Below are 54596 nucleotides of genomic sequence, written 5' to 3'. Positions count from 1 at the left end.
TTGAAATACCTAACATGGAACCGTGCTGGCGTGCAAGCTAATGGCGACTAGGAATAAAATCGACGCTAACAAGAGTGTTTTCGCGGGGTTAGATAGATTTTGCACTGTAAATGGGGAAGTGCTTTCGATTGGTGCTGGTGCACGATGGATAGTGAGCGAAAAAGGTTCGGATGTTCATCGATTAGTTAAAGCTGACTTGACTTCGTTTCTCTCGATGGGGCCGTCCTTAAAAGTAGCTCGTTTTGATGTTGATGGCGTAGGTCTTTTTTGCTCTTTGGGACTTGAGTTGTCAGATGAAATTCCAGGTCTGCATGAAGAAGTTGTGGGTGGGGGAATGCTGACCGCTGTTCTGTCAGAGCTTTCTCCAACTCCGATTGTCTCGGCGCTTGAGGTTAGAAATATTATCGAAACTGATAGTCTTACGTTAGGATACAAGGGGCATGAGGCGTATGAGATTGCGCCGCTCTTTCCTCTGGTCAAGATTTTTTCAGGCGCAGATATAAGTCAAGATGAAACGTCACGTATATTTTTCCTTATCTGCTTAGCTGATGGCATTAGATCTGGAACTTGGATGGATAGGGGGTTAAAAAGCAATTTACAGTTGATAGCTGAGTTAAGTCCGATAGCTATACCTTATAGAATATTGTGTCGGTCTCTTTTTGATACGGATCCAAGCGCTGTATTTTTAGCTTTGTATCGGTGTTTAGAGGCGCTCTATGCGTACTCCCATACAACTGATTTGATTTTAAAATTGAAAATGGATCATGAGTGGGATTATGTCGCGCGGATACTCGAAGAGACCCTAGCATGGCGGCCACGCGAGGAGCCAAGCCTGGGTGCTCTATTACAAAATGCTGTTTCAAGTGACTTGAAGGCTATGATCGAGGCGCTAGGAGAGAATCTTCCTCCAGGCGCTGATCTTGTAAATTTTGCGACTAAGAAGATGTATAATCTACGAAATTCACTAGTTCATTATAGAGCTTTTCATCACTCATTTGACCCTGAAAGTGTTGATTGGAATAGGCTTTGTGAGGCTACAGCATTAATGGTTCTTCATATATATGCTTCTATTGTCAGCAAGTGATCTATAGCAGCGAGCAATTAAGCTATTTTACTCTTTGGTTTCGCGACCTCCTACGAGGTTGCGTTCATAGAGGGCCGGTCTGTGCATCCGCAAATGGTTAGGCACTCACTGGTAGAGATAACATATATGTCATTTCGTCGGTTTAACAATTTCACCGACTCGCCGATAGACCTTCTTGGTCATCTCCTCTGTGGAGTGACCTAGTAGGCGGCTAGCGTGCGTCAGCTCGATCTCGCTGGCAGCTTTTGGTCTGATATCCTTGAACTGAAACTGACGAATGCTCGTTGCCAGCGCTGGATCACCATCAGCTGACGCTTTGATTGCTGCCTTCTCTCGTGCGTCGTCCCACCGATTACGCAGCATCTGCTGGCTCATCCGAAGTCCAGACGCGTTTGTTATCAAAGTTGACGTGCGGATTCCGTTGACGGCTCTGCGTTCTTGCAGGTCGTCGATAAAGCTACTCAGGCCGGATTGGATTCCGTCATCTTCCAAACGAAGACGGAGACGTTTTTCGGTCTTGCCCTGACCAATCAGCAAAAAGCCATTGTTCAAGTCGGTAGCTGCAATCTTGAGCACATCAGCGGGACGTTGGCCGGTCAGGTAGGCCAGATCCATCGCGTCCTTGAGTTCCTGTATCGCTTCCGCGTATACCGCGTTCCATACGGTTGCACCGGCATAATAGTCCCGTGGCTTTTCCTTGTTGCGGCGAACGCCAAAGCAAGGGTTTGCTTTGTCAGTCAGCCCCCATTCTCGTGCAATGGTGAATGCATGGGAAAGCAGGGCGATCTCACGGTTGGCCCTCACCTTGGCTGTCCTAGCGTCACGGTACTGCGCTACTACTTGAGGCGTGATCGACTCAATAGGGGCGCTCTCAAATGCTCTTCTTAGCTGCTTGAGTTCCTTGCGGTTGTCGGATTGGGTGCGAATCGACTTGCCCGGGATGATTTCCTTTTCGTAGCGATCAAATACATAGCTCATCAGATGGGTAGGCTTAGGCGGTGTCTTGCGCTCCAGTCTTGCCCATTCCACTTTGGCCTGATCGAGGTCTGTCCCGAGTGGGATTTCCTTCCGCTTCCCGTCGGTAGTTCTCCCGTCGTAGTAATACGATGTCCAAGTATTTCCACTCTTACCCTTGCGCGTGCGCCGTATCATCCGTGGTGGCAGATCTCTATTGGCTTTACTTCTCTGGCGCATCAGTCAGCCCACCTTTGCAAGGTCGAGCGACCAGGTTTCAGCCACAGTATTAGCAGCGGATGGTTTGACTCCTGACAGTTTCAGTCGGGCATAAATCCGGCCAACTATTGGGCGGCGAGCGCCTGTCAGAACAAACTCCCAGTGGTTTTCGGTCAACCACTGGATCTGCTTGGAGGGGATTTGATAGCCGGTGATGGTCGCCAGTTCTTCATCGGCAAGGGTTTCGCTTTGGACTTCCATCATCATGCCTCCGTATCCAGTTGCGCAGGGTAGGCCGCCAACCACATCTTCGCGGCAAAGGCGCTAAGCTGCCGGCGCTGTTTGTTCACCCTGCCGACCATGATTTCTGTCCCGGGGAACGCTTTCCAGGTTTCCACGGCTAGTCCCAGTGACGTTGTGATCTTCGTCATCAGTTCGTGGTCGTCGATGGTGCAGGCTGGCGAAGCGGAATGTTGCTCGCGAGCCAGGTTGACGCCACGCTCAAAGCCGCGCGCAAAAGCTTTCTTGCTCGCTTTGATCAGGAAGAAAGCGGTCGCAATCCAGCCTGCGAGCAGGCCGGCGACGATGATGTAAGTTTCGATTTGCATGTGCTGTATGCCTCGTTAGAGCCCGCCGCCGGACAGTTTTGGTGAGAGGACGGCAGCGGGGTGTTGCAGGGAGTTAGTTAGAACGTGGCTTCATAGAGCGGCACGTCGGTGATGTCGCCTTCGATCTTGGCGCGCACGGCGTTGTAGGCTTCTTCGAGCACCTTGTCGGCGCGTACCAGTTCGTACCACATGACAAGGCGGCCGTCCTGAATGCGGTAGCGGAAGCGGGCGGGTACGCAGAAGGTGTCGCCGCCGAGGAACGGCTTGAGCGCAATGAAGAACTCTTCAGGGATGCGCAACTGGCCAGCTTCGCCGGCGCGCCCATCAATCTCTTCGTTGTAGGTCAGTTGCACCTGGCCGTTGTCGAGGCGAGTGCCTTGGCGGAACGTGATGTTCTTCTTGGCTTCCAGGGTGCGGCTGATTTCGAGCATGTCGGCAGCGCTTGGAGTGTTCTCATGCTCGGGGTGGTGGGTAATGTCCTTCACGTTGTCTTCGATGAATTCGGCGAAGGTTGCCTGGTCCATGCGCTTGCGATCCTTTTCCTTCCAGTTGCCCCATTCAACGGTGGTCGGGCAGCGGTACGTCGCGACATGATCGCGCCAGGCGGGTTTGGCCGGATCGTGGTAGTCGATGACTGCCGTGAAAGTCCGGCCTTCGGGGCCGTTGCAAAACACTGCCGTGGCCTGAGTGGAAAAACGATTTACGTAGCTGATGAACGACTCGGCATCGAGCACGGTCAGCTTCTGCTTGATGCGCGAAGGCGCGGGCAGCAGGTGCTCCAGGCTTTCGATGCTGACGCCGTTCGGTACGAGCGCCAGCGGCGCAGGGATTCCGTCGACCGCGATGGGCTTGCCGAGGGATTGGGCCAGGGTGACCAGGTGCTGTAGGGCTTGTTGCATTGGATGTGCTCCAGTGAGTGACGATTTGGTGAGAGGTTGGTGGGGCGGGTATTACTGGCTGACCTGGCGCAAAGCTCCAGGCCCGGGTTCATCCTCGACACTGCGCAGCGGGATTTCTTGCTGGCGTGGGTCGCGGCGGGTGATGTTGCCTTCGGGCGTGAGGAAGAACAGCGATGTTCCGCGCGCCAGTACAGGCTCTTTGGTCTTTACGTCGGCCTTCACGGTCATCTGGCCGCCGCCATCAGGCTTGTAGGTAAGCTTGATGGTCAGATCGCCGCCCTTGCCGGTCATGCGTATGGCGTCGATCAGGCTGTGCTGGGCCTCGGTGAGTTCGTCCAGCAGGCCACCGGCCTCGATGTCGCGCAGGGTGTCCATAAAAGGACGTGCTTTGGTGTTCATGTGCTGTGCCTCATTGGCTGTGTCGCCCCTGGTCGGCAGGGGCTACCTTTTGAATCAGGCCGCTTGCTTCGTCGCTTGGGCGTCAAGGTAGTCGGCCAGGTCGTGCAGGTAAACGACTGGCTTGGCGCGGGCCGAGCAGTGCAGCCGCTTGACCACCAGCGCGATCCGACCGGCCTTGATTTCGCTCAGCAGGTAGCGGTCGGTGCGGATGTGCGTGAAGTACTGTTCACGCACGGCGGTCAGGGTTGGGCACGGCGTGGCGAACTGGCGCCGGAGTTGTTCCAGGGTGGTGGTCACTCGGATTCCTCCCCATACCCCTCCTTTAGGGGCACCAGCTTGAGGCGGATCAGCTCGGCGAGACTTTCTTTGCTCTTGCCCTTGGCCGCTGCCAAGACGTTGCCGTCGGCGTCTGCAACGACAGCGCCGTACGGGTATTCCGGGCACTTCACCGGCGTCACGTAGGCGATCTGACCTTCTGCGATTACTGCGTCAACGCAGCGGAACACTTCGGCTAACTCGACCGACACGCAGGGCAATGACTCCAGCAGCGCGACGGCTTCGGCAGAGGCACCAATCAGCGTGGCGCGACTGATCACCGTTGGATGGTTGAGGTACATCGGCACCAATTTCAGGGCGCCTACAGCGGAGTTGATGGCGTTCGGCGTCTTCATGCTGCTGCGTCCTTCTTGGTGATGGCGATGTCCAGCTTCTTGGCGATCCACTCAACACCCGCTTCCTTGACCAGCACCACGGAGTAGTGGGCGTAGTTGCGGAGTGTTGGATTCCAGCGGCTGCGCGGGTCGGAGAACAGGTATCCACGCTCGCGGTGCGCGCTGGCTAGATCGCCGGACGAATCGAGCACGCCGAGTTCCCGCAACCTGGTGCGGAAGGCGCGGGGCTTGAGCCCGAGCAAAGCGGCTGTTTGATCCAGGGTGCGGTTCATGGCTGCTGTCCTCAGGCTGAGAGCTGTTCGGCGCGTTGGTGGCGCTCGCGGATCATCAGGAACGCGGCGTCCAGCGAGCGCAGGAACTCGTCAACCGTGCCGTTGTTGCGCAGGATCAGATCGGCCTGGCTGACGGCTATGCCGGCCTCGCTGATGTGTGGGTTGACAGCTTGTGCGTCGGAACGAGATATATGGATGACCGTGCCGCCGCGCCGCCGAATCAGCTCTGCTTCGTTTTCGAAGCGCACGTCGCTGATGACGAATCCCATAACCGCACCCAGTGCCTTATTCATGTAGTCGAGGTTTTGTTCGCCGAGCTTCACCCAGACGTCTGGGTGCACGGTGTTGCGCGCCCACTCGGTGCCCATCGATTGCATAAGCTGGCGCGGTGAACGGTCCAGCCAAGCCAGTGGCTGCTCCTTGCGGTCGCCTTCGAAGTCGGTAGGGTCAAGGTTGAAGATCGCCATCAGGCCATCGCGAAGCGGATCAGCGAATGCGTAGTGCTCCAGCAGGTAAGTGCCGACCAGGTGTTCGGCGGCGGTAGACTTACCGGAGCGGGCACGGCCAGTGAGGCCAATCAGTAGAGGCTTCATGCAGCGTCGTCTCCCCAGGGGCCTTGGTCATCGCTGGTAATAGCTGTGGGAACGGGGGCTATGGTGGCGCGACTCAGATTGATGATGACCAAAAGGCCGGTGCTGCGCTGAATACGTTCTACGGCGGCGGGGCTGGTTGTCACCGCCGGGTGAAGGTAGACCGGGCAGCGGGTGTTGCAGTGCTGTGTCGTTTGCATGATTCGTACTCTTTGGTGAGAGATAGATACGAGTGCAAAATTAGTATCACTGATTTAATAAGTCAACAGTAACACTTATAAAGTTGTAAAAATAAAAAATCAGGTGAAAAAAAAGGCCCGGAAGGGCCTTTTGGATCAAGGGGGGGTCAGAGCATTACCGAGTACCAGAACACCTTTCCGATCACGCGAATATGGTCCTGCACATAGTCCCCATCGTAGCGCTCGTCGGGATGCTCCTCAGTGTTATAGCTGCGAAGGCGTAGACCAGATCCAGGTAGTCGGTAAAGAAGCTTCACACGCAATTGGCCGTCATGGTCGATTGCGTACATTTTTCCGTCCTGGATGGTTGTATTCGCAGTGTCGACCCCTACGGTGCTGCCATCCGGAAGCACAGGTTCCATGCTGTTCCCGGTTACTGGCACGCATCCGGCTGAGGCTGGATCAATGCTCTTTCGTTTCAGGGTTCGTTTGCCGAAACGCAGCTTGCGCCCGTTAGTTTCAAGCCTCACTTCAGATCCCTTCCCAGCAGACAATTCCACTTCCTTAAAAAACGGCAGCTCGACTTCATCTGGACCGAGTGGAGTTTCGTCGTCCCACACCTCAATTGCATGCATTTCCCAGGCAGTGCTTGACGGCGTTTTTTTGCTTTCTTGCGAACTCCGCAAGCGAGGCATCTCGGCTATCGCAGCTAGGCGTGGGCTCACTTCGTCGAGCGAAAAACCCAACACGTTTGCGAATTTTATAAGCGCGCCGATGTTGAGAGGGATGCGACCATTCAGGTACTGGCTGACGACACTTTGTCCAGACCATTCGCACATATCGGCGATTCTGTCTTGGGTAAGGGTTGGGTCATTCCGCTTGCGATCCTGAAAAATAGCTTTGAGGCGCATGGCCTCGGCTTTTCGAGTCTCGTCATCGGCGGTTAAGGGTATCGATATAGTCATGTCATCCAATTTATAAGGAAGACTTATATTATCAAAACAGCATCGCGACTTTTTCTCTTGCTGTTTAAAAGAAGTAACACTAATATCCATGCCGGAACGTCCATTCGAGGAAACGTGGATGGCTAATGAAATAGGTATCCCCTTGGAAGCTTTCGCTGAGGGGAAGACGCAACCAGAGCTGGCTTTACTCATCGGAGTTTCGCAAAGCGCTGTGTCTCAAATGCTGAACTCGGCGCGGGATATTCGAGTGCGAATTGATGAGAAAGGGGCATGTTCTGCGGTGGAGATTCGACCAATCGGATCGCGCCGCAAGCCCAAAGCTGCTTAAAAGATGCCGGGCTGGGGCCTCTCACCAAAGAATCCCCCAGCCCAGCTACGACGATACACAGCACATGCACATCGGTCGTGGTCGTAGGATAGGGCGTGCCCGTTTCTATGGCTAGACCGTAAAAGGGGTATTTACGGTTATGAGTCGAACAGATCAATCACCGGCCGCTTGGCCGGTTCTTTCTCTCCGCAAAGCTATTTACCGTGCGGCCCATGATTACCGGGGCGGCGTGACCGCTTTGGCGCTCGATATGGTGCTCGATTACGACAGCCTGCAGAAGAAGGTTAAGCATGACGAAGAGCGGCGCTGGCTGGATCCTGACGAAATGGAAGAGGTGATCAGGCTGACCGCCGATCCTTGCCTGTTGGATGCCCTGGTCAGGCCGGCGGGTGCCGTTTGGTACAAGCCAATTCCGGTACCTGCAACTGCTGATGCATTGAAGGCCGTCGGCAAGATGCTCGAGGAGTCAGGCCAGTTCGTGGCCTGCATGCACGACGGCGCCGCCGACAACATCTGGGAGCCCCACGAAGTGCTCCTGCTGGAGCAGCGCGGCATGGATGTTATCCGCGAGGTGCTGGGCATCATGGCTGGTGCACGCAAGGCTATGGAGGGCGCTGACAATGTCTGATGATATCGATATCGCCAACGATGCTGCTGAACATTTCCGACAGCTCGCACTTGCAAGCCGTCCGCGCCCAACGTGCTCCGTCAGCGCGCAATTCTGTGAGGATTGCGACGAGCCTATCCCGCTACTTCGTCAGCAGACGATCCAGGGTTGTGCTACCTGCGTCAGCTGCCAAACTCAGAGGGAGCGGTATAAGTGAATAGCGCACCTTTCAACTTAATTTCCGCTTCGGTTCGCTCTGCGGCTGTCGATGAGCGCTGGAAGCGAATAGACATAGGTCAAAAAAGCTTCCGTAAACGTTACGGCGTCTTGAGCATCAGCTTCTGTGAACTGAATATCTTCATGTGCGGCCATATTACGATCGAGGCGAATTTCTTCAGCCCAGTTCGCCATGTCCGTAGTGATTTTTCCGGTCTCAGCGAGGGTTTTCAGGCGCTTTTCCAGCTTCCAGGCTTGGTCCATCGATTTAGTCGAAAGGTCCAGAGTTTTTCCGCACAAAAAAATCGCTGTCTCATATTTTTTTCGGTGAAGACTTTCAACGGCATCGCGAAACGTTGCCGAGATCCTTGGAGGGCAGTGCAAAGGGACGTCAATATCTTGGAGGGCGGGATAATGCCCCTCAATAGATACTTGGCTTTGAATATCCAAATTGATGACTTTGTTAAAAAAAATTGGGTCATCAAGGCTATTGCGGTCGAGACCTTCGATTTTCATAACGGTTATCTCGCCGCAGTAGTTGCACTCTGCAGCAACTCTAACTCCCGCCAAGGTCAGACGTGCATAGCCAGTAAGCATTACGCCCTCAGTCTGGCAATGAGAGCACTTCTGGCGTGTGTGGATGGCAATCATGGTAGCAAATATCCTTATCGACGCTCTGGGGTGGCACATGCTGAATCAGCATAACGCCGCAAATCCTAGTCTATGGGCACGTAGATATATAGATGATTTTGGTCTTGCTCTTGTCCCAATTGACCCGGGCGAAAAGGCGCCGAAGGGTATGGGCTGGAATAAGCCGGGTGGCTACATCACCGACCCGGTTGCCGCCGAAGCATTCTGGCAACGCAACCCCAACCACAACCTGGGCGTAGTGCTCGGGCCCAGCCGTGTCTGCTCGTTGGACGTGGACGATGTGCAGTGGACGCGGTTTGTATTGTTCGACCAGATGGGCCTCGATCTGGATGCCATGGCGGTGGTCTATCCGACCATCGTGGGTAATCCATTGCGGTTCCGTGTGCTATTCAAGATGCCGGATGATATCGAGCTGACTCGCCACTCGCTGTCCTGGCCCAACGAGAAAGACCCTGACGGGTCGATTCACAAAGGGTTGATGGCGCGGGCCAAGGCCGCGAAAGAACAGGGCGATTCTGTCGGTGAGGAGGCGGCCAAGGCCGAGGCTGACGAATACAAGCGCTTCACGGTATTTGAACTTCGTGCGGGCCTGGTGCAGGACGTGTTCCCGCCATCGATTCACCCGGGCACAGGCAAGCCGTACACCTGGCGCACGCCGCCGAATGCTGCTGACGGTCTGCCAGTGCTTACCAACGAGCTGCTGAACATTTGGCAGAATTGGGATGTGTTCAAGCGCAACGCCGAGGCCGCGTGCCCTTGGGCACTAAAACCGAAGAAGCCCGCCGCGAAACCTATCAAGCGTACTCCACCCGCTGACGGCAAACCGTCGGTTATTGATGAGTTCAACCGGTGCCACGATGTGGAAGAGCTGTTGCGTGCCCACGATTACATCAAGCGCGGTAACAAATGGCTGTATCCACACAGCAGCACCGGGCTACCAGGTGTTACGGTCACCGACCGCAAAGTCTATTCGCACCACGGCGCGGATCCGTTGGCCAACGGTCACCAGAATGACGCGTTTGAGGTGTTTTGCCTGCTGGATCACGATGGCGACCAGTCGAAGGCAGTGAAGGACGCCGCTCGCATGTTGGGTATGCAGCACGCGGCGCGCCCAGCCCCGCAAGATCTTCCCCCGGCCCCATCGGCGGATGCCAGCGAGCAGGACTCCAGTGCGGCGCCCGGTGAGGCCGCTCCTGCTGCTGACGGGGGCGCGGGGGAGGTGCTGACCTATGAGCAGGTACTGCGGCGCTACGTGCTGGTCGAAGGAACCACGCAAGTGTGGGATCTCGATAAGGCGCGAGTGATGAAGAAAACCGCGTTTGAAGCACGCGTTGGCAAACCATTGGCGAAACAGTGGGTCGACGACACCAGCAAAAAGTTGATCTCGGATGACAAGGTCAAAGAGATCGAGCAAGCCCGCAAGATGGCTGGCAAGAAGGGTGGGGCGCTGAACCTGGAGCCGATTGAACGGTACGTGTACATCGACGGTACCAAGGACGTTTGGGACCGGGAAAAGAAGCGGCGAGTTGCAGAAGGCGCGGTCAAGATGGCCCTCGGTGATATGTACGGTATGTGGTTGAACAGCCCGGAGCGGCGCGTGGTCGACGTGGAGAACATCGTGTTCGACCCGACGATGACCAAGGATCCCAACATTTACATCAACACGTTTGACGGGCTGCCCATGGAGCCGGCGCGCGACGATGCCGGGTGCGAGAACCTGCGGTGGTTGATTTCATTCCTGTGCAACCACGACCAGTCGTCACGCGATTGGCTGGTGAGGTGGTTGGCGTATCCGTTGCAGCACCTGGGCGCGAAGATGGATACGGCGGTGCTGGCTCACTCGACCATGGAGGGCTCGGGCAAAAGCCTGTTGTTCGCAGATGCGTTCGGTTTGCTCTATGGGCAGTACGCGGCCACGGTCGGGCAGACTCAGCTCGAAAGCAACTTCAACGCCTGGCAAAGCCGCAAGTTGTGGGCGGTGTTTGAAGAGGTCGTGAGCCGTGATCAGCGTTACAACCAGGTGGGCAAGATCAAACACCTGGTGACCGGCAAGACGGTGCGCATGGAATCGAAGTTCATCAACGGTTGGGAGGAAGCCAACCACATGAACGCCGCGTTCCTCAGCAACGAGATTATGCCCTGGCCGATCGCGCCCAGTGACCGGCGAATGTTGGTGCTGTGGCCGATGGAGACACTTCCGGTCGAACGTCAGAAGGCAGTGGGGCGAGAGCTGGAGAATGGAGGCGTCGCGGCGCTTTACGCGTGGTTATTGTCCATTGACCTGGGCGACTTCGACCAACGCACCAGGCCGCCCAGCACTGATGCGCGTGAAAGGTTGGTGGCGTTGAGTCGAGCCAGCTGGCAGACTTTCCTGTTCCTCTGGCAGTACGGCGAGCTTGGGCGCGAGTTGTGGGGCGCCTGTTTGACGTCCGACCTCTACGCGATGTTCCTGGAATGGTGCCACCGCAACAAAGAGCATGTGATGAGTCAAACGAAGTTCTCGTTGTTCATCAGCTCAGAGGTGGATAAGACCCGCGCTATCCCCTGGACCGATGGCAGCAATCGCAAATTCGCGGCGTTCTTCTTTCCACGCGATGAGCAGGCTTCCCAGCCCCCATCACTCGGGTCGGCCGATCTGGGCAAGGCGGTAGTGGCTTGGCGGGCTGCGGCGCGCCTGGCGGGCTGGAACGTCGACAACTGGGACCACATCAAGGCGGCTGCAGCATGAATCCGACTAAAAGTGTGTTGGGTGTGTTGGGTGTGTGTTGGGTTGGTTTTCGATACCCCACACAATTTCAAGCCTTCTATTACGCGGCTTTCCGGGCTGTGTGTTGGGTGTGTTGGGTTTTGCGCCGCGCGCGCGCATGGGCGACGTTATTTGACTCCATGACAGCAAGATTTTTTTCTTATGCGAGAACCGTTAAACCCAACACACCCAACACACCCAACACCGTTGATTTAAAGCTATTGAATTTGAAGGGGTTTAGGTGTGTTGGGTTTGTGTGGGGTATGGCGTTTTTTGTGTCGGGTTCGGTTTTGGGTGGGGGAGCGGTGTGATGATCGAAGAAATTGAGGAACTCATGCAGCATTGGGGTAACCAGTTCAACCAAGTAGGTGATGGCGGCGGACTGGGCAGTCCTATGGCGACGATCATGGAGTGGGGCGGTTCTGCTCCTCGCGGAACCCCGGGATCTCGCGATCTTATGATGGCCTCCGGTGGTGGGATGGACCACGCTGCAATGGAGGTCGCGGCGGCCCTCGCGGAGCTGGAGCGGCAGTCCAAAAAAGGGGCATTGCTCGCTAAACTGGCGCGTAATCGCTATCTGCCTCGGCCTGAGTGGTCGGTACGCTCTCAGTTGCCATTGTTGGGCTTGGGAGATGATGCGGATCGGACGTATAGGAACTGGGTCCACGCTTTACATCAGCAGGTACAGGTGATTTTGACCGTGCGTAGTGCGCCAGGTCGTGCACGGAATATGCGCGTGAAATCGCCGGCAACTGATCTGACGCGAGCGTCAACAGTGGCCCGCCTGAGATCTTGCTGACTGCCGTTCGTCTGGAGGGATTGCCTCAAAGCTGCGTCAAAGTGCGTCAAAGGTGCGTCGAGCGTATCAACCGAAAAACATCCCTTTTCGGTTTTTCCGGAGCAGGGTAAAAAGCCCCCACGATATGGAATTTGCGCCTTGGCGCTGACCTCGCACGTGCTGTGCAGCTTCACCCGGTTTCCCTATACCGGTCACTTAACCCCGCTTCGGCGGGGTTTTCTATTTCTGCCTGCGCAGGGTTTTTGCGGCTGGGTGCGGGCACGTTGAGCGGATGGGACTGCGATGAAAGTAGAAATTCGAGATGAGAAGGGGAAGTTGATTTGGTCCAGAAGTGACGTAGGCGGATTTACATCACCCGCCTATGCATTCGACACGACACTTGAGCAGATAAAGCAAGTGCTGGGCTTGGCGCTTGAGCAGTGCGTAGGAGAGCTAACTGTTTCGGATGATGTTGATCGAGTGGCGGATGTTTCCGCTGCCACCACCTAGATCAATCGTAATATTCCAATGACCCGTGCTTGGAGCTGCAATGCGGGCTGGCAACATCTTGTAGAAACTCCCGAAGTATTCGTGTGCTCCACTCTGTTTGAATTTTGAAAAGTTCGTATCAGTGGTCAATCGAACATTGCATTGGTGTGAGCATTCGACAACCACGATGTCGCCTTGCTCAAGGTATTCACGCGTGTGCAGAAAGTTCATATGGCCTCCTAGCCATTGAGATGTGCGCATTGAAGTTAGCAGAATAATCTTAAAGTGCCATTACGCAGTATCAGTGGCTTGTCCTTATGGAGACAGTTGATGACAAACGAGCAGCAAGCGCTAATTGAGATGCCGATCTGGATGGTGATCGTACTGTCCCTGGTCGGCGGAATTTCCGGTGAGGCATGGCGGGCCGACAAGGCGGGGGTGAGCGGCTGGTCCTTGGTCCGCCGCTTGCTCCTTCGGTCCGGGGCCTGCGTGGTCTGCGGACTTTCCACCATGATGTTGCTGCACGCATCGGGCATGTCGGTTCTGGCGGCGGGGAGCATTGGCTGCCTCACCGCGATGGCCGGTGCCGATGTCGCCATTGGCCTGTACGAACGCTGGGCCGCCAAGCGGTTGGGCGTGTGCGATGTGCCGCCCTCCGGCGGTGGTCAGGCATGATGCGCTACAGGCCACGGAATACGTGGCTTGTAGCGATGCGCGCCAAAATGAAGCGCCGAAAGTCCGCCGGGGACCCTGGGGGCATCCGAGGGACACGGGGCATGAAACCCGCGGGAAAGTGTTAGCGGACAGTTCACCAGCTTAGTGAACCGAGGTGAACAGGTGAACTACACCGGATTCATTGGTGAACAGGAGATTCCATCATGACCGTAATTAGCAAAACGGAGTTTGCGGCACGACGTGGTTGGGCCAAATCTTATGTTTCTAAGCTGGCTAATCAGGATCGCCTGGTGCTGACCGATGACGGCAAAGTAGAGCTGGAAGCTACCGAGGCATTGCTGGCGGAGTCGGCGGATCCCAGCAAAGCCGCTGTCGCTGACCGTCATAATCGGCTTCGTCTTGAGCGAGAGGCGAAAACAGCCGCCGAAGAACCTGCGGTGCCGCAAGTTGGGCAAGCGGTAGACTTTCAGAAGTCTCGCGCTCTGCGAGAGCACTACCTTGCTCTTCAGGAGCAAGACAACTATCGCAGACAACAAGGCACCCTGGTGGAGCGCGAAGCAGTGGAAACAGGTGCCTACAATGCGGGCCGTCTGTTGCGTGATCAATTGCTTGGGATGCCCCCACAGCTTGCCCCAGAGCTGGCTGCAATGACCGACCCTTGGATAATCGAAAGGCATTTGACAGCTGCCATCCGGCGTTCGCTGGAGGACGCTGAACGTATGTCTACCTCTGACCTTGAACATGCACTAACCATGAGTTAACCCCATGCACACGGAAATTCCTGATGGTGCAGAGGTGTACCGTGAGGCGTATTTCCGTGGGCTCCAGCCCGATCCGGACGTCTGGATTGACCAGTGGGCTGACGAATACATGCGGATCCCGCGTGACTCGGGTGCCGCTGAGCCAGGCCAATACCGAACCTCGCGTACACCTTATGCTCGCGAGCCCATGCGTTGCCTTTCGCCGGCTCACCCATGCAAGCGCGTGATAACGATGGTCGCCTCCCAGTTAATGAAAACGCAGATCGGATTGAACTGGATGGGCGGCTTAATCCATATGGCGCCGTCCAACATTCTTGCGCTGCTTCCCAGCCTAGGCCTGGCGAAACGGGTGTCGTCTCGGATCAGTAAAACTATCAAGGCCACTCCCGTGCTACGCGAGCGTGTTGCCTCCAGCCGGTCGCGAGATTCACGAAACACCATGGATACCAAGGAGTTCGAGGGCGGTTCGCTGTATGTCACAACTGCGGGCTCTGCGGCCAACTTGGCCGAGTTGTCGGCGCGCTACATCTACGGCGATGAAGTTGATCGCTGGGAGGTCGACGTGGGCGATGAGGGTGACCCTATCGAACTAGCGGAAACGCGGGGTAGTACTTTTGGCCGCAACGCAAAGTTCTATTTTTCGAGCTCGCCGACGATTAAGGGCGCGTCACGCATTGCCGATCTGTTTGAATCCAGCGACCAGCGTTATTACTACGTGCCATGCCCCCACTGTGGCCACATGCAGGTGCTTCAATGGGAAAACCTTCTCTACTCAGCCGACTTTAGCTCGGTGCATTACAAATGCGCTGCGTCCGGTTTGGACTGCGATGTGTTGATCGAAGAGCACTTCAAGGGACAGATGTTAGCCAAGGGTGAATGGCGCTCCCACACCCAAGGCGATGGTGAGACCGTGGGGTTCCACCTCAATGCGCTGTATTCGCCGCCGGGGTGGATGGATTGGCGGTCGCTGGCTAAGCAGTTCGAAAAGGCCAAAAAGGCTCAGGCTAAGGGTGACCTTGAACCCATGCAGGTGTTCTACAACACTCGTCTGGCAAAGGTCTGGGACAGTGCACAAGAGCAGACGAAGGCATCGGTCCTGATTGAGCGGGCTCGTAGGGAGTGTTTCTCCCTCGGTGCGGTACCTGCTGCTGTGATGATGATCACTGGCTCTGTCGACGTGCAGGCCGATCGCCTGGAATTCATGGCAATGGGCTGGGGTGTCGGCATGGAGCGCTGGGTCATCGATCACCGAGTAATCGCCGGTGACCCATCAGATGAGCGTACCTGGGCTGTCCTCGACGAGCTGCTCAAGGAGCGCTATCGACACCCTTGCGGCGTTGGCCTGGGCATTCTTGCGGTTGCTGTCGACTCCGGTGGCCATCACACGGATGAGGTGTATCAGTTCTGCCGCGTACGGCGCTGGCGCAACATCTTCGCCATTAAGGGCGCGAGCAAGCCCGGCAAGCCGGTGATCGCTCAGCGGCCTTCGATGGTTGATGTGACCTGGAAAGGGCAGACCGAACGCGGTGGCGCAGAGCTGTGGTTTGTCGGCACCGACACGGCAAAGGACTGGATCTACAACCGCTACCCGTACGAATCCGGGCCAGGCGCGCTGCACTTCGCCAACGACTTGCCGGACGAGTTCTTCGCCCAGTGCGTGGCCGAGCGCAAGGTTGCCAAGTACGTGCGGGGCCACAAGCGTATCGAGTGGATCAAAGGCAAGGCCGAGCGCAACGAAGCGCTCGATCTGATGGTGTACAACCTGGCGATGGCGCATTACCTCGGCATCAACCGTTACCAGGAGCACGACTGGGAGCGGGTGCGGAACTCGCTGGCCCAGGCCGGTTTGTTCGATGAAAAGGTGGTCGAAGCCGAACGTGTCACGGTCGCCGAGCAGGCTCCCGAGACACCGAAGCCTGCACTGCAACCCGTCGCCCAGCCGCGACCCGCTGCACCCCCACAACGCCGCAGCTCCACCAGCGGTTACCTGAAGAGACGCTGATATGTCGTTTACACCAAAGCACCTCGAAGCCATCGAGCGCGCCATCGCACGCGGTGAAAAGACCGTGCGCTACAGCGACCGCACGGTGGAGTACCGCTCCATCGACGAACTGCTCAAGGCCCGTGACGAGATCCGAACGTCACTGATCAACGCTGCCGGACCACGCTCTCGCGTGATTCGGCTTACCCACGGAGGCAAGGGACTCTAATGGCCCGACATTATCCGACGCTCACCCGTAATGGATTCTTGCTGCCGTCGAACATCAAGGCCAGTTACGAAGGCGCCGGGGAGGGCCGGCGCTCGGCCAGTTGGGAAGCCAGCGACAGTGGCATCAACAGCATCAATACTCCAGCCCTGCGCAATCTGCGGGCTCGTTCACGGGCGGCGGTGCGCAATGACCCATACGCGTTCAACGTCATCGACAAGCGCGTCAGTAACCTGATCGGCACCGGCATCACCCCCAGGCCGACCACAGACGATGCTGCGATGCGCAAGCTCAAGCAGCAGCTGTGGGATGACTGGGTGGATGAGGCGGACGCCGACGAACTGACCGACTTCTACGGCATGCAGGCCCTGGTGGCGCGCACCGTCGAAACGGCCGGCGAGTGCTTTGTGCGGTTGCGGCCGCGCAGCCCGAGCGAAGGGTTGGCGGTGCCGCTGCAGCTGCAGGCGCTGGCCCCGGAGTTTGTCCCCCATGACAAGTTCGAGACCGCCAAAAACGGCAACGTGATCCGCGCCGGGATCGAGTTCAACCCGGCCGGCAAGCGTGTGGCGTATTGGATGTATTTGTCGCATCCACGCGATTCGTCGTCGTTGAATGCCGGATACAACCAGTTAGTGCGTGTACCGGCGGCACAGGTGCTGCACATTTTCGAGCCCATGGAGCCTGGACAGTTACGCGGCGTGCCGCGTTTGGCCCCGGTGTTGAAGCGCCTGCGCAGCCTGGATAACTACGATGACGCGGTGCTGTTCCGCCAGGAAGTGGCGAACCTGTTTGCCGGTTTCATCAAACGGCCATCACCGGAGATGGGGCAACAACCGCGTGACCCTGTCACAGGGCAACTCCTGACGACCGACCGCGACGGCTTCACGCCGATGGTCGCCCTTGAGCCCGGCACCATGCAGGAGCTGGGGCCAGGTGAAGAGGTGGAGTTCTCCAAACCACCGGACGCCGGCAACAACTACCCGGACTTTATGCGTCAGCAGCTGATGGCTGCGGCGGCAGGGTCGGGCACGCCGTACGAGATCCTCACCGGCGACATGCGGGAGGTCAACGACCGGGCGCTGCGAGTGGTGCTCAACGAATTCCGGCGCCGCCTGGAGCAGCTGCAATTCGGCGTGTATGTGCATCAGCTGTGTCGCCCGGTCCGAGCTGCCTGGATGGACATGGCGGTGCTGTCTGGCGCCCTGGTGCTGCCGGACTACGCGCAACGTCGGCGTGAATACCTGCGCACGCGTTGGGTACCGCAAGGGTGGGCCTACATCCAACCGGTGCAGGACGTGCAGGCGCGGCGGATGGAAGTACAGGCGGGCTTTGCCTCACGCAGCGAGATGGTGCTGCGTACCGGCTACGACGCGGAAACGGTCGATACGGAAAACGCTGCTGATCTCGTCAGGGCCACGGGCCTTGGCCTCAACTACACGACGCTTGAAGCCATCGAGACGTTTGATGACAAGGAACAACCATGAGTAAAAAAGCCAAACCCCGCGTTTATGACAAGGCGGGCAAGCAGGTAAAAGTCGCCGATAAAAGCTGGTACACCTTCCAGGCCATCGGCGAAGCCGAGCAGCGCAACATCGAGATATTCGTCTATGGCGAGATTGGCGCTTGGGGAGTCACCGCCAATCAGTTCGTGCAGGATCTGCGCGCTATGGATGATGGTGCGTCACCAGTGATCGTCGCGTTCAACAGTATCGGCGGTGACCTGTTCGATGGCCTGGCGATCCACAACGCGCTGTCGCGATTGGGCGAGCGCTGTACCGGGCGCATTGATGCGCTGGCAGCCAGCGCCGCAAGTGTCGCGGTGTGCGGCGCTCACCGGGTAGTGATCGCGGCCAACGCCATGTTGATGATTCACAACCCCTACACCTTTACCGGTGGCGATGCCGAAGACTTCCGCCGCGTCGCCGATGTGCTGGACCAGACCCTGGAAGCGATCATCGCGGCTTACAAAGCCAAAGCGCCGGATATCGATGAGGCGGAGCTGCGGCGCATGGTCAACGCCGAGACCTGGCTCACTGCCAATGAAGCGGTAGCGTTGGGTCTGGCTGATGAGGTGGGTGACGGCCTAAAGGTCAGCGCCTGTCTCGGACAGGGCAGTGTGTTGCAGCGCTTCCAGAATGCCCCGCCCGAGCTGCTCGCCCAACTAGATGAGGAGCCTGAAGTAGAACCGCCTGAGCCAGATCCTGCCCCTGTGCTGAATGCTGCCAAGTTGGCGCTGATGGTTACGCAGGGATGTGCAGCGGCCGGTATCAGCAACCTGGTGGACCCGATACTCGCTGCTACGAAGCTGGAAAGCGAAGCGGTGATCCAGGCAGCTCTGAGCAATGCAAAAGCCTTGCACGGCCTCTGTGTCGCGGCACGACTGCCAGAGCTGACCTGCGAATTCATCACGGCGGGCTTGGATGAAGCTGCAGTTCGTGCGCGGCTCTTCGACAAGCTGGTCGGCAGTGGTGGCGGGTTTGAAATCAACAACAGCCTGCCGCTGGACGATGATCCAGCCCCAACGATCAAGGCCAAACAGGTCGACACTCACTCAATCTGGGCAACCCGTCAGGCGGCGCAGAACGGTAACTCGAAAGGAGCAAGAGCATGAAAATTGAATCGATGCACGCAGGTGAGTTCCTGCTGTCCGAAGGCGCTGGCACGATTTCCCGCGAAGCTATCAACGTCGCTGCCGGCCCTGCGTTGGAACCTGGACAGATCCTCGGTTTGGTCACTGCTACTGGTGAGTTCGCGCCATATAACCCCACAGCTGAAGACGGTAGCGAGAACGCCCAGGCGATCCTCTTCGGACCATTAAGCATGTCGGACGTGGTGCGCCGAGGACGTGCGGTGGTGCGTCTGGCGGAGGTCAGCGAAGCACACTTGACCGGCCTGGACCCCGCCGCTGAAAAAGCGCTGAACGCTCGAAACGTGATCGTCCGCTAGGCGAATCGTTCAACCCCTTCAACCCGCATTGTGCGGGTTTTTTGTTTTCTGGAGACATGTTTCATGGCTGACATTCAAATCTTCAATGACGATGCGTTCTCAGTGTCTTCGCTGACCGCCGCAATCAACGAACAGGAGTACGTGCCTGGACGTATCGGCAGCCTGGGTTTGTTCCAAGAGGAGGGTATTACCACCCTTACGGTACAGATCGAGAAGGACGGTGACACCTTGGCATTGGTGCCGGCGGGTGAACGGGGTACGTCCGGTCTGGTGGTCGGTGGTACCAAGCGCACTCTGATTCCTTTCAATACCGTACACCTGCCACAACGCTTCACTATCAAGGCTGATGAGATCCAGGGCATTCGTGCCTTCGGCACGCGTTCCGAGCTTCAGTCGGTGCAGGACGTGGTCAACAAGCGACTGGCCAAGGCTCGTCGACAGTTGGACGTTACTCACGAGTTTCAGCGCCTTGGTGCGCTTAACGGCAAAATCTACGATGCGGATGGCAAGACGGTGCTGCTCGATTTGTATGACCGTTTTGGCGTTAAGCGAAAGTCGTTGTCGATGGGCTTGGTCGGTGAGACGAAGTCGTTTCGCGTGCAGTGTGGTGAGGCATTGGATATGCAAGAGGACGCATTGGGCAGCGTGACCCGCAGCGGCTCTCGTGCTTTCTGCGGTAAGAATTTTTGGAATGCGCTTTTGGAAATTGAGGAGGTGAAAAAAACTTACCTCAATACCCAACAAGCAGCTGCTTTGCGAGGTGATGCTCGCGAAAGTTTCGACTACGGTGGCATCACCTGGGAGCGATATCGCGGCAAAATCGCCGGAATGACGTTTGTGCACGATGACAAGGCGCTGCTGATCCCTGAAGGCGTACCGGACTTGTACATCTCGGTATTCGCACCTGCCGATTACATGGAAACGGTCAATACCGAAGGTGTTCCGTATTACAGCAAGATCGAGCCGCTGCCATTCAACAAAGGCATGGCTGGTGAAGCTCAGTCCAACCCGCTGCACATGTGCACGCGGCCCTTGGCGCAGATCCTGCTGGAAATGTGATCGTGGCCTTCCGCGATCTGATCGACGATATCGACGATGTGGTCTTCGAGACCTTGGGCGACAGTGCCCAGATCGAAGGCCGCGCCGAACCGGTGCTGGGGATGTTCTCGGCACCGTGGAAGCAACCTGCGTTCGGCAAGGTTCACTCCGCTATACGCGAGCCTCGCTTTGAGATCCGCGTGAAGGATTCGGAAGGTCTCAGCAAAGGCCTTCGGGTCACGGTCGACGTGCCGGCATTAGATGGTGGTGGCGAATACGACCTGCTGCAGCTGGAACCCAACGGTAATGGACTGGTGGCCTTGATCTTGAGGAAACGTGCATGAGCGTCGGCAGTTACGTACATAAGACGCGGGACAGCGGGATGCTCAATATCCAGCCGTCAGCGATGCATTCCCAGGCGTTACGCGAGTTCGGGCAGTTAGTGCCCAAGGCTGCTGCAGCGGCCCAGCGTCGAGCAATCAATAAGACGCTGGGCAGGCTGCGCACTCACATCGCCCGCGCAGTTGGTAAGCAGGAGCGGATCGCCATCGGCGCCGTCCGGCAACGCCTTCGGGCGTACCCTATCAGCGGCGGGGCGATGCGCGGCAAGTTGTGGTTCGGGGTCAACGCTATCGAGGCCAGTCGGATCGGGAAGGCTCGGCAAACCCGTGCCGGTGTGTCGGTGGCAGGGCGACGTTACCAGGGCGCGTTCTTTAAGCAGGTGTATGGGGGCAGCCCTGATATCTGGATCCGCACGTCGAGCAAGCATTTCAACGCCACGGACTACCCCGGCAGTACGCAGGGACGGCGCAGCTCTGGCTTCATCGCGGAAAGCGACAACCGCTTTCCGCTGGCGAAAGCCAAGGTGTCGCTTGACCAGGTGCGACCGCACTTCGATAGCTGGGTCAAACGCGCCGATGAAATACTGCTGGAGATCCTCAAGCAAGAACTCAACTTTGAACTGCAGAAGTACCTAAAGGGGATCGCCCGTGTCTGATCAGTCTTTCAGCCTCGCCCAGTTGTATGAAGCCGTCGAGCAGCACCTGCAGGAGCATCTACCGGGGATTCAGGAGGTGTCGTTCTGGCCGGATCTGTCGGCGGAGACCACCCTCCCAACGCCCGTGGTGCTGTTAGAAATGGCCGAGATGGAACCGGCGCAGGACACCGGTACCGGTGAAACCTCGCTGACCTGCAAGTTCGAGGCGCGAATCATCGTCGACTCGATCAGCACGGACCCGCAACGGCAAGCTGTGCAGCTGGCGTCTCAATTAGCGGTACTTTTGCGGGGGCAAAGCTGGGGCTTGGAGGTCGACTGCGCGCAGTTCGTACGCTCCACCCAGGACTGGACCAAGCCCGAACTGGACGGCTACTTCGTCTGGCTGGTGGAGTGGGATCAGACCGTTTACCTGGGCGTCGAGGAGTGGCCGTGGCCGGATGAACCGCCGGGTTCTCTGGTCATCGACCTTGGACCGGGTGTCGGACAGATCAAGCCGGAGGAACTGCAATGAGTTACGCCACGGCTCAGCATGATCGGATGATCGCTTCCACTGTGATGCCCTGCGTTGTTGTGGCGGTAGATTTGCCTGCCGCTATGGTGCGTGTGCAGTCGGGCGATTGGACCAGCGCCTGGGTTCGCTGGCACAGCCAGGCGGCTGGCAAGACGCGCCACTGGCGAGTGCCGAGCCTGGGCGAGCAGGGCACGTTGATCAGCCCTAGCGGCGAGCCGGCGATGGGCACGTTCCTCCCCGGTCTGTACGGCAATGCCGGCGCGCAACCGGACAACCGTGACCATGTCGAGGTTTGGCGGTTCGATGATGGCGGCTCCCTGATCTACGACTGGGAGGCCCACAGCTACACCATCGACCTGCCGGCCGGCACCGTCATGGTCAAGGTCGGTGGCTCGGTGCTGGAGATGACACCGGACAGCACGCGACTGGTGTCGGGCTCGATCAATCTGGTGGGCACCGTCACCATCGACGGTACAACCCAGATTAACGGCAAGTTGAATACGACCGGCGACATCAACAGTGGTGGCAAGGTCATCGACGTCGGCGGCAACACGCCGAACCATAAACACTGATCCCGACCCGCCTAGTGCGGGTTTTTCGTTTTAGGAGCATCCATTGATGAGCAGGAACAAACCCGACAGCCAGGACGAGATTGGGCCAGGCCGCGTGTTTCGCGACACGCTCTTTACCTCCCGTACATTGGTGCTGCCCGATGGCAGCACTATGGCCGTGAGCAAGGCCCGCGTGACGGCCACTACCGACGAGCAACTCGCTTTCCTTATGACCCACCCGGAAATGGTGCAGGAGTAACCCTGATGATCGGAATGGATCGCCGCACCGGTCAACCGCTGTCCGGGCTCGACCATCTCCGGCAGTCCATCGGGGACATTCTCTCCACGCCGGTCGGCAGTCGGCGGATGCGACCTGAATACGGCAGCCAGATCCGGCGCTTTGTCGACTTGCCGGTTAACGCTGGTTGGAAGAGTGCGGTACAGGCCGAGGCGGCTCGCTCGCTGGAGCGCTGGGAGCCGCGGCTAAAGCTCGAACAGGTGCAGGTTGTCGCCATTGTCGGCGGCCGCATCGACTTCAAATTAACCGGTGAATACCAGGGCGAACGCCTGCTGCTGGAGGTGTCGGCATGAGCACAGTGGATTTATCGGCACTGCCGGCGCCGCAGGTGCTGGAGGCCTTGGATTACGAAGCGTTGTACGAAGAAGGGCTAGCTGCCTTTCGTGGGCACATGGGCGTCAACTGGTCGGCAGCGCTGGAGAGCGACCCGGTAGTCAAGCTGGTGGAGCTGGGGGCGTACGGCAAGATGCAGAACCGGGCACGGGTTAACGATGCGGCCAAGGCGCTGATGTTGGCGTACGCCGAGAAGGCAGATCTCGACCAGCTTGCAGCCAACGTCAAACTCCAGCGCCTAGTGATTCAACCGGCCAACCTGCAGGCGGTGCCGCCAGTGGAGGAGGTCAGGGAATCGGACGATGCCCTGCGTGAGCGTATCCAACTGGTGTATGAAGGGTTGACCACCGCCGGCCCGCGTAACAGTTACATCTTCCATGCGCGCAACGCCTCGGCGCTGGTGGCTGATGCCACGGCAGAAAGCCCATCACCGGCCGTAGTGGTGGTGACTGTGCTGAGCCTCGCCGGCAACGGCAAAGCCGACCAGGCTTTGCTCGACCAGGTATACGCGAAGCTTAGTGATGATGACATTCGTCCGGTGGGCGACCGCCTTACGGTGCAAAGCGCTCAGATCCTGGAGTACCGGATTGATGCGGTGTTGCATATGACCGGTGCCGGTCCTGAAAACGATGCCTTCTTGGCTGAGGCGATCAAGCGCCTCGCGGCCTGGATCAATCCGCGTAAACGCCTGGCTCTGGAAGTCGCCCGATCTGCTATCGACGCGCAGCTGCATGTCGGTGGCGTCGGCCGCGTCGAGCTAAAAAACTGGGTCGACCTGAAACCGACCAAGTTCCAAGCAGCCTATTGCACAGGTTTCAGCGTTGTCCTAGGGGGTTCCACATGACCAGTCTGCTCCCCTTGAACAGCACACAACTGGAGCGTGCCATTGAGGCCGCCTTGGCCGAGAAAACCGAGATCCCGCTCCGTACGCTGTACAACCCTGACACCTGTCCGGCGCATCTGCTGCCTTGGCTGGCCTGGACCTGGTCGGTCGACCGCTGGGACAACAAATGGTCGGAAGCCGTTAAGCGTTCCGCCATCCGCTCCGCGTTTTACGTGCATGCCCACAAGGGCACCATCGGCGCGTTGCGCAGGGTGGTCGAGCCGCTCGGCTACCTAATCGAAGTGCTGGAGTGGTGGCAGACCACGCCCAAGGGCATTCCCGGCACTTTCGCCTTGAAGGTCGGCGTGTTGGATACCGGCATAACCGAAGAGATGTACCTGGAGCTGGAGCGTCTGATCGACGACGCCAAACCCGTCAGTCGGCCGTTGACCGGACTCGCGATTAGCCTCGAAACCCAAGGCGCCATAAACATCGGTGTCGCCCTCTACGAAGGCGACGTAATCGACGTTTACCCACCCGTGCAACGTGACATCGACGTCACGGGCTACATCGGCGTGGTCGGGCGCGAACACAGCATAGACACTCTGGACGTTTACCCATGATTGATCGCAACTCGCAATTTATGGCGATCCTCACCAACGTGGGGGCCGCGAAGCTGGCGAATGCCAACGCCCTGGGCATTCCCTGGAACCTCACTGCGCTGGGGGTAGGGGATGCCAACGGCACTGACCCAATCCCCAGTGCAACCCAGACCAAGCTGATCAACGAGCAGCGGCGGGCGCCACTGAATCAACTGCGCGTCGATCCGGTTAACGCGGCGGTGATCATTGCCGAGCAAGTGATCCCTGCAGACGTCGGCGGCTGGTGGATTCGTGAGATTGGCTTGTACGATTCGGACGGCGACTTGGTCGCGGTTTCCAATTGTGCGCCGAGCTTCAAGCCGGCGCTGGACCAGGGTTCAGGCCGCACACAGATTGTGCGGATGAACTTCATTGTTTCAAGCATCAACAACATCGTGTTGAAGATCGACCCCGCCATCGTCCTGGCGACTCGCGAGTGGGTTGATCTAGCGATCGCCGAGGCGATCAACAAGCAGGACTTCAAGCATTCGGTGTTGGTGGCCACCACGACCAACATCGTCTTGAGTGGCATTCAGACTGTCGATGATGTGTTGTTGTCAGATGCCGATCGTGTTTTGGTGAAAAATCGGACACTGGCGAAGGACAACGGGATTTACATCGTATCGGCCAGCGGTGCCTGGAAGCGTGCCCAAGATGCTGACACGAGTGTCGAGATGACACCGGGCTTGTTTGTGCACGTTGAGAAAGGTACCGCCAACGGTGACAGCGTCTGGCAACTGGTGACGGATGCTCCGATTGTCCTGGGCACTACGCCGCTGGTGTTCGAGATGGTCGCAGGGCGTACGGGCATAGGTGCGGGGACATATCGCAGCTTGACCGTAGACAAGAACGGCCGGGTTATCGCTGGGACAAACCCAACTACGCTCGCCGGCTATCAAATCAGCGATGCGTATAAGCGCACAGACGTTGATTCTCTACTGTCAGGCAAGGCTAACAACGCCATCACACTGGCAGGGTATGGCATTGGCGATGCATACACTAAGACTGCTGTAGATGATTTCCTTACTGGAAAGGCCAATAAGGCAACAACGCTCGGTGGTTACGGGATTTCCGATGCTTACACGAAAACAGAAACCAACGCGCTTCTTAACGCAAAGGTATCGATCACTAGCAGCGGCATTTCAGGTGTTGCGCCACTGATAACTGGGTCGCTTGCCGCTGTGCCTTCAAGCCAACTATTTTCGGCGGTTAGCCCCGGCACCACGGACACACCACCTAGCTATCCGAACACTGTTGGGATGCATTTTATTTTCGCCAACACCAGTTTCGGCGCCGATATAGGCATAAGTCTTAACGACAATATCGGCAATCTTTTATTCCGCAATTTAGGCCCGAACTCAAGCGGCTGGCGGAAGGTTTGGCACGATGGAAACTTTAACCCTTCATCCAAAATAAGCGCCACTGCGTGTTCGGAGGCTGGGTTTGCCAGTAGCTCCGTCAGTGCCCCATTCATGCGGCATACTGACGGCACTGTGGTCATGTTGCAGGTTGACCGGCCAAAGGATACTGCCAATTTTTCAGCCAGCGGGTTCAGCAAGAACGCTGACACAGGTGAAATTATTCAGCGGATGGAAGTGGCTATCGGCGACATCCCGTCTGGTGGGCGTACGATCGATATAACTTGGCCGTTTGCATTCCCAAACGCGTTTGTACATGTGACTTCTATTGTTTTCCGTACCGCGGATGCCACGGTGCGCCATGTCTCGAATGGTTACTATTCGATGGGCACGGTCAACGGCTGCCGCTTACAAATCGACGAGGCCGCACAGGTCGTTCAGCCTTCCTCGCTTACAGCGATTGTCACGGCACTCGGGAGATAAGTGATGAATATTTATTACAGCGCTAAGCAAAACTTATTTTTCAACGATGTATTCCACGGCACTCGCTTGATATCTGTTAGCGATCCTGCATGGGTTCGGCCTACCGTTAAAGCGCAGGATCCAAAGTGGACCCCGCCAGACATCGAGGTTGCAAACCCCGCATGGTCTGAAGACGCCGAGGATGTACCAGAGACTATATATGTGCCCGATCTTAAGGCAAAGCCACCGCTTATCGACGTTCCAGACGAGTCAGCCAACGCCCCAATAATTGAAGTGAAAAACCCAAAATGCTTACTACCACCGGAAGACGAGTTGGTGGATGTTTCAGAGGATGAGTATCAGAGGCTGCGTGCGATTCTTGCGACGAGCCCTTCGGTGATTACCAGTGACGATAAGGGGCGACCAATAGCTGTTCCTGCTCCAGGGCCTACACCGGAACAAGTGGCATACAGTGAACGCGCCTTGCGAGATAAAATGCTGTTGCTGACTGATCCACTGGTCGCACGTCACCGCGACGAACTGGAGTCCGAGCGTCCGACCACACTTACTGCTGCGCAATACAAGCAGTTGCAGGGCTACCGCCAGGATCTGCGCGACTGGCCCGAGTCGGAGCATTTCCCGGCAGTCGAGAACAGGCCTGAGCAGCCCGCCTGGCTGGCTGAGCAACTCCAATAACGCCCCGCACTGACGGGGCGTTTTCTTTTCCGCTATATGCATCACAACCAAACCCAGGCCTCGCTTATGCGGGGCTTTCTCGTTTCTGGAGTTCAACCATGAGTAATGCAGGTGGATTTTTTCACGGCGTCACGGTAACCAACGTCGACAGCGGCACGCGCCCTGTCTCGGTGCCGTCGTCGTCCATCATCGGCCTTTGCGATACCTTCACGCCTGGTCCCAATGCCAGCGCATTGCCCAATCAACTAATGCTGATCACCCGCGAGAGCGAAGCCATCGCCGCCTGGGGGCCAGATGCGGCGATCACCAAGGCGGTCAAGGCCATCTATGTTCGCTCCAAGGCCGTGATCGTCGCCTGCGGTGTGGAAAAGCTGGCCGACGCCGCCGCACAGACATCGGCCATCATTGGCGGCGTCCTGGCAAATGGCACGCGAACCGGGATGCAGGCGCTGCTCGACGGCAAAAGCCGCTTTAACGCGCAGCCTCGTTTGCTGGCCGCGCCCAAACACACTGCGACGCTGGCCGCCGCCACGGCGCTTGTGGCCCTGAGTGACAAGTTGCGTGCCCTGGCGATCATCGACGGCCCCAACACCACCGACGAAGCGGCCATGGAGTACCGCGAAAACTTTGGTAGCAAGCGCGTTTTCCTGGTCGACCCTGGCGTGCAGTACTGGGACACCGCGCTCAGTGCCACCATCGACGCACCCAGTTCCGCCTGGGTCGCCGGGCTCTTCGCCTGGACAGATTCGGAGTACGGCTTCTGGGCCTCGCCGTCGAATAAGGAGTTCGTCGGCATCACTGGTACGGGCCGCCCAATCGAGTTCCTGGATGGCGACGAAACCTGCCGGGCGAACCTCCTCAACAACGCGCAGATCACCACCATCATCCGTGATGACGGCTACCGCCTGTGGGGCAATCGCACCTGCTCCAGCGATCCGAAGTGGGCGTTCGTTACCCGTGTTCGGACCATGGACATCGTGATGGACGCGATCCTCTACGGCCACAAATGGGCGGTCGACCGTTCGATCACCAAGACCTACGTCAGTGACGTGACCGAAGGCCTCGCGACGTTCATGCGTGACCTCAAAAACCAAGGGGCGGTGATCAACTTCGAGGTGTTCGCCGACCCTGTGCTGAACACGGCCAGCCAGTTGGAGCAGGGCAAGGTGTACTGGAACATCCGATTCACCGATGTACCGCCGGCAGAAAACCCCAACTTCCGCGTCGAGGTCACCAACCAGTGGCTGACCGAAGTTCTCGACATCAACGCATAAAGGAGAGCCGCCGATGGTTCCGCAAACGCTCTACAACATGAACGCCCATATCGATGGCGTCAGCTTTGCCGGGGATATCACCAGCGTGACCCTTCCCAAGATGACCCTGAAAACCGAGGAGCATCGCGCCGGGGGCATGGATGCGCCGGTTGAGATGGATCAGGGCATGGAGAAACTGGAGGCCAGTTTCGCCGGCAAGGGCGTACGCCCTGAGGCCATGAAGTTTTACGGCTTGGCTGATCAGACCGCCTTCAACGCGGTGTTCCGTGGCTCCTTTAAAGGTCAGAGAGGCGCGACCACTGCGGTGGTTGCCACCCTTCGCGGCATGCTCAAAGAGATCGATCCAGGCGACTGGAAAGCCGGCGAAGCCGGCGAGTTCAAGTACGCCGTGGCGGTCAGCTATTACAAGCTAGAAGTCGCCGGTCGACTGATGTACGAGATCGATCCGGTCAACTGCGTCCGGGTCATCAACGGTGTCGATCAACTTGCCAGCGTCCGTCGTGACCTGGGTCTGTAACGGAAAGGTATCTCATGAAAAAGCTGAAACAACTTCCATCCTGGCTCACGGTCACCTCGGATAGTGCAACGGTCGTCCTCACTCGTCCAACCGATATCAACGGCGAGAGGCTCGAGCAGTTGATCCTACGCGCACCGACTCTGCGGGAAGTGCGCGCCTCGGACGCGATAGGCGGCGATGACGCGGTGTTGCGTGAAGTGACCTTATTCGCCTCGCTGACTAACGCGGGCACCAAGGACATTGATGGGCTCACGTTGGTTGACTACGGACGGGTGCAGTCGGCCTATTCCCGCATACTTCAGGACAGTGGTATTCCTGAGAAGAAGGACGAAACACCTGGCTGGTTAGCCCTTGATCTTGAGCGGGCGCTGGTGACGTTGTCCAAACCCTGCGAGATCAAAGAGGTGAAGGTAGACCGCCTGACTTTGCGCGCACCCACGGTTCGCGACGTGCGCGCTGCAGCTTCCGCCTCCAATGGCGATGACGAGCAGCGCGAGACCATCCTCCTGGCCAACCTTACTGAAACCGACATCAAGGATCTGGAGGGGCTCAAGCTGACGGACTACCAGCGGCTACAAGCCGCTTACTTTCGCCTGGTGCAGGATGACGGGGTTTAACGCCTCCCTTCAGAAGCAGGTCGCGAAACGCCTGGCTGCGGAGTTCTCCTTCGCGGCCTGCGAAATCGAGACCATGCCCTTTTCCACGATGATCTGGTGGCTCACGGACTGAGCCCCGCATCCCTGCCCGGAGTAATCCCATGGCAAATAACCTGGCGCTCGGCCTGGTCATCGGCGGCGCCGTCAGCTCCACCGTCGGCGCCGCCTTCAAGGACGTTGAAGGCCGTATCAAGAAACTTGGCGAAACCGGCACCAAGGCCCGCGTGCTGCAAAGCACCATCGGCGACACGATCCGCTTGCGAGACGAATGGAAAAAGGCCCACGACACTGGTGCGGCGTCGGCTGACGGTCTGTTACGAAAACTGGAAAACAACCTCAAAACCCTTAAAGAGCAGGGTATTGAAGTCGGCAAACTGCGCAAGGAATACCAGGCCCTCGGCCAAGTAGCGCGTGGCGCCGAACTCAAGGCGCTGGGCCACACGCAGATCCAGCAGGGCAAAGAGGGGATGAAGAACTCCCTCGGCAAAGCGGCGGCACTGACGGCGTCGCTGGCGATTCCGACTAAGGTCTCCGGCGATTACCAGGCGCAGATCCGCCAGATGTCGTTGTGGGCCCATACCGCCGGCCTCGGCGATGAGGCCGAACTGGCGGCGAGCATCAGCAAGGTCGCGGCGGAGAAGGGCATGAGCCAGCAACTGCTGGCGAAGTCGGTCGGCGCCTTGATCGAAAAGGGCGTGGATTGGGATGTGGCCACCGCCTATGCAGGGCAGATCGCCGACCTGATCGACGGCCAGGGCATGGAGCCTGAAACCATCGCGACCTTGATCAACTCCTTCAAGGAGGCGGGAGTCAAGCAGGGCGACATGGCGGCGATGCTGGGCCAGGTAGCAGCGGCCGGTGACATCGGCGCGTTCGGTCCCAAAGAGATGGCGCGGTATCTGCCGGCCATGCTCGGTAACATCAAGCGCCTGGGCATGGAGGGCCCCGAGGCGGTGCGCTTCCTCGGTGCCAGCCTGCAGTCGCAGTTCTCGCAAACCCAGGATGCGGCGGCGGCGGCCACCAACATGAACAACCTGCTCAACGCCGTGATCAGCAGCACCAGCCAGGAACGGTTCGCCAAGGAAGGTTACGACCTGGCCGGCTCGATTCTAGCCGCGACCAAAAGCGGTAAGGCGGCGAACCCAGTCGACGCGTTCATCATGCTCAGCGAGCAGTTGATCAGAAAGCAGGACCCGGCCAAGGCCAAGAAAATCGAGGCGCTCAAGGCCAAGATCAAGGCGTCGGTGGATGGCAGTGCCGAAGAGGAGCAGGCCATGATCGCCCTGACCGAAGCTGCCGGGTTGGCGAACATCGTCAGCGATCAAAGCGCCAGTGCGGGTCTGCTCGCGCAGATCAAATATGGCGACAAGATCAAGGCGGATATGTCGACCATCAAGGACACGGATGGCAAGGCCAAGATTGAGGCCGACGCGGCGAAAGCGCGGGAGGCGTCCAATCGCAGGTGGCAGACAGCGACCAATGGCATGGAAGCGTCGATGATCAGCATCGGTGATGCAATTCGACCGCTGACAGATATGGTCGCTGATGGGCTCGGAAAAGTGGGTTATGCACTGGCTGACCTTGGTGGAAAGTACAAACCGGTTGTTGCCGGCGCAGCCCTTTTAGCCGCTGGGCTCGTTACCTTGGGAGCGGTGGCGAGCGCGTACAAAATGGGTAAAGGCGCGTTGAACGTAGCACGTGGCTCGATGATGGGTAATCCCAATATTCCGCAAAAAGTCATCGTGACCAATATGCAGGTGGGGGGGCTTGATGGTGGCGGGCTTGATACCCAGGGCAAGAAAGGCCGTAGGGGGAAAGGCCGTAGGGGGCGAGGAGGCCGGCCAGCGATTGCTAATGTCGCATCGAGGGCTCCCGTCGGAGCCGCTGCTAGCCGGTTTGCGCCCAAGGCCATGATGGGCAAAGGCCTCGGATTCGCCAAGGTCGGCGCACCCATGGCGCTGATCGAGGCGGGATTGATTGCAGCAGATACCTATCAGAACGCCGAGACCCGCGACGAGAAAGCCGAGGGCTACGGCAACGCAGCTGGAACCTTGGCCGGTACGCTGGCCGGTGCAGCGGCGGGTGCGGCGATTGGCTCGGTGGTTCCCGTGATTGGCACCGTTGTCGGCGGACTGATCGGCGGGTTTCTGGGTAGTTGGGGCGGCGGGGAGCTGGGGAGTGCAGTGGGCAAGGCTGCATTCGGCGGGCCGGATGCCCCGATAGAACGTCTGGCTCAGCCCTCGCCCTTGCTTCTGCAGAAACCCAGTGGGCCGAGCATGTCACGGCTCGCTCAATTGGCGCCGACACCGGCCACCGGCCCTTTGATTGGAGATGTCGCTCGCTCGCTGGTGACGGCTCCACCAGCAGCGGCAGTGCCCGCATTGCTCAGTGCCGGCGCAGCAGCAAAACCCGACCCGGCTCGCGTCGAGCAGGCCTGGACGTTCGCCCCAACCATGCCGGTGACCGTGCAGGGTGACGTCAAGGATCCACGGCAACTGGCGCAGGAAATGATGCCGTACATGCGTCAGCTGTTCGAGGAGTTCAGCCGGGAGCAGGCGCGGCGCAATCTGTTTGATGCCCCTCACGTTTAAGGAATAGCCATGGCTTACATGGAACAACTGCAATCCGGTTTCAAATCCCTGGTCCAGGCCGGGGAGGCTGGCCGGCACAGCATCGACGGCATGCTCGGTCCGGTGAACGGCGCCATTGGCGAAATCACCGGGGCGGCTGATGAGCTGTCCAGCATTCCCGGTGTGCCGCCGGGTGTCGGTGAAAAACTGCAGCGGGTGATGCGTGGGATCGGCACGGCGCAGTCCAAGGTCGGTGAGGTGCTGTCGACCTACAGCAAAACAACGCGCGCTATGTCGGCGATTGATGAGCGCCTGGGCACGTTGAAGGAACAGGCCGCTCGGGCCAGCACGGCAATCAACCAGATCGCCGGCAAGGTCAGTCCGAGCCTGGCGAACATCCTGCCTACCAGCGCCCTGGCGCCGAATGCCACGCCCTTGGCGGAGGCGGTCAAACCGTTCCCGCACCTGCTGATCCTGCAACCGCTGCAAGCCAATGCCCAGCCGTTCTACTTCAACCTGGACACGGCGGCCTTCGACGAACTACGCCGACAGACGGAATTCCGCTGGGCATCGCAAGAGCGCCTTGGTCGTCGCCCAGCGCAGCAGGCGGTGGGTATTGGCGATGACAAACTTAGTCTCAAGGGGGCAATTTTTCCCACATTTAAAGGTGGCCTAAAGCAGCTCGACACCCTGCGTACCATAGGTGGACTTCAGTTACCGTTGAACCTCACCACCGGCTATGGCGTTGTTCTTGGAACCTGGTGTTTGCGCAGCGTTGAGGAGGAGCAGGGTGCGTTGCTGGCTGGCGGGATCCCGCGCAAGCAAACTTTTAGTTTGGAGTTCACACGCTATGGCGATGATATGCAGAACGTCTGACGGTGACCTGCTGGATATGCTGTGCTACCAGCACTACGGGCACCTGAATGGCGCTGTCGAGGCGGTGCTGGCGGCCAATCGATTGTTGGCGGATGAGCCACAGCCTTTGCGCACGGGGTTGCTGATCACCTTCCCAGATCTCCCTGAGCCTGTGGGCGAGCAGGTGCAGTTGTGGGATTGAACCTCGGAGAGAATCCATGAAACCCATCTTTCGAATTGTGGCTGATGGGGCAGACATCACTGCCCTGATCAATGACCGCCTTTTGCTGTTGCGTACGTTGGATAAGCCCGGCATGGAGTCGGATGAGTTCGAGTTGCGCATTGATGACCGCGACGGCGCCGTGTCCCTCCCCAAAAAAGGGGCAGCGATACAGATCTACCTGGGGTACGACAGCAAAGCACTTACCCGCCTGGGCCGCTACACGGTCGATGACATCGAGGTTTCCGGCCCGCCTGATACCCTGGTCATTCGCGGCAAGGCCAGCGACATGCGAGGCAGCGGCAAGACCACTCGTAGTGGTAGTTGGGAAAATGTGCCGTTGTCTAGGATCGTCAGCGACATTGCCGCTCGCAACGGCTGGAAGCCTGAATGCCCCGTCGCTACGCTGGTGCCTCGGGCTGATCAGTTGAACGAGTCAGACTTCAACTTCATCACCCGGCTCGCCAAGGATCACGACTGCACGGCCAAGGTCGCCGACAGCAAACTGCTGGTGCTGCCTCGCCAAAGCGGACAGACCGCCAGTGGCAAGAATCTGCCGGCGATCACTATCCGGCGCAGTGACGTCAGCCGCTGGCAATTCCGCTTCACCGACCGCACCACGCAGAAAGCCGTCAAAGCCAGGTACCAAGACAAGAAAACCGGTGAGCTGGTCAACCTGACCTTGGACAACGACGATGCCCCTGCAGGGCTGCCGCCCGTTCATACCGATCGGCATATCCATCCGAACAAATCCGCCGCTGAGCAGGCCGCCAAAGCCCGACTCGCAGCATTCAACCGCTCGACCGCCGAGGTTCGGCTCGAAATGGTAGGGCGCACCGATCTGTTTGCTGAGCGGCAGATAAATGCGCAGGGTTTCAAGGAAGGCTTGGACGGCGAGTTCCTGGTCGACTCGGTGGAGCAGGTGTTCACCCAATCCGGCTGGAGCACTACGGTGGAATGTAACGCAGGGAAGAAGGGTAAGGCCAAGGCGGCCGGTAAGAAAACCAAGAAGTCCAAAGAGGTCAAAGTCCTGGAGCTGTAACTGGTTGTATCTGCTTCATCACCCGCCGCCATCGAGCGGTCTTTTTTTGCCTGGGAAAAAGCGATGTCCATCACTGAGCAACAACTCCAACGCATCATGCCCAACGCCCGCCGCCAAGCGGGCGTTTTTGTATCCGCGCTAAACGCGGCCATGGCCAATCGCAAGATCGATACACCCAAGCGTCAGGCAGCCTTCCTTGCCCAGATCGGCCACGAGTCCGGCCAACTGCAGTACGTACGCGAACTGGGGAGCGATCAATACCTCAGCAAGTACGACACCGGCCCGCTGGCTGCAAAGTTGGGGAACACGCCTGCTGCTGATGGTGACGGGCAGCGGTATCGCGGCCGTGGACTGATCCAGATCACCGGCCACGACAACTATCTGCGCTGCAGCCTGGCGCTGTTCGGCGATGACCGATTGCTTCGAACGCCGGAGCTGCTCGAGCAGCCGCAGTGGGCGGCTGAGTCTGCAGCATGGTTTTGGTCGGTAAACGGGTTGAACGCGCTCGCGGATCAAGAGCTATTCAACACCATCACCCGCCGGATCAACGGCGGGCTCAACGGCCTGGAGGATCGTCTGCAACTGTGGGTCAGGGCGAGGGCCGTGTTATGCGTCTCGTCGACCTGATACCCGCGCAGTTCCGCATCGCTTCCATTGCATTGCTGCTGGTGGTCTTGGCCGCCGGCTCTGCTGCATTAGCCTGGACCGTTCAAGGCTGGCGTTGCGGCGAGCAATTGGAACGTCAGGCCCGACTGCATTCGGACACCCTCAAAGAGTTGTCCCTGGCCTCTGCAGCCCTGCAACGTAACGAGCAGGACAAGCGCTTTGCCCTTGAGCAGCGCTTGCAGAACAAAGATGAAATTCACCACAAGGAATTGATCGATGAGCAAACCAAGCAGGCTCGTCTGCGTGATCGCCTGGCTACTGATGATCTGCGGCTGTCAGTCATTCTCGCCGCCACCGACACAACCGGCAGCTGCTCAGTGCCAGCCACCACCGCCGCCGGCAGCATGGTTCATGGCACCACAAGAGCCCAACTTGACCCAGCGCATGCTCAACGAATTATCGGAATCACCGATACCGGCGACCAAGGATTGATCGCTCTGCGGGCCTGTCAGGCCTACGCAAAAGAAGTCTCAACACCGAAGTAAAAGGAGCGGCCGGGCAGGATGCGTCAACATCCAACCCGGCCACCTTCCCCGCAGAATGTCCCTGCAAGTCCAGCCAAGGCTCCTGCTTCGTGCACAAAGCGGAGCGAGCCTAGCACTGTTTATCCATACAGCAAAGGTCTTGCCTTTATATGTCCACACCCATCATCCCTTGGATGGGCGGCAAACGCCGCCTGGCCGATCGTCTTATCCCGCTCTTCCCACCCCACGAATGCTACGTCGAAGTCTTTGCCGGCGGCGCCGCGCTCTACTTCATGCGTCCCCAGGCCGCGCCGGTTGAAGTCCTCAACGACATCAACGGCGACCTGGTGACGCTATATCGCGTCGTGCAGAACCACCTTGAGGAGTTCGTGCGCCAGTTCAAGTGGGCGCTCAGTTCTCGGCAGGTGTTCGAGTGGCAGAAGATGACCCGTCCTGAAACCCTGACCGACATCCAGCGCGCCGCCCGGTTTTTTTATCTGCAGCACCATGCCTTTGCCGGCAAGGTGACAGGGCAGACTTTTGGCACCGCGACGACTGGACCGGCAATCAACCTGCTTCGGATCGAGGAAAACCTTTCAGCAGCATGGCAGCGGTTGTCCGGTACCTACGTTGAAAACCTACCCTGGCTTGCTTGTGCTGAGCGCTACGACCGTGCCCATACCTTCCACTACATGGATCCACCTTACTGGCAGACCGCCGGTTATGGTGTGGATTTTCCCTTTGAGAATTACGAGCGCATGGCGGACTTTATGCGTCGCTGCAAAGGTAAGGTCATGGTCAGCATCAATGATCACCCGGAAATTCGGCAGGTCTTTGACGGCTTCCATTTTGAAACCGTTGATATTCGCTACAGCACTGCCAACCAGCGGCAGGGAAGGGCCGATGTCAGTGGAGAGTTGGTAATCATGAACTGGGAGCCCGCCGCATTAGGGGGGCTGTTTTGATGGTCGCTATGTTCGATCTGATTGGCTTGCTATGTGTTTATGGTAGAGCGTTACTATGGTCACGCAAACGAAGGATGAACCCCATGGAAACTGCCTCTCACTATTTGAATGTCCTGCCTTCTCAGCTTCTTGCGGCGGCCTCGCGAGGAGAGATTGACCTTAACGAGTTGGCTGCTATTGTGTTGGCTGGCCGTGGGCTTGATCACAACGCAACCTGGGTAGGCTTCCCGGCGGCCAATCAACTGCTCGAGCAGCACATACGGGGCTAATCATCCTCTGATGACAACGGGAGCAGTAGCTCGGCTCCCTGATGTTTCACGTTCCCCACCTCTTTGCCAACGGCATACCACTCAAAATCCTCGGTTGGCTGGCAGCACTCAGTGGCAATTTCTTGAGCCCGCTCTGGCGCAAGACCTAGATCCAGCCACTCCCTGGCATGCTCAGGCGTCAGTACCAAAGGCTTGCGATCATGGATGTCCACCATCCCCCGGTCGCTGGCGGCGGTGATGATTACAAAACCGTCTCCTTCTTGGGGCTCAAGGCCAAGACTGATTTGGGCGAGCGCGCCGAAAAACATAGGTTTCTGGCTTTTCAGGCGAATAAAGTAAGGCTGTTTTTTCTTCGGATCGTCGGGGTCTTTGACCCACTCATACCACCCCTCACTCGGCACCACGGCTCGGCCATTCGGCCACAGTTGCTTGAAAAACTTGCCTGTGGCGACCGTCTCTACGTGGGCGTTGATCGGGTCGGGGCGTTTGCCCTTGGCCCAGAAAGGTGCCCATCCCCATTTGACTGCATCGATATGCAGGCAGTCCTCTGCGGTGTGCAGCAACTGCACCCGCGTCGTCGGAGCGATGTTGTACCGATTGATCGGTACGGCGTCATACCCACTGAACAGCTCTATCTGTGGGTTTAGTTCTTCGATATAGATCGCCATGCCTTCGTACTGCACGAATCGCCCACACATATGCACCTCTCCGCTTGTCGAAATCCCCTACAGAAAAATTGACCGCAAGCGTCCTACAAAGTTAACTGTACATTCATACAGTAATTGTAAAAGGCCGCATCATGAGCTTCACCATTCTAGGTCCCATCGCTGAGGTCGGCGCGAAGTTGCCGTTGTGCTCGTTCCAGGTTCCGGCCGGTTTTCCGTCGCCGGCAGCGGACCACATCGAGCAGCACATCTCATTGGATGAGGTCCTGAATATCCGAGCGCCCCACGTGTACCTGGTAGCAATCACCGGTGAGAGCATGCAAGGCGTCGGAATTTTTGATGGTGACCTGGCCGTGGTGGACCGTGCCATTGAGCCAATCCATGGGCATGTGGTGGTGGCACTGCTAAACAATGAGCCCGTCTGCAAGCGCTTGTGTAAGCGTGGTCGGGAAGTGGTCTTGCTTTCCGAAAACCCCAAGTTCCCGGCACGCTACATTCTCGAAGGCGACGAACTGTCGATCTGGGGCGTGATCACCAGCACAGTGCGCAGCCATGTCTAATCAGCAGCCAACCTTCGCACTGATCGACTGCAACAGCTTCTATGCCAGTTGCGAGCGGGTATTCCGGCCCGACCTTGCGAAAGTGCCCATCGTGGTGCTGAGTAATAACGACGGCTGTGTTATCGCACGCAGTTACGATGCTAAGCCTTTCATCAAGATGGGCGAGCCGTATTTCCAGATCAAGCACAAGCTCAAGCAGCACGGCATCGTCCCGTTTTCCTCCAACTATGCACTGTATGGCGACATGAGTGAGCGCGTTATGAGCCTGATCGAGGCTATGGTGCCGGCGGTTGAGGTGTACAGCATCGACGAGGCGTTCGCCGACCTGACGGGTATCGATGGGCTGGATGCGTTAGGCCGGCAGATTCGCGCCCAAGTACTTCGCTGCACGGGTATTCCGGTCGGTGTTGGCATCGCTCACACAAAGACCCTGGCGAAGCTGGCAAACCACACCGCGAAGCGACTGCAGTCCCAAACCGGTGGGGTGGTCAACATCACCGATCCGGTTAAGCGTGACTGGGTGCTACGCAATACGGACGTTGCGGAGGTTTGGGGTGTCGGGCGCAGGATGAAACTCCATCTTGATGGGATGGGTATCAAGTCGGCTATGGACCTGGCTAAGGCCGATCCGTGGACGCTCCGTAAGAAGTTCAGCATTGTGGTCGAGAAGACGGCCAGGGAGTTGGGCGGCACGCCTTGTCTTGAGCTGGACGAGCCCGATCCGCCAAAGCAGGAGATCTGCTGCAGCCGTATGTTCGGCATGAGGTTGACGGAGTTGGCGCCCATCAAGGAGGCGGTAGCCACCTACATGATGCGTGCCTCTGAGAAGCTCCGCGCTCAGAACTCGCTGTGCAAGAAGGTACGCGTGTGCATTCGCACTGGGATGTTCAACCCCGAAGAGGCGAAGTATGCCAATGGGGTGGTTGTGGATATGCCGTATCCCACTGATGACGTGCGGCTGCTTACTCAAGCTGCGGGGGGCGCGCTTGATCGGATATTTCGACCCGGTTTTAAGTACAGCAAGGCTGAGGTGATGTTGCTGAACCTCTGCCAGCCTGGTGAGTACACCGATGATTTGTTTGCTATATCGCAGCCGGCTGAGGCGACTCGGGTGATGACAGTCATGGACCAGATCAATGGGCGATGGGGTAGGGGCACGCTACGGTCGGCTTGCGTGCCAGCAGATCCTAGTTGGGGCATGCGCCGCGGTATGATGAGCCAAAGTTACACGACGAAGCTTGATCAGCTATGGTCCGTAGCCTGTAGGTAACGGTAGCTTTCGGCCCAGAGTGTGTAAAAACGCTCAAGGCCTCGTCGTCTTGGATCATTGACGTTCGTGGCTGAACGATCGCATGGCAAATACTGCGTATTGCATCAGCCGCGACCTGGAACACGTCAACTCTGTTTATAAAATCAGCTTTTTTATGCCGATAGCGCCTTCATCAAACCGTGAACACCGATGATTTTCATGACTCGTTTCATGTTGTAGGCGAGCACATTTAAACTCATCTCCGCGCCCACCCCGGCCAACTTTCGCGTCAGGAAGTGTGTCGCACCCATCCATTGTTTGAGCGTCCCGAAGGGATGCTCAACCGTCCGCTCTCGGACTCGCATCATCCCCAGCGCTTTGCTCAGCCGAAGCTTCATCTCCTCCAATACGGCTTCATGCTCCCAGCGTCGAACCCGTCGTTCCGTGCTCGGAGTGCATTGCGACTTCAACGCGCAGCCCTGGCATTTCGAACTCCAGTAACGGTGCAACGTCAGGCCTTTTTCAACGTTGGTATAGCGCCAGATCAGCGCCTCTCCAGGCGGGCAAAAGTATTCGTTTTTTTCCGCATCATAGAGGAAGGCATCGTTATTGAAACGCCCGTCTGCTTTGGCTCCAGAGGTCATCGGCTCGGGCACATGGGCGGTGATGCCGACATCGTGACAAGCTAGGATTTGTTCGCTTTTGAAGTAACCTCGATCAGCCACTACCGACAACATTTCTGACGCCATAGCCTCGCGGGCCTGCTTGGCCATTGAGCTGAGTTGATCGCGGTCGGAACCGACGTTGGTCACCTCATGTGCAACGATCAAATGGTGCTGAGTATCGACCGCTGTCTGCACGTTGTAGCCGACGATTCCCGTGCCGCGCGTCTTCATGCAGCGGGCGTCTGGATCGGTCAGTGAGACCTGTTTATCCGGCGATTCTTTGAGCTGGATTTCGATCGCTTGAAACTCCTTCATTTGAGTTTTGAGCTTAGCGATTTTCTCTTCCAGCCGCACGGCGCTAGGCTTGGAAGCTGTGGGTTCTTGCCGATCGGCAGCATCGAGTGCCGCTAGGTAACGGTTGATACTCGATTCCATTTCTTCCATGCGCCGCTTCAGTTTGGCGCTGGTGAAATTGCGGTCGCGGTTGTTGGCTGCTTTGAATTTACTGCCATCAATGGCGACCAGATGTTCTCCGAATAATCCCAACTGCTGACACAGCACAAAGAACTGGCGACAGACGCCTCGGATGGCCTTGCTGTTGTCTTTTCGGAAGTTGGCGATGGTCTTGAAGTCCGGCATCAAACGCCCGGTCAACCACATCAGTTCGACGTTGCGCTGGGCTTCTCGCTCCAAACGTCGGCGCGACTGGATGCGGTTGAGATAGCCGTAGATGTAGATCTTCAGCAGGATCGCGGGGTGGTAAGCCGGCCGGCCAGTATCAGCTGGAATGGCACCTTCAAAACCCAGATTGACCAGGTCGAGTTCGTCGACGAAGATGTCGACTACCCGCACCGGATTGGTATCGCTGACGTAGTCGTCGAGGCTCTCGGGAAGTAAGGTGCCTTGGCCTCGATGTTCACCTTGGATAAAGCGCTTCATGGGCGATCCCTGCGATGAAATCCTCAGAAATCTTAGCAAGAGTTCGCGAAGGCGTTTTTACACACTCTGGGCCAGTAGCTGCCGGTCGCTATAGGCTGTAACCGGCCCAAAGCCGTCGTAGGCGGTGAACTGCTTCCGGCCAAAAGTGGTCCCGCGAGCTATGTCAGCATGTGAAGCATGTCCATGAAAATCGGACCTGAGAGATCACGTATTTCTCCCTTATCAGCAACCAGGCTACCTAAAGCACCGGCGAATGACGTTTGGTCTTGCGCTGGGATGTCCAAGCTGCCAATGATCTTGTAGCGAAACAGCCAGCCGCAAGCGACGCGACCTAAGTGTCCGCCCAGTACACCTTCCCGAGACATCATCGCCAATGGCAGGGACGCCAGCTATAGCATGTTCCTGCCGGTCGGCAGCAACGAGATATTCTCGTTGAAATTACTTCACCCCTGATCACGCAAGGTCCTGTTAGCCTTGGCAGTTTTCCGGCTCTACGATCATTACGACTTCACCGACTTGAGCGCCGGTTGCAAGGCAAGGAAGAAACGCCTACACAGGAACCTCCGTCCTGATCAGCGTACCGCCTTCGGCCAGGTTGCGGGCAGTAATGGTACCGCCATGGGCCTGGCAGATCGCACGGGCGATGGACAAGCCTAGCCCGCTCCCCCCTGAGTAACGTGCCCTGGATCTTTCTGCTCGCCAGAAGCGGTCGAACACGCTGTCCAGATGCTGGGCTTCGATACCTGGCCCTCGGTCACCGACTTCAATCACCACCGATCCGTTGACCCTGCGCGCCGTCATATTCAACTCGCCTCCCCCAGCCGCATAGCGCAGCAGGTTATCGACCAGAATGTTGATCACCTGGCCCAGGCGATCACGATCGGCGTGCATTCGAAGCCCATCGGGAATACTGACCTGCGTTCGCACGCAAGCCTCATCCAACTGTGGCTGGAACCAGGCCAACCGCTCCGCCACCAGAGCGCCCAGAGAAAAATCGCTGCGTTCCAGCACCATCTGGCCAGCACGGGCCATCGATAACAGATGCAGGTCATCCACCAGTTTTCTGAGTTGATCGAGCTGACGTTTGACCATGCCCAACTGCGTGTTATCGCTGGGGAACACCTCATCGAGCATACCCTGCACGCGCCCCATGGCGGCGTTCAATGGCGTGCGCAATTCGTGGGCAATGACCGCGCTGGATTCACGCACATCGCGTTCATAGCGCTCCAGTCGCATGGTCATGCTATTGAAGTCGCTGACCAGTCGTTGCAGCTCGTCGGGAGTATCGCGGTGCACAGGCAGGCGCGTAAGGAAATCACCGCCGGCGACCCGCCGGGCTCCCTGGGCAATCGCAGAGAACTGGCTGGACAATGGCCGCGAAAACCATAGGCCGCAGGCTATGATGGTGGGGATAGCGGCCAGCACCAGGCCGATCAGTATCAGCCAGTCGCGATTGGCGATAGCCGGCTGGAAATAGGCCAGCGGATAGTACTGGGCAACCAATTGACGCAAGCGTGCCTCATTGAGCCCTGGCTCGGCACGCAGCGCCAGCAACTCATCGCGTGGCCCCGGCGGAAGATGCTGCACAAAGTACCAATCCGACAGTGTGACGTTGATCCACATGCACACAGAGATCACTACCACCGCGCCAATTGCCAGCAGGCTCATGCGTAGGCCGATCCAGCGCCACATCGGTTTGTCGTTGACCTGCGGTTGCTCAAGCATGTGAGTTACCTGAATCGATAGCCGATAGAGCGCACCGTTACCAGTACGCCGGTGATGCCATGGGTTTCCAGCTTGCGGCGCAGGTTGTGCACGTGGGTGTCGACGACGCGGGCCAGGGCTTCGCTTTCCGGCAGGCAGATTTCCAGTAACTCATCGCGGGTGAAGGCCTTGGACGGCGTCTTGAGCAACGTCACCAGTAGCTTGAACTCCGTTGGGGTCAGGTCCAGCCATTGCGGTGGTTCATCGCCTTGCTCGATGGCCGCGGTAAAGGCGACAAGATCCACTCGCAGGTTTTCATGGCGAAGTAATTGTTCCACCGGTGGGTTGCCGGTGGTGCGCCGCAACACTGCGTGCACCCGCGCCACTACTTCGCGCGGACTGTAAGGCTTGACCACATAGTCGTCCGCGCCATAGCGCAAGGCACCCAGCTTTTCCGGTTCGTCACCCATGGCCGTTACCATGATCACCGGCGTGTCACTGCTGCGGCGCACGGCCGACAACACCTCGGTACCACTCAAACGCGGCAGCATCACGTCGAGCAAGATAAGGTTGGGCTGCCAGCTTTTGTGCAGGTCGAGCCCGCGCTGGCCGTCTTCGGCCAGGGCCACCTCATAGCCATCCCGGAGTAAGTAGGCCTCAAGAATGCTGGCGCTGTCGGCGTCGTCTTCGACGATGAGAATACGTTTTCCTGACACAAAGAAGCCTCTTGATGAAATCTTGATAATTTACGAACGGTTTATTGAAAGTGTGCTGCCAGTATTGCCCTACGCCCGCTTTCGCGAGCCGATCCTATGCCGACCACTGTATCGCTGTCCAAGCCTATCAACGTGCCTGAACAGCTCGATAAGGGAGAGGTGCCGTATCGCTCGCCGGCGGGTGCACTCCTGTCTTCTTTTGCACAAAGGGCTTGACCATGAACTTTACCGCTCCCCCTACCCGCAAGGTCCTATTGGGCGCCGCCACGCTGATGTGCTTCGCGCTCGCGCCCCAGGCTCACGCGGCCGACGCCAGCCCGGCAGCCGATGAAACCACCATTATCCTGGGTCTTGGCATGGGGGGCACACCTCGCTACATGGGCGCTGACCGCTATCGTCCGCTCGTACTTCCGATGCTCAGCATCCAGCACGGAGCGTTGTTTGCCGACACCACTCGCGGCGTGGGCCTGCAATTTCAATCCGACAGTGGTTTCGGCACCAGCGCGGCGATCAATTACGACCTGGGCCGCAAGCAGAAGGACACTACAACCAGCCCCGGCGGCGACGAGCTCAGAGGTATGGGCGATATCAACGGCGCAACCGTCGCCAACTTTACCCTCAGTCAACAACTGCTTGATTGGCTGTCGGTCAACGCTGAAGCCGACATACGCATGGCCGGCGAACACCGTGGCAACCGTTACCGATTTGGCCTGGAAGGCATCCTGTTGCACACAGGCCGCGACACCCTGAGTCTGGCCGTGGACGCCCATGCCGGCGACAGCCGCTACAACCAGACTTTCTTCGGGGTCACACAGGCACAGAGCCAACGCTCGATCTACAGCAAATACTCCGCAGACGCTGGGATCTATGCTTATTCCGCCAGCTTGAACTGGCAGCACACCCTGGACACGAACTGGTCAACGCTGGCCAGCCTGACGGTGACTCAATACGACGACCAGGCCAGCGACAGCCCGCTGGTAAGACACCGAAGCTCAGGCCTGGGCCTGTTTGCAATCAACTACACCTTCTAACAACAAGATCCCGGGTATGCAGGCGCCAGATGAACTATCCCAGGGGCAGATTCTGACTCTGAGCGAATGGCTTTTCGGACCGCGCAAGGTTCTACCCATCCGGGTGAACACATGATGATCCGTTTGGAGCACCTATCCAAAAGAGCCGTGCTGCTCGGCGCGCTATTGATGAGTATCGGCAGTCAAGCTTCCCCCACCCTGCATACCGAAGCGTTCGTGCATCCTGGCCTGCTACAGACTCAGGATGACTTCTCACGAATACGCGAAAAACTAGCCAACTATAACCAGCCGTGGCTGGCCGGCTGGCAGAAGCTGATCGCCAACCCCCATGCCTCATTGGCATGGCAGCCCAACCCGGTGCCGGTGGTTTACCGCACTTCAGAAGAACCGAATAACCACAGCGTGCTGTTCAGCGATAACGCCGCCGCGTATGCACTGGCCCTGCGCTGGCAGATTTCGAACGACCCGGCATATGCCGACAAGGCGGTGAGCATTTTGAACCGGTTGTCCTCAACCCTCACCGCGACCAAAGGCAACCCCGTCAAAGCCTTGGCGGCAGGCTTGCACGGTTATCAACTTGCCAATGCGGCCGAACTGCTGCGCACCTATCCGAAGTGGGAGCCGGCAGACTTCCAGCGCTTTCAAAGCCTGATGCTCACTGTCTTCTACCCAATCAATCATGACTTTCTGGTGTACCACGATGGCACCCCGCCTGATTACCATTGGGCCAGCTGGGACTTAGCCAACATGAACTCGATGCTGGCCATCGGCGTACTGACCGATCGCCGCGACCTCTACAACGAGGCTGTCGACTACTTCAAGCACGGCAGGGGTAACGGCGCCATCGAACACGCGGTGTGGAAGATCTACGGCCGTGGCCTGGGTCAAGTCCAGGAAAGCGGGCGTGATCAGGCACACGCCATGCTCGACATCGCGTTGCTCGGCAGTTTCTGCCAAATGGCCTGGAGCCAGGGCGACGATCTGTTCGGCTACCAGAACAACCGCGTGCTGCAAGCCGCCGAGTATGTGGCCAAGTACAACCTGGGCCAGGAGGTGCCGTTTACTCCCGTGATCCGCCGCAGTTTCAAACAGGCGGCCATCTCGACTAAACACCGGGGTGACACCCGGCCGATATGGGAACTACTTTACAACCACTACGCCGTGCGAAAGGACCTCAGCGCGCCGAACGTGCAGGCCATGGCAAATAAAGTACAAGTGGAAGGAGGGGGCGGGGATTATGGGGCTGACAACGGTGGCTACGAGCAACTGGGGTATGGGACGTTGCTGTATTCGTTGGGGGAATACGGTTTGTCGGAGATGCAATTGATGCCGTAGAGATATATCACCAAAGTTGCACTGCGCATTACACAGCATCGTTTTTACCTATCAATACGCAAAGGTGCGTAGTCAACGAGGAACGTTAGCAGGCGCGTCAAAGAACAAAGACACCGACAGGGGTTGGGCACCGTGGGCCCGCACAGGCTATATGCCGTACTGCCGGTGGATTGCCTCGGGAGTATTCGTTGTTCATAAGCACTGGAAATGGCAGGAACAGCAGTCGATTATCTACTTGTTTGGTTTGAATGTCTGGGTGTTAGCTCTGAGTGGAATTCGGACCTCGCGACAGGCAGGGATCGGCCGAACGCGGCCATACGATTGTCTCACGACTCGTGGGCTATTGGTGGTTTGTGTTCGGTTGGCAGGACGCCGGAGGAGGGGGCAAAAACAGTTCCAAAACTAAATCCGCACCCCTTGCAGAATGCGGTTCTCAGCTCGGGTATTTCTGTTTAGTAATGGAACACCTTGGGCGTTCAAGGCTGCAGCCCGCCTGCATTTGCATAGCGGTCTTGAAAACCGGCGAATGCGGCCGCCTCCACAGGATGGCCACGTCTTTTTCAGGCAGATCGATCTGTCCTTGAGCATGCATAGTAGGGGTGGTGGGGAATCAACGAGGTGCATAAAAGTAGTTCCGCAACCCAAAGCGGCCAGCTTGGCCTGTCCGCGTTACGGCCACTGGAAAATAGCGCCGTTGCGGAATTTATTTCGATTCAAGCTGTTGATTTATAACGAAAATATTGTGGATTGCAAATCCGCCTACGCCGGTTCGATTCCGACCTCGGCCTCCACTCTTGAAAACCCCGTAGATTAACGTCTACGGGGTTTTTTATTGGCTTTGAAAAAGTTTTGGAAGTCTGGCGCGTTAGGAACTGACTCTGAAACGCCTTGCCATTGCGCAAGGCTTTCTGCCGTTCGTCCAGTACATCGCACTCGCTGACCACTACCTGATCCCATGTTTAAGCGCCGATATCCCGAGCGTAAGAACGGAGAGCCAGCATGGAAATCAATGAAAATGCCCCTGGGAATATTTCTCAGCAGGATGTAACCCGCGGCACCGACAATGAGACAGGGCACGATCCGAAGCGCGATGAGGAGGGTGTTCCGTTGCCGCCGGACGATGACGCGCCTCTTGAAGAGGACATGTCGGATGTAGACGCCGCTGATTCAGTGGCGAGCGAGCATCCCGACAACTGAACATTTGTAATTCAATGAGCCCGACCGCTGCGTCGGGCTTATAGGACTTGAGACCTGACGATCCTCTGGTCTTTGACCTCACCTGCATACGCCCGCAATTTCTCCTGCTGCGCCGCCAGCAGCGCGCAAATCTTCATCAATGCCACGGCCTCATCCGGCGTCCTGCCGCTGGCCGCCAAAGCGGTCAGCTCAACCACCGACCACCCAATCACCGCCGACGCATCTTCCAAGTCGTAGAACAGTTCCTGCTGCGCCGTCCTGGGCCCGTCGAGGCCTTTTATCAACTCATCCATTTATGCATCCTGCCGCTGCAGTTCAAGCCCCATCACATCCATCCCGATTTCAGCCAGGTCCGTCTTGAACGGAATTTCTCCGATCCACTTGAACCCAAAAGCCTCATAAAACCGTCGTGCATCGGGATTGGACTTGAGCACCGTCAGCCACAGCGAGCGCTCACCACGCGTTACAGCCTGGTCGCAAATGAACTGCATAAATCGCTTCCCATACCCGCGCCCTGCGGCGGATTTTAGAAAGTAGATCTTGCGCAGTTCTGCGCCAACTTCGCCTGTTATGGGCGCCGGCGCCGACCAGTTGACCTTTGCCAGGCCTACGACTTGCGCGTTGTCATCTGAAGCGAGCAGCCATAGAGGGCTGTCGGATGTTTCGAGTGATTGGCGCAAGGCGTCGTGGGAAAAGTCCCGATCAAGAAACGCCTGCAATCCGGCAGGCGACCAGATGTGTGCAAAGTGTTCTCGATAGGTGGTGCAGCCGACTTCGCGCAGGGCTTCAAGATCGGCTGGGGTCGCTGGATAGATACGGAGCATGGTGGTTCTCGTGTCAGTCGGTTGCCAGGCGGTGATCATGCGACATTCGCGCTTAAGGAACGAGGCTATCGTCGAAATCTTCACGTTCGATGGTTGTATAAGCTTGCTCGCGAATCCCGCCTTCGGAATAGGTACAAAGCCGCCGTGTGGCTTTTTTTCCCTGCGGACGCACGACCACTCCCTCGCTCATTTCGGGGTCGTTGGGTTCTCCGGGGGTAAAGTTGGTGCGCACCATACGGTCGAAAACGGCGTAGGTTACCCCATGATTGGTAAAGCGCAGATGGGCTTCGCCTCCACCGGAGTAGGCCGTGGAACTGAGCCAGAAGTGCCCCTTCGGTGGGCTCGGTGTTTCGGGGTAGCTCAACTCGATTTTGCCGGGCGTACCAAATCGGTATTGCACATAGCCGGTTGTCGCTGAGAAATCGTGCGATGCGCAAACCGAGATCATTTTCGGCCCGGAGTCGCAGCCGAACAACAGTGTTTCTTGCGTCTTGCACAGATAGTTCTGTTCCGCCGTCCCCGCAAGCGCATCGAGCGCAATGGCACCCATCGTCAGGAAGCAAATGCCCTTTAGCATCGTGACGTTAATCCCCATGAGTTTCCCCGTTTTTTTCAATGGAACCGTTATCAGTATTTATTCTGGTTGGATGCTCGATGACGCAGTGTGTGTTCCCAGTCAAGCGTGTGCAAATCTCTCACTTGCCCCCAGTCACATCCAGAAAGGTCCCGGTAACAAACGACGCCTCTTTACCTGCCAGCCACAGTATGGCCCGCGCCACTTCTTCGGGCTCGCCGCCCCGGCCCATCGGGATGCTGTCCTTGACGCGGTCCACGCGACCCGGTTCTCCGCCGCTGGCGTGCATTTCGGTGTAGATATGCCCTGGGCGAACGCAATTGACGCGGATGCCTTCGCGCGCGACTTCCTTGGATAGCCCGATGGTGAAGGTTTCCAGAGCACCCTTTGACGCAGCGTAGTCGACATACTCGTTGGGGCTGCCCAATCGCGCGGCGCCCGAGGAGACGTTGATCACGCTGCCGCCGTTGCCGCTGTGTCGAAACGACATGCGCTTCACGGCTTGCTGCGCGCAGAGCATCGGGCCGATGGCATTGATTGCGAAGATGCGTTGCATGCGGGCAAAGTCGAGGTCTTCAAAGCGCGATTGAAGCGCGATGATTGCGGCGTTGTTGACCAGAACGTCGATGCGGCCGAACGTCTCGTCGATGGCTCGAAACAGATGCGCGACCTGTTCCGGGTCGGCACTGTCGGCGCGTATGGCCAAGGCGCGTCGTCCGAGCGCTTGCACGTCAGCCACCACGCCGAGTGCGGCGGCCTCATTGTTGATGTAGCTGATGACGACGTCATAGCCTTGCGCTGCCGCGAGCCGCGCCGTTGCCGCGCCTACACCCCGGCTTCCGCCGGTGATCAGAATCAGGGGAGCTGAAGAGCCGGTAGCCATGTCTTGAACCTTTTAAGAGGGAGGTGAATTTAGCCAATTAGCATCGTGCCGGTGGCAATCACCGCGCACGCCAGGACTTTGCGGACAGTCAGTGCCTCGCCCAGGAAGAAATAACCGATCAACGCCGCAAACAGTACGCTGGTCTCGCGCAAGGCGGAAACCGATCCCATCGGCGATTCAGACATGGCGTAGATAACAATGCCGTAGGCCAGCAGGGAGACCAGCCCACCCATCAAGGCGGTGATGAGCCCCGGGCGCGGGGCAAGCAGGCTGCGTGCGCCGCGCAGACCGATATAAACCAGTGGCATCAGTACGCCCCAGAGGGCGCACATCCAGGCGGTATAGGCCAGCGGCGCACCTGAAAGTCGCGCGCCTATGCCGTCGGTGACGCTGTAGGCTGCGATGAAAAAACCCGTGCCCAAGGCGTAAGGCAAGCTGGGGACCGCGAGCCTGCGCTGCCTGAAAGCCAGTGAAATAATACCGCCCGACACCAGTGCAATGCCGAACAGGGCGCTGGTGCTGAGGGTTTCGCCAGCAAACACCATGGCGAACAATGTGATCAAAATGGGCGAGGAGCCGCGGGCGATCGGGTAGGTTTGCCCGAGATCACCCACTTTGTAGCTGCGCACCAGGAACAGGTTATAACCGACGTGCAAGACACCCGAGAACGCGGCGTAAGGCCAACTGGCAGCGGCAGGCGCTGGGAGGTACAGCGCAAAGCCCACGCTGACGAGGGCGACCGACAGGCACATCACGGTCATCGACCAGAGCCTGTCGGTGCCGACACGCAGCAGCGCGTTCCAGCTGGCGTGCAAGAGGGCGGCGAAGAGGACGAGTAATACGATAGGAAAGGGCATGCGCCATGTTAAGCAAACTGGGGGCTGGACAACAGCGAAGTCCCTTCATCCTGGCATGAGCCATTACTCATACTATCAACGATAGTGTTGCTGGGCCTGAGTCGACTCCGCCAGCAGCCAGTTACGAAAGCTGATGATGTGAGGCTGTGTTTCGACCCCTTTGGGACAGACAAAGAAATAGGCGACCGGTGAGGCGAACGGCACATCGAACAGCCTTATGAGGCTGCCGTCGTTGATTTCGGCTTCGACATGGCCGCTACGGGCCAAGGCGATGCCCTGGCCCAGCAAGGCGGCTTCTATGGTCATGTTGGTGTCAGCAAACCTGACGCTTTCCTTGAGTGTAGAAACGCCCACGCCGACGTGCTCGAACCAGGCTTCCCACTTGGGCACCAGGTCTGCGCCGTCACGCGTAAGTAGCGGGTAACGCAACAATTCGGCGGGCTCGTTCGGGGTGCCAAAACGGTTAAGCAGGTCAGGGCTGGCCACCGGGAAAATTTGCTCCCTGAGCATGAACTCCGAATGCAAGGCGGGGTAATGACCGTTGCCCAGGCGAATCGCGACATCTGAATCGGCGCTGGAAAAGTTGATCGCTTTGTCAGTGGTTTCCAGCGTGATTAGAATTTCCGGGTGCTGCTGCGACAGACCTGGCAACCGGGGCAGCAACCATTTCAGCGCGAAAGAATAGGTGGTGCTCACCTTGAGCCGAACCCTGCCTTTTTGTTCTCTAAGGTCCGTCAATGTGGCTTCCAGGTTCATAAAAAACTCGCGCACGATAGGCGCCAGTGCCGCGCCGGCTGGGGTCAGCCGCAAAGACTTGCCGCGTTGGAAGAGTTGTAACCCCCAGAGGTCTTCAAGGTGCTTGAGTTGGTGGCTGACGGCGCTCTGGGTCACATGTAATTCTTCTGAGGCTGAAGTGAACGTCGCATGTCGGGTCGCGACTTCGAACGCGCGAAGCGTGGCAGTGGGGGGGAGATCTCTCATTGGTGGGTCCCGGCGAGCCTTGTGGTAATCAGTTTTTCCATGAGTGTAGGCTCATGCCAGCCGAATGGTGTGCGCTCATTGAAGCCGGACAGCCTGGCGTTGTGGATTGTTGTGAAGCCCAGGTTAATGGCCCATTGCCCATGCTAACGTCGGCGCCAGGCTATCGTCAGCACGACGAGTTCATTCGTCCCTTCAGGGAGCAGCGCCGATGTCTACTACCATAACGCCCGCCGGCAGCGGGGCAAACACGCCTAAAGCGTCACCTTCGGCGTTCGATGACACGTTGAACATTGCCAAGTCCAGCAAAGTGATTGCCGACTATATGCGCCAGACCGGCAAGTCGGCGCAAATCACCGAAATCAGCACTGCCAAAAAGGCCGAGTTGGACTCGACCAAACAACGGCCGCAGAACTGACGGCACCTTGTACCGCCGGGCTTACAAACCCTACCAACAGGTTACACGATAGCCGTGACGCATTTGAGTTGGCACTGTCATATCCAGCGAGAAGTTAATCTCGTCAAGTGAGAGAGTGTGGTCATGAAGTTGAGTTATCTAACCAAGGCGGCAGTGGTTGTCGCGCTGTTGTCGACCTTGTCGGGCTGCTGGATGTTCATGCCGCCGGGTGGCGGCGGTGGTGGTGGTCACGGTGGAGGGCACGGGCAAGGCGGCGGCCCTGGCGGTGGTGGCGGCCCGCGCTGACGGGTAGAGACTGGAGGCAAGCCTGGATGAACGGCTTGCCTCTTTTTTTGCCTCCGATAAACCCCAGGCAAAGAAAAGCCCGCGTGGGGCGCGCGGGCTAAAAGGATGTTCATTAGGAGCTGGATTCACCATATGCCCCTATCTGTGAAAGGTTTGTGAAAGCTTTGGCAAAAAAGTGTATGCCTCAATCGTAACGTGGCTGTACGGGGCAGGGCAGTCCATAACCCTCTACTGTCGCTGGCATACCCCTCCGCTTGGATGCCGCGTTATGTTCATGTCTACCAGCTTGTTGTCAGCTTTTGTGCTGTTTGCCTTCGTGTCTTCGATCACCCCGGGGCCCAATAACACTATGTTGCTTGCGTCGGGGGTGAACTTCGGGTTTCGCCGCTCGATGCCCCACGCGCTGGGGATCAGCATTGGTTTCATGCTGCTGGTGATTTCGGTAGGCCTGGGGTTGGGTGAGGTGTTCAAGGTGTTTCCGTGGGCGTATACCGTGCTGCGCTACGTGGGCGCAGCCTATCTGCTGTACCTGGCGTGGAAGATTGCGACGGCGGGCGGCATGTCCGACAGCCCTGATGAACAGGGCAAGCCCATGACCTTCCTTGGCGCTGCGGCGTTCCAGTGGGTGAACCCCAAGGCCTGGATCATGGCGTTGGGGGCAATCACCACCTATACGCCGGCTGAAGGCTACGTCACCAATGTGCTGGTGATTGCGCTGGTGTTCGCCGTGGTCAACCTGCCCAGCGTCTGTGTGTGGGTCGTGTGTGGCAGCGGCTTACGCAATGTGTTGCGTGAGCCGCGCTGGTTGCGGGTGTTCAATTGGTCGATGGCGGTGTTGCTGGTGCTGTCTCTGTACCCGATGCTGGTTGTCAGCTAAGGGCCGCTTCAGACAGGTGAGATGGTTGCCAGCAGGCCGATGCCGATGGTGAGTACCAAAAAGCCGAACAGGAAAAGTGCCATCTTGGTCATAAGGCCTCCGAAGGGAAGGGGGTGGGGATGGCGCTATTGTCCGTCCAGGAGGCGTTTCGATACAGATGCAGATGGCAAAGAAAAAACCGTATCAGATGCGCTTGCGGCTGTTCTGCCGGGGGCTTTGAAGGGTTAAGGTTTTTTCAGGCTCAGTGCCTGAGACAGCCAACGCATTTGCCCCTAAGATGGCGCCCACTGCATCAACAATAAGAGTGGGCCAACCCTCGATGGAAAGACGTCAATTCAGCGGTGGCATGAAAGGCAAGAACCTGCGCTACCTCAACGAAACCTCGCAGCCGGCGTCGGTCACCCGCGTCGGCTTCCTGTTGCTCGAACACTTCTCCCTGCCGGCCTTCACCCAGACCCTCGACACGTTCGTTACCGCCAACCTGCTACGTCCTGACCTGTTTGCCTCGCGTACGTTCGGCTGTGATGAGGGTGAAGTCATCAGCGACCTTGGTCTGGTGATCCGCCCGGATGCACGCCTGGACGTGGTGGCGCTGCAAGACCTGGAACTGCTGGTGATCTGCGGCGGCTTTCGCACGGAACTCAAGGCCGGCGAAGACTTCATTCATTTGCTGCGCGCTGCCGCCGAACAGGGCATCAGCCTCGCCGGCCTGTGGAACGGCGCTTGGTTCCTTGGCCGTGCCGGACTGTTACAAGGCTATCGCTGCGCCATCCACCCGGAACATCGCCCGGCACTGGCAGAAGTGTCCAAGGCCACCCACGTCACCAGCGAACCCTACGTGATCGATCGCGACCGCCTTACCGCCTCGAGCCCGTCTGGAGCCTTCCACATGGCGCTGGACTGGATCAAGGGCCTGCATGACAAGGCTCTGGTCGAAGGTATCGAAGACATCCTGGCCTTTGAAGAGTCCCGCTACCGGCGCATCAAACCCACTGAAAACGTCAGTGTCAGCGCGCCCCTGCGTGAAGTGGTGAAGCTGATGGACGCCAACCTGGAAGAACCCCTGGAACTGGATCAACTCGCGGTCTACGCCGGCCGCTCCCGGCGCCAGTTGGAGCGCTTGTTCAAGGAACAACTGGGCACCACGCCGCAGCGCTACTACATGGAACTGCGCGTGACCGAAGCGCGGCGGCTGTTGCAGCACACCGAGTTGTCACAGGTGGAGGTGCTGGTGGCGTGTGGGTTTGTTTCGCCCAGTCATTTCAGCAAGTGCTATAGCTCATATTTCGGATATCGCCCCTCGAAGGAGAAGCGGTTGGTCAAGTAAGGTGCTGACTGACCGATTTTCTCAAGGAAGGATTATGCCTCTGACGCTTTTGGATCGTTATCGCGGTAGTTTGCTGGGCCTGGCCTGCGGCGATGCAGTGGGCACAACAGTTGAATTCATGCCACGCGGCACATTCACACCGCTCACCGATATGGTGGGTGGAGGTCCGTTCAGCCTGAAGCCGGGCCAATGGACAGATGACACCTCAATGGCGCTGTGTTTGGCCGAAAGCCTGCTGTGCAAAGGTGGATTCGACGCAGCCGACCAGATGGGCCGGTATTTGAACTGGTGGAAGTGGGGCTACTTGAGCTCCACGGGCGATTGCTTTGATATCGGTATGACCGTGCGCTCTGCACTCACGGCATTCGAGACGCACGGTGATCCATTTGCGGGCTCTACTGATCCTTTTTCTGCGGGCAACGGCTCGCTTATGCGTCTCGCGCCGATAGTGTTGTTTTACTTCCCTGACGTTCACTCTATCGACGATTTTTCCCGTCAAAGTTCTCGTACGACGCATGGCGCTCAAGAGGCAATCGAGTGCTGCGTGGTGCTGGCGCGGGCAATCAGTAATGCGTTGAGTGGTGCGACAAAGGAGCAGATGCTGAGTGTTTCACGCGCCGGTATCTCTGCGCCGAAGGTCGTAGCAATTGCCCAGGGGGATTATTGCAGCAAGAGGCTCGCGCAAATCACGGGTTCTGGTTACGCGGTGGCCTCATTAGAAGCGGCGCTGTGGTGTGTCCTTCAGACTGACAGCTTCGCCGACGCTGTGTTGGCGGCCGCGAACCTGGGCGATGATGCCGACACAACGGCTGCTATCGTTGGGCAATTGGCGGGCGCACATTATGGCGTGCAAGGTATTCCGCAGGCGTGGTTGGAGAAGCTTTGCATGCGTGATGACATTGAAGAAATGGCTGACGCATTGTTCAAGGCCTCTACTGAAAACCGCGTACCTATCAGCTAAGGGAACACGAAGCTCCCTGAAGTGAGCCGATTTGCTGGGGTAAACAGGCTTGTTGTGGTGAGCAGGCTTGCCCTGCGCTGGGCCGCGGCGCCGCCCCACGC

69 protein-coding genes and 1 pseudogene (1 of these 70 running past the window's edge) are annotated in these 54596 nt (G+C 57.9%); 48 read left to right on the top strand and 22 right to left on the bottom strand.

The features are described from left to right. Positions 1-41, top strand: the end of a protein-coding gene (locus tag WH299_RS19895; RefSeq protein WP_339551096.1) for a hypothetical protein. 1120 nt of this gene lie to the left of the window's left edge; 41 of the gene's 1161 nt are visible here — the last part of the coding sequence; its start codon lies beyond the left edge, outside the window; it ends in the stop codon at positions 39-41. A gap of 110 nt (positions 42-151) precedes the next feature. Beyond that, the gene (locus WH299_RS19890) at positions 152-1084 is read left to right on the top strand and encodes a hypothetical protein (RefSeq protein WP_339551095.1); all 933 of its coding nucleotides are present in this window, start codon (positions 152-154) and stop codon (positions 1082-1084) included. A 129-nt stretch (positions 1085-1213) separates the two neighbouring features. Here the strand turns inward: WH299_RS19890 and WH299_RS19885 are convergent, their stop codons facing one another. The 10 genes from WH299_RS19885 to WH299_RS19840 all read right to left on the bottom strand — a co-directional run bounded on the left by WH299_RS19885 (position 1214) and on the right by WH299_RS19840 (position 6840). After that, positions 1214-2278, bottom strand: coding sequence for a tyrosine-type recombinase/integrase (locus WH299_RS19885; protein WP_339551094.1), 1065 nt, complete (start codon positions 2276-2278; stop codon positions 1214-1216). A 3-nt stretch (positions 2279-2281) separates the two neighbouring features. Further along, positions 2282-2518, bottom strand: coding sequence for a DUF4224 domain-containing protein (locus WH299_RS19880; RefSeq protein ID WP_223018388.1), 237 nt, complete (start codon positions 2516-2518; stop codon positions 2282-2284). A gap of 2 nt (positions 2519-2520) precedes the next feature. Beyond that, on the bottom strand, positions 2521-2865 hold the full coding sequence (locus WH299_RS19875; RefSeq protein ID WP_339551093.1) for a hypothetical protein: 345 nt from the start codon (positions 2863-2865) through the stop codon (positions 2521-2523). 77 nt (positions 2866-2942) lie between these two features. After that, the gene (locus WH299_RS19870; RefSeq protein ID WP_339551092.1) at positions 2943-3764 is read right to left on the bottom strand and encodes a YfdQ family protein; all 822 of its coding nucleotides are present in this window, start codon (positions 3762-3764) and stop codon (positions 2943-2945) included. A 51-nt stretch (positions 3765-3815) separates the two neighbouring features. Next, the gene (locus tag WH299_RS19865; protein WP_047541804.1) at positions 3816-4163 is read right to left on the bottom strand and encodes a hypothetical protein; all 348 of its coding nucleotides are present in this window, start codon (positions 4161-4163) and stop codon (positions 3816-3818) included. 54 nt (positions 4164-4217) lie between these two features. Then, positions 4218-4460, bottom strand: coding sequence for a pyocin activator PrtN family protein (locus WH299_RS19860; RefSeq protein WP_032888577.1), 243 nt, complete (start codon positions 4458-4460; stop codon positions 4218-4220). After that, positions 4457-4834, bottom strand: a complete 378-nt coding sequence (locus WH299_RS19855; protein WP_339551091.1) for a hypothetical protein — start codon at positions 4832-4834, stop codon at positions 4457-4459. Before WH299_RS19855 ends, WH299_RS19860 begins: the two co-directional genes overlap by 4 nt. After that, complete coding sequence (locus WH299_RS19850; RefSeq protein ID WP_339551090.1) at positions 4831-5106, bottom strand: hypothetical protein; 276 nt, start codon at positions 5104-5106, stop codon at positions 4831-4833. Before WH299_RS19850 ends, WH299_RS19855 begins: the two co-directional genes overlap by 4 nt. 11 nt (positions 5107-5117) lie before the next feature. Further along, on the bottom strand, positions 5118-5699 hold the full coding sequence (locus WH299_RS19845; protein WP_339551088.1) for a deoxynucleotide monophosphate kinase family protein: 582 nt from the start codon (positions 5697-5699) through the stop codon (positions 5118-5120). A 343-nt stretch (positions 5700-6042) separates the two neighbouring features. Continuing rightward, positions 6043-6840, bottom strand: a complete 798-nt coding sequence (locus WH299_RS19840; protein ID WP_339551116.1) for a LexA family transcriptional regulator — start codon at positions 6838-6840, stop codon at positions 6043-6045. An 88-nt stretch (positions 6841-6928) separates the two neighbouring features. Between WH299_RS19840 and WH299_RS19835 the strand changes: the two genes are divergently transcribed. From WH299_RS19835 to WH299_RS19825, 3 genes are all read left to right on the top strand, one after another. Then, on the top strand, positions 6929-7168 hold the full coding sequence (locus WH299_RS19835; RefSeq protein ID WP_339551087.1) for a Cro/CI family transcriptional regulator: 240 nt from the start codon (positions 6929-6931) through the stop codon (positions 7166-7168). 139 nt (positions 7169-7307) lie between these two features. Then, positions 7308-7796, top strand: coding sequence for a phage regulatory CII family protein (locus WH299_RS19830; RefSeq protein ID WP_339551086.1), 489 nt, complete (start codon positions 7308-7310; stop codon positions 7794-7796). Continuing rightward, positions 7726-7992 (top strand): TraR/DksA C4-type zinc finger protein, encoded by a 267-nt coding sequence (locus WH299_RS19825; RefSeq protein WP_445262714.1) that lies wholly within the window; start codon positions 7726-7728, stop codon positions 7990-7992. The genes WH299_RS19830 and WH299_RS19825 overlap by 71 nt, the downstream gene beginning before the upstream one ends. Before the next feature lie 17 nt (positions 7993-8009). Here WH299_RS19825 and WH299_RS19820 read toward each other — a convergent pair whose 3' ends face one another. Further along, a complete protein-coding gene (locus WH299_RS19820; protein WP_339551083.1) occupies positions 8010-8642 on the bottom strand; it encodes a DUF4145 domain-containing protein in 633 nt (210 codons plus the stop codon). A gap of 37 nt (positions 8643-8679) precedes the next feature. On the opposite strand from WH299_RS19820, the gene WH299_RS19815 reads away from it, so the two are divergent. The 3 genes from WH299_RS19815 to WH299_RS19805 all read left to right on the top strand — a co-directional run bounded on the left by WH299_RS19815 (position 8680) and on the right by WH299_RS19805 (position 12676). After that, positions 8680-11370: a bifunctional DNA primase/polymerase gene (locus tag WH299_RS19815; protein ID WP_339551115.1), complete on the top strand. Its 2691-nt coding sequence runs from the start codon at positions 8680-8682 to the stop codon at positions 11368-11370. Between the two features lie 328 nt (positions 11371-11698). After that, complete coding sequence (locus WH299_RS19810) at positions 11699-12187, top strand: hypothetical protein (RefSeq protein WP_339551081.1); 489 nt, start codon at positions 11699-11701, stop codon at positions 12185-12187. Between the two features lie 282 nt (positions 12188-12469). After that, the gene (locus WH299_RS19805; RefSeq protein WP_339551120.1) at positions 12470-12676 is read left to right on the top strand and encodes a hypothetical protein; all 207 of its coding nucleotides are present in this window, start codon (positions 12470-12472) and stop codon (positions 12674-12676) included. Here the strand turns inward: WH299_RS19805 and WH299_RS19800 are convergent. After that, positions 12620-12886, bottom strand: coding sequence for a DUF1883 domain-containing protein (locus WH299_RS19800; protein WP_339551080.1), 267 nt, complete (start codon positions 12884-12886; stop codon positions 12620-12622). The genes WH299_RS19805 and WH299_RS19800 overlap by 57 nt on opposite strands. Before the next feature lie 99 nt (positions 12887-12985). Here WH299_RS19800 and WH299_RS19795 point away from each other — a divergent pair, with 99 nt between their 5' ends. From WH299_RS19795 to WH299_RS19650, 30 genes and pseudogenes are all read left to right on the top strand, one after another. After that, positions 12986-13330: a phage holin family protein gene (locus WH299_RS19795; protein WP_191947147.1), complete on the top strand. Its 345-nt coding sequence runs from the start codon at positions 12986-12988 to the stop codon at positions 13328-13330. Between the two features lie 203 nt (positions 13331-13533). After that, positions 13534-14091, top strand: a complete 558-nt coding sequence (locus tag WH299_RS19790) for a terminase small subunit (protein WP_339551079.1) — start codon at positions 13534-13536, stop codon at positions 14089-14091. 4 nt (positions 14092-14095) lie between these two features. Beyond that, entirely contained in the window at positions 14096-16093 is a 1998-nt protein-coding gene (locus tag WH299_RS19785; RefSeq protein WP_339551078.1) for a phage terminase large subunit family protein, read from the top strand. A gap of 1 nt (position 16094) precedes the next feature. Then, the gene (locus tag WH299_RS19780) at positions 16095-16301 is read left to right on the top strand and encodes a phage head-tail joining protein (protein ID WP_069673279.1); all 207 of its coding nucleotides are present in this window, start codon (positions 16095-16097) and stop codon (positions 16299-16301) included. After that, positions 16301-17782 (top strand): phage portal protein, encoded by a 1482-nt coding sequence (locus WH299_RS19775; protein WP_339551076.1) that lies wholly within the window; start codon positions 16301-16303, stop codon positions 17780-17782. Before WH299_RS19780 ends, WH299_RS19775 begins: the two co-directional genes overlap by 1 nt. Beyond that, entirely contained in the window at positions 17779-18909 is a 1131-nt protein-coding gene (locus tag WH299_RS19770) for a head maturation protease, ClpP-related (RefSeq protein ID WP_339551075.1), read from the top strand. Before WH299_RS19775 ends, WH299_RS19770 begins: the two co-directional genes overlap by 4 nt. Continuing rightward, complete coding sequence (locus WH299_RS19765; RefSeq protein WP_069673276.1) at positions 18906-19244, top strand: head decoration protein; 339 nt, start codon at positions 18906-18908, stop codon at positions 19242-19244. Before WH299_RS19770 ends, WH299_RS19765 begins: the two co-directional genes overlap by 4 nt. Before the next feature lie 63 nt (positions 19245-19307). Continuing rightward, positions 19308-20303: a major capsid protein gene (locus WH299_RS19760; RefSeq protein ID WP_099602579.1), complete on the top strand. Its 996-nt coding sequence runs from the start codon at positions 19308-19310 to the stop codon at positions 20301-20303. 2 nt (positions 20304-20305) lie between these two features. Next, the gene (locus tag WH299_RS19755) at positions 20306-20626 is read left to right on the top strand and encodes a head-tail joining protein (protein ID WP_074900473.1); all 321 of its coding nucleotides are present in this window, start codon (positions 20306-20308) and stop codon (positions 20624-20626) included. Then, positions 20623-21279: a hypothetical protein gene (locus tag WH299_RS19750; RefSeq protein ID WP_339551073.1), complete on the top strand. Its 657-nt coding sequence runs from the start codon at positions 20623-20625 to the stop codon at positions 21277-21279. The genes WH299_RS19755 and WH299_RS19750 overlap by 4 nt, the downstream gene beginning before the upstream one ends. Further along, the gene (locus tag WH299_RS19745) at positions 21272-21790 is read left to right on the top strand and encodes a hypothetical protein (protein WP_339551072.1); all 519 of its coding nucleotides are present in this window, start codon (positions 21272-21274) and stop codon (positions 21788-21790) included. The genes WH299_RS19750 and WH299_RS19745 overlap by 8 nt, the downstream gene beginning before the upstream one ends. Then, positions 21787-22362, top strand: a complete 576-nt coding sequence (locus tag WH299_RS19740; protein WP_339551071.1) for a phage baseplate assembly protein V — start codon at positions 21787-21789, stop codon at positions 22360-22362. The genes WH299_RS19745 and WH299_RS19740 overlap by 4 nt, the downstream gene beginning before the upstream one ends. 46 nt (positions 22363-22408) lie before the next feature. Beyond that, positions 22409-22600: a hypothetical protein gene (locus WH299_RS19735; RefSeq protein WP_044286799.1), complete on the top strand. Its 192-nt coding sequence runs from the start codon at positions 22409-22411 to the stop codon at positions 22598-22600. A gap of 5 nt (positions 22601-22605) precedes the next feature. Beyond that, the gene (locus tag WH299_RS19730) at positions 22606-22932 is read left to right on the top strand and encodes a GPW/gp25 family protein (RefSeq protein WP_044286800.1); all 327 of its coding nucleotides are present in this window, start codon (positions 22606-22608) and stop codon (positions 22930-22932) included. Further along, positions 22929-23816: a baseplate assembly protein gene (locus WH299_RS19725; RefSeq protein ID WP_069673269.1), complete on the top strand. Its 888-nt coding sequence runs from the start codon at positions 22929-22931 to the stop codon at positions 23814-23816. Before WH299_RS19730 ends, WH299_RS19725 begins: the two co-directional genes overlap by 4 nt. Continuing rightward, positions 23813-24418, top strand: coding sequence for a phage tail protein I (locus tag WH299_RS19720; RefSeq protein WP_339551070.1), 606 nt, complete (start codon positions 23813-23815; stop codon positions 24416-24418). The genes WH299_RS19725 and WH299_RS19720 overlap by 4 nt, the downstream gene beginning before the upstream one ends. Next, on the top strand, positions 24415-26277 hold the full coding sequence (locus WH299_RS19715; protein WP_339551068.1) for a phage tail protein: 1863 nt from the start codon (positions 24415-24417) through the stop codon (positions 26275-26277). Before WH299_RS19720 ends, WH299_RS19715 begins: the two co-directional genes overlap by 4 nt. A 3-nt stretch (positions 26278-26280) precedes the next feature. Beyond that, positions 26281-26952, top strand: coding sequence for a hypothetical protein (locus tag WH299_RS19710; protein ID WP_339551066.1), 672 nt, complete (start codon positions 26281-26283; stop codon positions 26950-26952). A gap of 98 nt (positions 26953-27050) precedes the next feature. Then, positions 27051-28226 carry a phage tail sheath family protein gene (locus WH299_RS19705; RefSeq protein WP_339551065.1) on the top strand — a complete coding sequence of 392 codons (1176 nt, stop codon included), beginning with the start codon at positions 27051-27053 and terminating at the stop codon, positions 28224-28226. A 13-nt stretch (positions 28227-28239) separates the two neighbouring features. Beyond that, positions 28240-28743, top strand: coding sequence for a phage major tail tube protein (locus WH299_RS19700; RefSeq protein WP_068932994.1), 504 nt, complete (start codon positions 28240-28242; stop codon positions 28741-28743). A 14-nt stretch (positions 28744-28757) separates the two neighbouring features. Further along, positions 28758-29030 (top strand): annotated as a pseudogene (locus tag WH299_RS19695) (phage tail assembly protein); the annotation flags it as partial. Positions 29031-29054: 24 nt separating this feature from the next. Further along, positions 29055-29360: a phage tail assembly protein gene (locus WH299_RS19690; RefSeq protein WP_339551114.1), complete on the top strand. Its 306-nt coding sequence runs from the start codon at positions 29055-29057 to the stop codon at positions 29358-29360. 140 nt (positions 29361-29500) lie between these two features. Next, a complete protein-coding gene (locus WH299_RS19685) occupies positions 29501-31990 on the top strand; it encodes a phage tail tape measure protein (protein WP_339551064.1) in 2490 nt (829 codons plus the stop codon). A gap of 9 nt (positions 31991-31999) precedes the next feature. Next, positions 32000-32845, top strand: coding sequence for a phage tail protein (locus WH299_RS19680; protein ID WP_177097279.1), 846 nt, complete (start codon positions 32000-32002; stop codon positions 32843-32845). Then, complete coding sequence (locus tag WH299_RS19675) at positions 32820-33026, top strand: tail protein X (protein ID WP_339551061.1); 207 nt, start codon at positions 32820-32822, stop codon at positions 33024-33026. The genes WH299_RS19680 and WH299_RS19675 overlap by 26 nt, the downstream gene beginning before the upstream one ends. A gap of 16 nt (positions 33027-33042) precedes the next feature. Next, entirely contained in the window at positions 33043-34086 is a 1044-nt protein-coding gene (locus WH299_RS19670; RefSeq protein WP_305469053.1) for a phage late control D family protein, read from the top strand. A gap of 63 nt (positions 34087-34149) precedes the next feature. After that, complete coding sequence (locus WH299_RS19665) at positions 34150-34713, top strand: glycoside hydrolase family 19 protein (RefSeq protein WP_339551058.1); 564 nt, start codon at positions 34150-34152, stop codon at positions 34711-34713. After that, positions 34695-35237, top strand: a complete 543-nt coding sequence (locus tag WH299_RS19660; RefSeq protein WP_323986284.1) for a lysis system i-spanin subunit Rz — start codon at positions 34695-34697, stop codon at positions 35235-35237. The genes WH299_RS19665 and WH299_RS19660 overlap by 19 nt, the downstream gene beginning before the upstream one ends. Before the next feature lie 149 nt (positions 35238-35386). Beyond that, positions 35387-36181 carry a DNA adenine methylase gene (locus WH299_RS19655; RefSeq protein ID WP_339551057.1) on the top strand — a complete coding sequence of 265 codons (795 nt, stop codon included), beginning with the start codon at positions 35387-35389 and terminating at the stop codon, positions 36179-36181. Between the two features lie 83 nt (positions 36182-36264). Next, a complete protein-coding gene (locus WH299_RS19650; protein ID WP_339551055.1) occupies positions 36265-36450 on the top strand; it encodes a hypothetical protein in 186 nt (61 codons plus the stop codon). On the opposite strand, the gene WH299_RS19645 is transcribed toward WH299_RS19650, so the two are convergent. Next, positions 36447-37148 carry an SOS response-associated peptidase family protein gene (locus WH299_RS19645; protein WP_339551053.1) on the bottom strand — a complete coding sequence of 234 codons (702 nt, stop codon included), beginning with the start codon at positions 37146-37148 and terminating at the stop codon, positions 36447-36449. The two genes, WH299_RS19650 and WH299_RS19645, sit on opposite strands and share 4 nt — an antisense overlap. 101 nt (positions 37149-37249) lie before the next feature. Between WH299_RS19645 and WH299_RS19640 the strand changes: the two genes are divergently transcribed. Further along, complete coding sequence (locus tag WH299_RS19640; protein ID WP_339551052.1) at positions 37250-37675, top strand: LexA family protein; 426 nt, start codon at positions 37250-37252, stop codon at positions 37673-37675. Continuing rightward, positions 37668-38945 (top strand): translesion error-prone DNA polymerase V subunit UmuC, encoded by a 1278-nt coding sequence (umuC, locus tag WH299_RS19635; RefSeq protein ID WP_339551050.1) that lies wholly within the window; start codon positions 37668-37670, stop codon positions 38943-38945. Before WH299_RS19640 ends, umuC begins: the two co-directional genes overlap by 8 nt. A gap of 152 nt (positions 38946-39097) precedes the next feature. Here the strand turns inward: umuC and WH299_RS19630 are convergent, their stop codons facing one another. From WH299_RS19630 to WH299_RS19620, 3 genes are all read right to left on the bottom strand, one after another. Beyond that, the gene (locus WH299_RS19630; RefSeq protein WP_339551048.1) at positions 39098-40528 is read right to left on the bottom strand and encodes an IS1182 family transposase; all 1431 of its coding nucleotides are present in this window, start codon (positions 40526-40528) and stop codon (positions 39098-39100) included. A 549-nt stretch (positions 40529-41077) separates the two neighbouring features. Beyond that, entirely contained in the window at positions 41078-42253 is a 1176-nt protein-coding gene (locus WH299_RS19625; RefSeq protein WP_339551047.1) for a sensor histidine kinase, read from the bottom strand. A 5-nt stretch (positions 42254-42258) separates the two neighbouring features. Further along, positions 42259-42948 (bottom strand): response regulator, encoded by a 690-nt coding sequence (locus WH299_RS19620; protein ID WP_339551046.1) that lies wholly within the window; start codon positions 42946-42948, stop codon positions 42259-42261. Positions 42949-43166: 218 nt separating this feature from the next. Between WH299_RS19620 and WH299_RS19615 the strand changes: the two genes are divergently transcribed. The 3 genes from WH299_RS19615 to WH299_RS19605 all read left to right on the top strand — a co-directional run bounded on the left by WH299_RS19615 (position 43167) and on the right by WH299_RS19605 (position 46511). Beyond that, positions 43167-43979: a MipA/OmpV family protein gene (locus tag WH299_RS19615; protein WP_177035049.1), complete on the top strand. Its 813-nt coding sequence runs from the start codon at positions 43167-43169 to the stop codon at positions 43977-43979. Between the two features lie 114 nt (positions 43980-44093). Continuing rightward, a complete protein-coding gene (locus tag WH299_RS19610; protein WP_177035060.1) occupies positions 44094-45314 on the top strand; it encodes an alginate lyase family protein in 1221 nt (406 codons plus the stop codon). 999 nt (positions 45315-46313) lie between these two features. Beyond that, positions 46314-46511: a hypothetical protein gene (locus WH299_RS19605; protein WP_028616273.1), complete on the top strand. Its 198-nt coding sequence runs from the start codon at positions 46314-46316 to the stop codon at positions 46509-46511. A gap of 38 nt (positions 46512-46549) precedes the next feature. Here WH299_RS19605 and WH299_RS19600 read toward each other — a convergent pair whose 3' ends face one another. The 6 genes from WH299_RS19600 to gcvA form a co-directional block, all read right to left on the bottom strand. Then, positions 46550-46804, bottom strand: coding sequence for a hypothetical protein (locus WH299_RS19600; RefSeq protein WP_122727211.1), 255 nt, complete (start codon positions 46802-46804; stop codon positions 46550-46552). Beyond that, a complete protein-coding gene (locus WH299_RS19595; RefSeq protein WP_323623733.1) occupies positions 46805-47335 on the bottom strand; it encodes a GNAT family N-acetyltransferase in 531 nt (176 codons plus the stop codon). 52 nt (positions 47336-47387) lie between these two features. Then, positions 47388-47930 (bottom strand): hypothetical protein, encoded by a 543-nt coding sequence (locus WH299_RS19590; protein WP_339551044.1) that lies wholly within the window; start codon positions 47928-47930, stop codon positions 47388-47390. Positions 47931-48030: 100 nt separating this feature from the next. After that, complete coding sequence (locus WH299_RS19585) at positions 48031-48792, bottom strand: SDR family oxidoreductase (protein WP_339551043.1); 762 nt, start codon at positions 48790-48792, stop codon at positions 48031-48033. Positions 48793-48821: 29 nt separating this feature from the next. Beyond that, positions 48822-49649, bottom strand: a complete 828-nt coding sequence (locus WH299_RS19580; RefSeq protein ID WP_339551041.1) for a DMT family transporter — start codon at positions 49647-49649, stop codon at positions 48822-48824. Between the two features lie 75 nt (positions 49650-49724). Then, positions 49725-50630 (bottom strand): transcriptional regulator GcvA, encoded by a 906-nt coding sequence (gcvA, locus tag WH299_RS19575; protein WP_339551040.1) that lies wholly within the window; start codon positions 50628-50630, stop codon positions 49725-49727. A gap of 208 nt (positions 50631-50838) precedes the next feature. Between gcvA and WH299_RS19570 the strand changes: the two genes are divergently transcribed. From WH299_RS19570 to WH299_RS19550, 5 genes are all read left to right on the top strand, one after another. Next, positions 50839-51045 carry a hypothetical protein gene (locus WH299_RS19570; RefSeq protein WP_339551038.1) on the top strand — a complete coding sequence of 69 codons (207 nt, stop codon included), beginning with the start codon at positions 50839-50841 and terminating at the stop codon, positions 51043-51045. A 123-nt stretch (positions 51046-51168) separates the two neighbouring features. Continuing rightward, positions 51169-51330 (top strand): hypothetical protein, encoded by a 162-nt coding sequence (locus tag WH299_RS19565; protein WP_162834921.1) that lies wholly within the window; start codon positions 51169-51171, stop codon positions 51328-51330. 268 nt (positions 51331-51598) lie between these two features. Further along, a complete protein-coding gene (locus WH299_RS19560; protein ID WP_123477598.1) occupies positions 51599-52207 on the top strand; it encodes a LysE family translocator in 609 nt (202 codons plus the stop codon). Between the two features lie 319 nt (positions 52208-52526). Then, positions 52527-53534, top strand: a complete 1008-nt coding sequence (locus tag WH299_RS19555; protein WP_073860000.1) for a GlxA family transcriptional regulator — start codon at positions 52527-52529, stop codon at positions 53532-53534. 34 nt (positions 53535-53568) lie between these two features. Continuing rightward, a complete protein-coding gene (locus tag WH299_RS19550; RefSeq protein WP_339551037.1) occupies positions 53569-54495 on the top strand; it encodes an ADP-ribosylglycohydrolase family protein in 927 nt (308 codons plus the stop codon). Positions 54496-54596 lie beyond the last annotated feature (101 nt).

The sequence above is a fragment of the Pseudomonas sp. MYb541 genome, from assembly GCF_037479595.1.
GTDB classification, from domain to species: domain Bacteria; phylum Pseudomonadota; class Gammaproteobacteria; order Pseudomonadales; family Pseudomonadaceae; genus Aquipseudomonas; species Aquipseudomonas canadensis.
This window is presented reverse-complemented; position numbering and strand designations above follow the sequence as displayed.

Coding starts and splice junctions, on each gene's coding strand:
- WH299_RS19805 (WP_339551120.1), top strand. CDS start 12,470: ATGAAAGTAGAAATTCGAGATGAGAAGGGGAAGTTGATTTGGTCCAGA.
- WH299_RS19855 (WP_339551091.1), bottom strand. CDS start 4,834: ATGAAGACGCCGAACGCCATCAACTCCGCTGTAGGCGCCCTGAAATTG.
- WH299_RS19845 (WP_339551088.1), bottom strand. CDS start 5,699: ATGAAGCCTCTACTGATTGGCCTCACTGGCCGTGCCCGCTCCGGTAAG.
- WH299_RS19555 (WP_073860000.1), top strand. CDS start 52,527: ATGGAAAGACGTCAATTCAGCGGTGGCATGAAAGGCAAGAACCTGCGC.
- WH299_RS19815 (WP_339551115.1), top strand. CDS start 8,680: ATGCTGAATCAGCATAACGCCGCAAATCCTAGTCTATGGGCACGTAGA.
- WH299_RS19785 (WP_339551078.1), top strand. CDS start 14,096: ATGCACACGGAAATTCCTGATGGTGCAGAGGTGTACCGTGAGGCGTAT.
- WH299_RS19795 (WP_191947147.1), top strand. CDS start 12,986: ATGACAAACGAGCAGCAAGCGCTAATTGAGATGCCGATCTGGATGGTG.
- gcvA (WP_339551040.1), bottom strand. CDS start 50,630: ATGAGAGATCTCCCCCCCACTGCCACGCTTCGCGCGTTCGAAGTCGCG.
- WH299_RS19605 (WP_028616273.1), top strand. CDS start 46,314: ATGGAAATCAATGAAAATGCCCCTGGGAATATTTCTCAGCAGGATGTA.
- WH299_RS19640 (WP_339551052.1), top strand. CDS start 37,250: ATGAGCTTCACCATTCTAGGTCCCATCGCTGAGGTCGGCGCGAAGTTG.
- WH299_RS19800 (WP_339551080.1), bottom strand. CDS start 12,886: ATGAACTTTCTGCACACGCGTGAATACCTTGAGCAAGGCGACATCGTG.
- WH299_RS19585 (WP_339551043.1), bottom strand. CDS start 48,792: ATGGCTACCGGCTCTTCAGCTCCCCTGATTCTGATCACCGGCGGAAGC.
- WH299_RS19710 (WP_339551066.1), top strand. CDS start 26,281: ATGAATATTTATTACAGCGCTAAGCAAAACTTATTTTTCAACGATGTA.
- WH299_RS19610 (WP_177035060.1), top strand. CDS start 44,094: ATGATCCGTTTGGAGCACCTATCCAAAAGAGCCGTGCTGCTCGGCGCG.
- WH299_RS19715 (WP_339551068.1), top strand. CDS start 24,415: ATGATTGATCGCAACTCGCAATTTATGGCGATCCTCACCAACGTGGGG.
- WH299_RS19735 (WP_044286799.1), top strand. CDS start 22,409: ATGAGCAGGAACAAACCCGACAGCCAGGACGAGATTGGGCCAGGCCGC.
- WH299_RS19615 (WP_177035049.1), top strand. CDS start 43,167: ATGAACTTTACCGCTCCCCCTACCCGCAAGGTCCTATTGGGCGCCGCC.
- WH299_RS19835 (WP_339551087.1), top strand. CDS start 6,929: ATGCCGGAACGTCCATTCGAGGAAACGTGGATGGCTAATGAAATAGGT.
- WH299_RS19595 (WP_323623733.1), bottom strand. CDS start 47,335: ATGCTCCGTATCTATCCAGCGACCCCAGCCGATCTTGAAGCCCTGCGC.
- WH299_RS19580 (WP_339551041.1), bottom strand. CDS start 49,649: ATGCCCTTTCCTATCGTATTACTCGTCCTCTTCGCCGCCCTCTTGCAC.
- WH299_RS19680 (WP_177097279.1), top strand. CDS start 32,000: ATGGCTTACATGGAACAACTGCAATCCGGTTTCAAATCCCTGGTCCAG.
- WH299_RS19775 (WP_339551076.1), top strand. CDS start 16,301: ATGGCCCGACATTATCCGACGCTCACCCGTAATGGATTCTTGCTGCCG.
- WH299_RS19780 (WP_069673279.1), top strand. CDS start 16,095: ATGTCGTTTACACCAAAGCACCTCGAAGCCATCGAGCGCGCCATCGCA.
- WH299_RS19870 (WP_339551092.1), bottom strand. CDS start 3,764: ATGCAACAAGCCCTACAGCACCTGGTCACCCTGGCCCAATCCCTCGGC.
- WH299_RS19590 (WP_339551044.1), bottom strand. CDS start 47,930: ATGGGGATTAACGTCACGATGCTAAAGGGCATTTGCTTCCTGACGATG.
- WH299_RS19725 (WP_069673269.1), top strand. CDS start 22,929: ATGAGCACAGTGGATTTATCGGCACTGCCGGCGCCGCAGGTGCTGGAG.
- WH299_RS19765 (WP_069673276.1), top strand. CDS start 18,906: ATGAAAATTGAATCGATGCACGCAGGTGAGTTCCTGCTGTCCGAAGGC.
- WH299_RS19825 (WP_445262714.1), top strand. CDS start 7,726: ATGTTATCCGCGAGGTGCTGGGCATCATGGCTGGTGCACGCAAGGCTA.
- WH299_RS19820 (WP_339551083.1), bottom strand. CDS start 8,642: ATGATTGCCATCCACACACGCCAGAAGTGCTCTCATTGCCAGACTGAG.
- WH299_RS19875 (WP_339551093.1), bottom strand. CDS start 2,865: ATGCAAATCGAAACTTACATCATCGTCGCCGGCCTGCTCGCAGGCTGG.
- WH299_RS19730 (WP_044286800.1), top strand. CDS start 22,606: ATGATCGGAATGGATCGCCGCACCGGTCAACCGCTGTCCGGGCTCGAC.
- WH299_RS19655 (WP_339551057.1), top strand. CDS start 35,387: ATGTCCACACCCATCATCCCTTGGATGGGCGGCAAACGCCGCCTGGCC.
- WH299_RS19670 (WP_305469053.1), top strand. CDS start 33,043: ATGAAACCCATCTTTCGAATTGTGGCTGATGGGGCAGACATCACTGCC.
- WH299_RS19740 (WP_339551071.1), top strand. CDS start 21,787: ATGAGTTACGCCACGGCTCAGCATGATCGGATGATCGCTTCCACTGTG.
- WH299_RS19790 (WP_339551079.1), top strand. CDS start 13,534: ATGACCGTAATTAGCAAAACGGAGTTTGCGGCACGACGTGGTTGGGCC.
- WH299_RS19600 (WP_122727211.1), bottom strand. CDS start 46,804: ATGGATGAGTTGATAAAAGGCCTCGACGGGCCCAGGACGGCGCAGCAG.
- WH299_RS19650 (WP_339551055.1), top strand. CDS start 36,265: ATGGAAACTGCCTCTCACTATTTGAATGTCCTGCCTTCTCAGCTTCTT.
- WH299_RS19565 (WP_162834921.1), top strand. CDS start 51,169: ATGAAGTTGAGTTATCTAACCAAGGCGGCAGTGGTTGTCGCGCTGTTG.
- WH299_RS19810 (WP_339551081.1), top strand. CDS start 11,699: ATGATCGAAGAAATTGAGGAACTCATGCAGCATTGGGGTAACCAGTTC.
- WH299_RS19630 (WP_339551048.1), bottom strand. CDS start 40,528: ATGAAGCGCTTTATCCAAGGTGAACATCGAGGCCAAGGCACCTTACTT.
- WH299_RS19625 (WP_339551047.1), bottom strand. CDS start 42,253: ATGCTTGAGCAACCGCAGGTCAACGACAAACCGATGTGGCGCTGGATC.
- WH299_RS19550 (WP_339551037.1), top strand. CDS start 53,569: ATGCCTCTGACGCTTTTGGATCGTTATCGCGGTAGTTTGCTGGGCCTG.
- WH299_RS19685 (WP_339551064.1), top strand. CDS start 29,501: ATGGCAAATAACCTGGCGCTCGGCCTGGTCATCGGCGGCGCCGTCAGC.
- WH299_RS19665 (WP_339551058.1), top strand. CDS start 34,150: ATGTCCATCACTGAGCAACAACTCCAACGCATCATGCCCAACGCCCGC.
- umuC (WP_339551050.1), top strand. CDS start 37,668: ATGTCTAATCAGCAGCCAACCTTCGCACTGATCGACTGCAACAGCTTC.
- WH299_RS19770 (WP_339551075.1), top strand. CDS start 17,779: ATGAGTAAAAAAGCCAAACCCCGCGTTTATGACAAGGCGGGCAAGCAG.
- WH299_RS19705 (WP_339551065.1), top strand. CDS start 27,051: ATGAGTAATGCAGGTGGATTTTTTCACGGCGTCACGGTAACCAACGTC.
- WH299_RS19660 (WP_323986284.1), top strand. CDS start 34,695: ATGCGTCTCGTCGACCTGATACCCGCGCAGTTCCGCATCGCTTCCATT.
- WH299_RS19885 (WP_339551094.1), bottom strand. CDS start 2,278: ATGCGCCAGAGAAGTAAAGCCAATAGAGATCTGCCACCACGGATGATA.
- WH299_RS19840 (WP_339551116.1), bottom strand. CDS start 6,840: ATGACTATATCGATACCCTTAACCGCCGATGACGAGACTCGAAAAGCC.
- WH299_RS19880 (WP_223018388.1), bottom strand. CDS start 2,518: ATGGAAGTCCAAAGCGAAACCCTTGCCGATGAAGAACTGGCGACCATC.
- WH299_RS19850 (WP_339551090.1), bottom strand. CDS start 5,106: ATGAACCGCACCCTGGATCAAACAGCCGCTTTGCTCGGGCTCAAGCCC.
- WH299_RS19720 (WP_339551070.1), top strand. CDS start 23,813: ATGACCAGTCTGCTCCCCTTGAACAGCACACAACTGGAGCGTGCCATT.
- WH299_RS19700 (WP_068932994.1), top strand. CDS start 28,240: ATGGTTCCGCAAACGCTCTACAACATGAACGCCCATATCGATGGCGTC.
- WH299_RS19750 (WP_339551073.1), top strand. CDS start 20,623: ATGAGCGTCGGCAGTTACGTACATAAGACGCGGGACAGCGGGATGCTC.
- WH299_RS19830 (WP_339551086.1), top strand. CDS start 7,308: ATGAGTCGAACAGATCAATCACCGGCCGCTTGGCCGGTTCTTTCTCTC.
- WH299_RS19645 (WP_339551053.1), bottom strand. CDS start 37,148: ATGTGTGGGCGATTCGTGCAGTACGAAGGCATGGCGATCTATATCGAA.
- WH299_RS19760 (WP_099602579.1), top strand. CDS start 19,308: ATGGCTGACATTCAAATCTTCAATGACGATGCGTTCTCAGTGTCTTCG.
- WH299_RS19675 (WP_339551061.1), top strand. CDS start 32,820: ATGGCGATGATATGCAGAACGTCTGACGGTGACCTGCTGGATATGCTG.
- WH299_RS19865 (WP_047541804.1), bottom strand. CDS start 4,163: ATGAACACCAAAGCACGTCCTTTTATGGACACCCTGCGCGACATCGAG.
- WH299_RS19560 (WP_123477598.1), top strand. CDS start 51,599: ATGTTCATGTCTACCAGCTTGTTGTCAGCTTTTGTGCTGTTTGCCTTC.
- WH299_RS19570 (WP_339551038.1), top strand. CDS start 50,839: ATGTCTACTACCATAACGCCCGCCGGCAGCGGGGCAAACACGCCTAAA.